50 protein-coding genes, 1 other RNA gene and 2 pseudogenes (1 of these 53 running past the window's edge) are annotated in these 57,671 nt (G+C 37.0%); 32 read left to right on the top strand and 21 right to left on the bottom strand.

The window, feature by feature from the left end:
- The 4 genes in view from cas10d to cas3 are tightly spaced (at most 48 nt apart) and all read right to left on the bottom strand, a layout consistent with a single transcriptional unit that may run on beyond the window.
- Positions 1 to 593, bottom strand: partial view of a type I-D CRISPR-associated protein Cas10d/Csc3 gene (cas10d, locus tag H6F39_RS07810; RefSeq protein WP_190396498.1) — the start only. The gene continues 2,779 nt to the left of window position 1, outside the view; only the first 593 of its 3,372 coding nucleotides appear in the window; the start codon lies at positions 591 to 593; its stop codon lies off the left edge, out of view.
- Positions 594 to 641: 48 nt separating this feature from the next.
- Entirely contained in the window at positions 642 to 1,661 is a 1,020-nt protein-coding gene (locus H6F39_RS07805; RefSeq protein ID WP_190396497.1) for a YhcG family protein, read from the bottom strand.
- Positions 1,662 to 1,673: 12 nt separating this feature from the next.
- Positions 1,674 to 1,877: a DUF433 domain-containing protein gene (locus H6F39_RS07800; RefSeq protein ID WP_190396496.1), complete on the bottom strand. Its 204-nt coding sequence runs from the start codon at positions 1,875 to 1,877 to the stop codon at positions 1,674 to 1,676.
- Between the two features lie 20 nt (positions 1,878 to 1,897).
- Positions 1,898 to 4,075 (bottom strand): type I-D CRISPR-associated helicase Cas3', encoded by a 2,178-nt coding sequence (gene cas3 / locus H6F39_RS07795; RefSeq protein WP_190396495.1) that lies wholly within the window; start codon positions 4,073 to 4,075, stop codon positions 1,898 to 1,900.
- A gap of 288 nt (positions 4,076 to 4,363) precedes the next feature.
- Here cas3 and H6F39_RS07790 point away from each other — a divergent pair, with 288 nt between their 5' ends.
- Positions 4,364 to 5,236, top strand: coding sequence for a WYL domain-containing protein (locus H6F39_RS07790; protein WP_190396494.1), 873 nt, complete (start codon positions 4,364 to 4,366; stop codon positions 5,234 to 5,236).
- A gap of 320 nt (positions 5,237 to 5,556) precedes the next feature.
- Here H6F39_RS07790 and H6F39_RS07785 read toward each other — a convergent pair whose 3' ends face one another.
- Positions 5,557 to 7,419 (bottom strand): S8 family peptidase, encoded by a 1,863-nt coding sequence (locus H6F39_RS07785; protein WP_190396493.1) that lies wholly within the window; start codon positions 7,417 to 7,419, stop codon positions 5,557 to 5,559.
- A gap of 219 nt (positions 7,420 to 7,638) precedes the next feature.
- Between H6F39_RS07785 and H6F39_RS07780 the strand changes: the two genes are divergently transcribed.
- Positions 7,639 to 8,061 (top strand): hypothetical protein, encoded by a 423-nt coding sequence (locus tag H6F39_RS07780; RefSeq protein WP_137908175.1) that lies wholly within the window; start codon positions 7,639 to 7,641, stop codon positions 8,059 to 8,061.
- Positions 8,062 to 8,312: 251 nt separating this feature from the next.
- Here H6F39_RS07780 and H6F39_RS07775 read toward each other — a convergent pair whose 3' ends face one another.
- The 4 genes from H6F39_RS07775 to H6F39_RS07760 form a co-directional block, all read right to left on the bottom strand.
- Positions 8,313 to 9,449 carry a hypothetical protein gene (locus tag H6F39_RS07775; protein ID WP_190396492.1) on the bottom strand — a complete coding sequence of 379 codons (1,137 nt, stop codon included), beginning with the start codon at positions 9,447 to 9,449 and terminating at the stop codon, positions 8,313 to 8,315.
- Between the two features lie 42 nt (positions 9,450 to 9,491).
- A complete protein-coding gene (gene coaBC / locus H6F39_RS07770) occupies positions 9,492 to 10,703 on the bottom strand; it encodes a bifunctional phosphopantothenoylcysteine decarboxylase/phosphopantothenate--cysteine ligase CoaBC (protein WP_190396491.1) in 1,212 nt (403 codons plus the stop codon).
- A 78-nt stretch (positions 10,704 to 10,781) separates the two neighbouring features.
- The gene (locus H6F39_RS07765; protein WP_137908178.1) at positions 10,782 to 10,994 is read right to left on the bottom strand and encodes a DUF2555 domain-containing protein; all 213 of its coding nucleotides are present in this window, start codon (positions 10,992 to 10,994) and stop codon (positions 10,782 to 10,784) included.
- 145 nt (positions 10,995 to 11,139) lie between these two features.
- Entirely contained in the window at positions 11,140 to 11,766 is a 627-nt protein-coding gene (locus tag H6F39_RS07760) for an alpha/beta hydrolase (RefSeq protein ID WP_190396490.1), read from the bottom strand.
- A 122-nt stretch (positions 11,767 to 11,888) separates the two neighbouring features.
- On the opposite strand from H6F39_RS07760, the gene purH reads away from it, so the two are divergent.
- From purH to rppB, 3 genes are all read left to right on the top strand, one after another.
- The gene (gene purH / locus H6F39_RS07755; protein WP_190396489.1) at positions 11,889 to 13,412 is read left to right on the top strand and encodes a bifunctional phosphoribosylaminoimidazolecarboxamide formyltransferase/IMP cyclohydrolase; all 1,524 of its coding nucleotides are present in this window, start codon (positions 11,889 to 11,891) and stop codon (positions 13,410 to 13,412) included.
- Between the two features lie 604 nt (positions 13,413 to 14,016).
- Positions 14,017 to 14,703, top strand: a complete 687-nt coding sequence (gene rppA, locus H6F39_RS07750) for a two-component system response regulator RppA (protein ID WP_190396488.1) — start codon at positions 14,017 to 14,019, stop codon at positions 14,701 to 14,703.
- A 91-nt stretch (positions 14,704 to 14,794) separates the two neighbouring features.
- The gene (gene rppB, locus H6F39_RS07745) at positions 14,795 to 16,114 is read left to right on the top strand and encodes a two-component system sensor histidine kinase RppB (RefSeq protein ID WP_190396487.1); all 1,320 of its coding nucleotides are present in this window, start codon (positions 14,795 to 14,797) and stop codon (positions 16,112 to 16,114) included.
- Here the strand turns inward: rppB and H6F39_RS07740 are convergent.
- From H6F39_RS07740 to H6F39_RS07730, 3 genes are all read right to left on the bottom strand, one after another.
- On the bottom strand, positions 16,074 to 17,378 hold the full coding sequence (locus H6F39_RS07740) for a hypothetical protein (protein WP_190396486.1): 1,305 nt from the start codon (positions 17,376 to 17,378) through the stop codon (positions 16,074 to 16,076). The two genes, rppB and H6F39_RS07740, sit on opposite strands and share 41 nt — an antisense overlap.
- Positions 17,375 to 18,466 (bottom strand): cysteine synthase family protein, encoded by a 1,092-nt coding sequence (locus H6F39_RS07735; RefSeq protein ID WP_190396485.1) that lies wholly within the window; start codon positions 18,464 to 18,466, stop codon positions 17,375 to 17,377. The genes H6F39_RS07740 and H6F39_RS07735 overlap by 4 nt, the downstream gene beginning before the upstream one ends.
- A 519-nt stretch (positions 18,467 to 18,985) precedes the next feature.
- Positions 18,986 to 19,366: a hypothetical protein gene (locus H6F39_RS07730; RefSeq protein WP_028084553.1), complete on the bottom strand. Its 381-nt coding sequence runs from the start codon at positions 19,364 to 19,366 to the stop codon at positions 18,986 to 18,988.
- Between the two features lie 719 nt (positions 19,367 to 20,085).
- Between H6F39_RS07730 and H6F39_RS07725 the strand changes: the two genes are divergently transcribed.
- The 11 genes and pseudogenes from H6F39_RS07725 to H6F39_RS07675 form a co-directional block, all read left to right on the top strand.
- A complete protein-coding gene (locus H6F39_RS07725) occupies positions 20,086 to 20,565 on the top strand; it encodes a YbjN domain-containing protein (RefSeq protein WP_137908181.1) in 480 nt (159 codons plus the stop codon).
- Positions 20,566 to 20,738: 173 nt separating this feature from the next.
- Entirely contained in the window at positions 20,739 to 21,458 is a 720-nt protein-coding gene (locus tag H6F39_RS07720; RefSeq protein ID WP_137908182.1) for a biotin/lipoate A/B protein ligase family protein, read from the top strand.
- A gap of 643 nt (positions 21,459 to 22,101) precedes the next feature.
- Positions 22,102 to 22,956, top strand: coding sequence for a transcription factor RcaD (locus tag H6F39_RS07715; RefSeq protein ID WP_190396484.1), 855 nt, complete (start codon positions 22,102 to 22,104; stop codon positions 22,954 to 22,956).
- A gap of 58 nt (positions 22,957 to 23,014) precedes the next feature.
- Entirely contained in the window at positions 23,015 to 25,048 is a 2,034-nt protein-coding gene (locus H6F39_RS07710; RefSeq protein ID WP_190396483.1) for an ATP-binding protein, read from the top strand.
- Positions 25,049 to 25,077: 29 nt separating this feature from the next.
- Positions 25,078 to 27,618, top strand: coding sequence for a DNA translocase FtsK (locus tag H6F39_RS07705; RefSeq protein WP_190396482.1), 2,541 nt, complete (start codon positions 25,078 to 25,080; stop codon positions 27,616 to 27,618).
- 114 nt (positions 27,619 to 27,732) lie between these two features.
- On the top strand, positions 27,733 to 28,617 hold the full coding sequence (locus tag H6F39_RS07700) for a ParA family protein (RefSeq protein ID WP_190371766.1): 885 nt from the start codon (positions 27,733 to 27,735) through the stop codon (positions 28,615 to 28,617).
- Between the two features lie 880 nt (positions 28,618 to 29,497).
- Entirely contained in the window at positions 29,498 to 30,670 is a 1,173-nt protein-coding gene (locus tag H6F39_RS07695; protein ID WP_190396502.1) for a septal ring lytic transglycosylase RlpA family protein, read from the top strand.
- A gap of 149 nt (positions 30,671 to 30,819) precedes the next feature.
- Positions 30,820 to 32,433 carry a bifunctional pantoate--beta-alanine ligase/(d)CMP kinase gene (locus tag H6F39_RS07690; protein ID WP_137908187.1) on the top strand — a complete coding sequence of 538 codons (1,614 nt, stop codon included), beginning with the start codon at positions 30,820 to 30,822 and terminating at the stop codon, positions 32,431 to 32,433.
- Positions 32,434 to 32,516: 83 nt separating this feature from the next.
- On the top strand, positions 32,517 to 32,669 hold the full coding sequence (locus tag H6F39_RS20650; protein ID WP_228036462.1) for a type I restriction-modification system subunit M N-terminal domain-containing protein: 153 nt from the start codon (positions 32,517 to 32,519) through the stop codon (positions 32,667 to 32,669).
- 45 nt (positions 32,670 to 32,714) lie between these two features.
- Complete coding sequence (locus H6F39_RS20645; RefSeq protein WP_190396481.1) at positions 32,715 to 32,855, top strand: hypothetical protein; 141 nt, start codon at positions 32,715 to 32,717, stop codon at positions 32,853 to 32,855.
- Positions 32,856 to 32,987: pseudogene (locus tag H6F39_RS07675) on the top strand (DUF4277 domain-containing protein); the annotation flags it as partial. It abuts the gene before it with no gap.
- 547 nt (positions 32,988 to 33,534) lie between these two features.
- Here H6F39_RS07675 and ssrA read toward each other — a convergent pair.
- Positions 33,535 to 33,926: a transfer-messenger RNA gene (gene ssrA, locus H6F39_RS07670) on the bottom strand.
- Between the two features lie 125 nt (positions 33,927 to 34,051).
- On the bottom strand, positions 34,052 to 34,600 hold the full coding sequence (gene cobU / locus H6F39_RS07665) for a bifunctional adenosylcobinamide kinase/adenosylcobinamide-phosphate guanylyltransferase (protein WP_137908188.1): 549 nt from the start codon (positions 34,598 to 34,600) through the stop codon (positions 34,052 to 34,054).
- Positions 34,601 to 34,756: 156 nt separating this feature from the next.
- Between cobU and H6F39_RS07660 the strand changes: the two genes are divergently transcribed.
- From H6F39_RS07660 to H6F39_RS07635, 6 genes are all read left to right on the top strand, one after another.
- Positions 34,757 to 35,551: a hypothetical protein gene (locus H6F39_RS07660; RefSeq protein ID WP_190371769.1), complete on the top strand. Its 795-nt coding sequence runs from the start codon at positions 34,757 to 34,759 to the stop codon at positions 35,549 to 35,551.
- Between the two features lie 169 nt (positions 35,552 to 35,720).
- Positions 35,721 to 36,947: a DUF262 domain-containing protein gene (locus H6F39_RS07655; RefSeq protein WP_228036461.1), complete on the top strand. Its 1,227-nt coding sequence runs from the start codon at positions 35,721 to 35,723 to the stop codon at positions 36,945 to 36,947.
- 14 nt (positions 36,948 to 36,961) lie between these two features.
- A complete protein-coding gene (locus H6F39_RS07650; protein ID WP_028089266.1) occupies positions 36,962 to 37,612 on the top strand; it encodes a HEPN domain-containing protein in 651 nt (216 codons plus the stop codon).
- 37 nt (positions 37,613 to 37,649) lie between these two features.
- On the top strand, positions 37,650 to 37,958 hold the full coding sequence (locus tag H6F39_RS07645; RefSeq protein WP_137908190.1) for a hypothetical protein: 309 nt from the start codon (positions 37,650 to 37,652) through the stop codon (positions 37,956 to 37,958).
- Positions 37,959 to 38,036: 78 nt separating this feature from the next.
- Positions 38,037 to 39,128, top strand: coding sequence for a redox-regulated ATPase YchF (gene ychF, locus H6F39_RS07640; protein WP_137908191.1), 1,092 nt, complete (start codon positions 38,037 to 38,039; stop codon positions 39,126 to 39,128).
- A 1,010-nt stretch (positions 39,129 to 40,138) separates the two neighbouring features.
- Positions 40,139 to 42,610, top strand: a complete 2,472-nt coding sequence (locus H6F39_RS07635; RefSeq protein WP_137908204.1) for an ATP-dependent Clp protease ATP-binding subunit — start codon at positions 40,139 to 40,141, stop codon at positions 42,608 to 42,610.
- Between the two features lie 186 nt (positions 42,611 to 42,796).
- On the opposite strand, the gene H6F39_RS07630 is transcribed toward H6F39_RS07635, so the two are convergent.
- Positions 42,797 to 43,354: a hypothetical protein gene (locus tag H6F39_RS07630; RefSeq protein WP_137908192.1), complete on the bottom strand. Its 558-nt coding sequence runs from the start codon at positions 43,352 to 43,354 to the stop codon at positions 42,797 to 42,799.
- Between the two features lie 328 nt (positions 43,355 to 43,682).
- On the opposite strand from H6F39_RS07630, the gene H6F39_RS07625 reads away from it, so the two are divergent.
- From H6F39_RS07625 to H6F39_RS07615, 3 genes are all read left to right on the top strand, one after another.
- Positions 43,683 to 44,027, top strand: coding sequence for a hypothetical protein (locus H6F39_RS07625; protein WP_137908193.1), 345 nt, complete (start codon positions 43,683 to 43,685; stop codon positions 44,025 to 44,027).
- Complete coding sequence (locus tag H6F39_RS07620) at positions 43,975 to 44,244, top strand: hypothetical protein (RefSeq protein WP_137908194.1); 270 nt, start codon at positions 43,975 to 43,977, stop codon at positions 44,242 to 44,244. The genes H6F39_RS07625 and H6F39_RS07620 overlap by 53 nt, the downstream gene beginning before the upstream one ends.
- 91 nt (positions 44,245 to 44,335) lie before the next feature.
- Entirely contained in the window at positions 44,336 to 44,542 is a 207-nt protein-coding gene (locus tag H6F39_RS07615) for a hypothetical protein (protein WP_137908195.1), read from the top strand.
- A gap of 13 nt (positions 44,543 to 44,555) precedes the next feature.
- On the opposite strand, the gene H6F39_RS07610 is transcribed toward H6F39_RS07615, so the two are convergent.
- Both H6F39_RS07610 and H6F39_RS07605 read right to left on the bottom strand, forming a co-directional pair.
- Positions 44,556 to 44,834, bottom strand: coding sequence for a PIN domain-containing protein (locus H6F39_RS07610; protein ID WP_190371770.1), 279 nt, complete (start codon positions 44,832 to 44,834; stop codon positions 44,556 to 44,558).
- Positions 44,831 to 45,052, bottom strand: coding sequence for a hypothetical protein (locus tag H6F39_RS07605; RefSeq protein ID WP_137908196.1), 222 nt, complete (start codon positions 45,050 to 45,052; stop codon positions 44,831 to 44,833). Before H6F39_RS07605 ends, H6F39_RS07610 begins: the two co-directional genes overlap by 4 nt.
- A 484-nt stretch (positions 45,053 to 45,536) precedes the next feature.
- Between H6F39_RS07605 and H6F39_RS07600 the strand changes: the two genes are divergently transcribed.
- The 5 genes from H6F39_RS07600 to H6F39_RS07580 all read left to right on the top strand — a co-directional run bounded on the left by H6F39_RS07600 (position 45,537) and on the right by H6F39_RS07580 (position 51,164).
- A complete protein-coding gene (locus H6F39_RS07600; RefSeq protein ID WP_190396480.1) occupies positions 45,537 to 46,040 on the top strand; it encodes a ferric reductase-like transmembrane domain-containing protein in 504 nt (167 codons plus the stop codon).
- Positions 46,041 to 46,107: 67 nt separating this feature from the next.
- Positions 46,108 to 47,727 carry an RluA family pseudouridine synthase gene (locus H6F39_RS07595; RefSeq protein WP_190396479.1) on the top strand — a complete coding sequence of 540 codons (1,620 nt, stop codon included), beginning with the start codon at positions 46,108 to 46,110 and terminating at the stop codon, positions 47,725 to 47,727.
- Positions 47,728 to 47,858: 131 nt separating this feature from the next.
- On the top strand, positions 47,859 to 49,148 hold the full coding sequence (locus H6F39_RS07590; protein WP_190396501.1) for an ABC exporter membrane fusion protein: 1,290 nt from the start codon (positions 47,859 to 47,861) through the stop codon (positions 49,146 to 49,148).
- 34 nt (positions 49,149 to 49,182) lie between these two features.
- Positions 49,183 to 50,364: an ABC transporter permease DevC gene (devC, locus tag H6F39_RS07585; RefSeq protein ID WP_137908199.1), complete on the top strand. Its 1,182-nt coding sequence runs from the start codon at positions 49,183 to 49,185 to the stop codon at positions 50,362 to 50,364.
- A 50-nt stretch (positions 50,365 to 50,414) separates the two neighbouring features.
- Complete coding sequence (locus tag H6F39_RS07580; RefSeq protein ID WP_190371773.1) at positions 50,415 to 51,164, top strand: DevA family ABC transporter ATP-binding protein; 750 nt, start codon at positions 50,415 to 50,417, stop codon at positions 51,162 to 51,164.
- A 7-nt stretch (positions 51,165 to 51,171) separates the two neighbouring features.
- Here the strand turns inward: H6F39_RS07580 and H6F39_RS07575 are convergent, their stop codons facing one another.
- Positions 51,172 to 51,609: a helix-turn-helix transcriptional regulator gene (locus H6F39_RS07575; protein ID WP_137908201.1), complete on the bottom strand. Its 438-nt coding sequence runs from the start codon at positions 51,607 to 51,609 to the stop codon at positions 51,172 to 51,174.
- Positions 51,610 to 51,956: 347 nt separating this feature from the next.
- On the opposite strand from H6F39_RS07575, the gene H6F39_RS07570 reads away from it, so the two are divergent.
- On the top strand, positions 51,957 to 52,595 hold the full coding sequence (locus H6F39_RS07570) for a MotA/TolQ/ExbB proton channel family protein (RefSeq protein WP_190396478.1): 639 nt from the start codon (positions 51,957 to 51,959) through the stop codon (positions 52,593 to 52,595).
- Between the two features lie 118 nt (positions 52,596 to 52,713).
- Here H6F39_RS07570 and H6F39_RS07565 read toward each other — a convergent pair whose 3' ends face one another.
- Both H6F39_RS07565 and H6F39_RS07555 read right to left on the bottom strand, forming a co-directional pair.
- The gene (locus H6F39_RS07565) at positions 52,714 to 52,881 is read right to left on the bottom strand and encodes a zinc ribbon domain-containing protein (RefSeq protein ID WP_370539373.1); all 168 of its coding nucleotides are present in this window, start codon (positions 52,879 to 52,881) and stop codon (positions 52,714 to 52,716) included.
- Between the two features lie 240 nt (positions 52,882 to 53,121).
- Positions 53,122 to 53,997: pseudogene (locus tag H6F39_RS07555) on the bottom strand (RNA-guided endonuclease InsQ/TnpB family protein); the annotation flags it as partial.
- Positions 53,998 to 54,680: 683 nt separating this feature from the next.
- Between H6F39_RS07555 and H6F39_RS07550 the strand changes: the two are divergent.
- A complete protein-coding gene (locus H6F39_RS07550; protein ID WP_190371775.1) occupies positions 54,681 to 56,033 on the top strand; it encodes a PT domain-containing protein in 1,353 nt (450 codons plus the stop codon).
- Between the two features lie 108 nt (positions 56,034 to 56,141).
- On the opposite strand, the gene H6F39_RS07545 is transcribed toward H6F39_RS07550, so the two are convergent.
- A complete protein-coding gene (locus tag H6F39_RS07545) occupies positions 56,142 to 57,389 on the bottom strand; it encodes a DUF3131 domain-containing protein (RefSeq protein WP_370539372.1) in 1,248 nt (415 codons plus the stop codon).
- Between the last annotated feature and the right edge of the window lie 282 nt (positions 57,390 to 57,671).

The following is a 57,671-nucleotide window of genomic DNA, read 5'->3' as shown; positions in this document are numbered from 1 at the left end:
TGTTTAACTTTCTCATCAATAATTTTTCTATGTTCATCTAAAGGTAATTTGCGACATTCTTCTGGTGCATCTGGGAATTTTTCAAAGTCATGTAAAATGAAACCAGCAATTACTAAACGTCGTTCTTTATCTTTAACTACTCGTTTAATTGTGGTATCCAGTTTTTCTAACCTTTGTTCAATTAAATTAGCTGGAAATAAACCATTAAGCAAGTGGGTATTTAAAGATTGATCAGCCGCGTTATCTCGTCTAACTTTTGTTTTACCTTCTGCTGCTCGTTTTTCGTCAATTTCATCAAAGAATTTACCACCTTTGGCAGTGACACCAATAGTGATTTTGAGCAGATTGGGTAATACATATTCGGCAAAATCTGTCATTACTTGATCATTAAAATTTTGCGATTGTATGGCTTCTTTTAATAGTTTAAGTGTGAGTAATTGTCCTTTGGTTTCAATTGTTCTATCTCCATCACCATCAAAACCAAAATCACCTGATAACCAATTATCGTCTGAGGTTTCAGAATTAGCGTTATCTACTATTTCTAACAGTGATAATTGTTTAAATTCGTCTGTCTTTTTACTTTTTTTAGCCATTGTTTTTTGCCAATCAAATTAAATAAGAGTTGATTTTTATGATGTGTTTTATGCAAATCCTTCTAGTAGTTTAGCAACTTGTTCAGGATCAGGAAGTTGATTTTTTAGTTCTTGTGGTAATTGAGAAACTATTTGATAAGTGGCTACACCAATTGGTTTATTATAATCTTTAAGTGCGTATTCTACAATAGTTCTTTGTTTAGATTTACAAAGAATAATTCCAATAGAAGGATTTTCATCTGGAAGTTTCACCTTATCATCTAAAACCGATAGATAAAATTGCATTTTACCAACATATTCAGGTAAAAATTTTCCAATTTTTAATTCTATTGCTACTAAACACTTTAAACGGCGATGATATAATAGAATATCTATAAAATATTCCTCATCATCAACTTCTAAGCGATATTGACTATCAACAAAAGTAAATATACCGCCCATTTCCTGTAAAAATGGTTTAACTTTTGCTAAAATTGCTTCTTCTAATTGTCGTTCGCTATGTTCATCAGCTAATTCTAAAAAATCAAATGTATATTCATCTTTAACCGCTAGTTTTAATTGATTACGTATTTCTGATGAAATATTTTGATCAAAATTAGTTTGATTCAGGAGAGTTTTTTCATAAGTTTGGTTTTCAATTTGGTGAATTAAAACATTTTTTGTCCAGCCAAATTTACGAGTCATTTTCATATAAAATTCTCGATCTAAATCATCTTTACACTTTTCTAAAATGACTATATTGTGAGTCCATCCAATTTCTGCCACCAATGGTGTCAGTTTTTCTTTAGAGTGGTAAGCTAGATAAAAATCTCGCATTCTCCAAATATTTCGCGCTGAAAAACCACTAATACCAGGAAATTCTGTTTGTAAGTCTTTTGATAACTGTTCAACTACAGATTTACCCCAGTTAGAATTTTGTTGTTTGATAAAAATCATCTGACCAATATCCCAATATAAGTTAATCATTTCTCGATTAACTGCTTTTAGTGCTTCATATTGGCCGGAACGAATTCGTTGTTTTACTTCCATAAGTAGATGTATGTAATTATCAGAAATTGGGTTATTCATAACTACAATGTTTTAATTAGCTGCGTAGACTAAACAGGCTTGTATATCTTCCCTTTCTAACCAGGGATATGCTTCTAATAAGGTTTCGGTAGTATCACCTGCTGCTAACATTCCTAAAATGTGTTCTACAGCTAGACGACGACCACGAATTATTGGTTTACCGCCAAAGATTTGGGGGTTAAATGTGATTCTTTCTAGTAATGTTTGTTCTTTCATAATTTAGGTATGTCGAAACCTTAAACAACCCATATCTCATCTCCTTTGCTTTTAAATGTATAAGCAAGCGTATCTAATAGCAGTGCCGATTGACCAAAAGCTATAGCATAAGGACTACTAGCATCATTAATACTGTATTGGTCACTAATGGGATAAATTTGAAAGTGCATAGGCAATCTTAACCGCATTCGCACTTCAGCAACTGGACGACGAATAACATAACAAACTAAACCCTCTTTTTTCAGTTTTTTATTAATTTGGCCTATCCAAGTGTTATCCGGTTGCCATACTCCCACCTCCGTTAAAACCTGTACTTTCCAAGCGTCTGCTATGGGTTGCAAGTCTCCAGAGTAGGTAAATTTCCAGTTTAACCGCTCTTCACGGTAAGCTTTCAACTTGATAAATGCTAGACAATGGGCAAATCTACCTTTTGCTATGGGTTGTCCAGTGCGTGCGGCGGTTTCTTTTAATGTCCGCATGAATCCCGCTTCTGTCCACATTTCAATGTCTAAGTTGCTTAAAATTCCTGGTAAATCATAGGTTTTAAATCTCTCACTTTCATTAGTTTCTGTTAAATCATATAACCCACATTGCAAAGGACTAGAGCCGCGAAAACTTGCTGCATCTTCCGCAATGGGATTTCCTGATCTACCTGATTTTTCTCGCCATTCTTTAGCCCATTTTTGAATATGTCCTGCTTGAAATTTTAAACTGGTATTAAATACTTTTTCACAAACTGTTTGAAACTTTTCTCGACTTTGGGTATATTGTTGTTTAATAGTGCGATCGCTTAACTTCACACACAACCAAAAAGACTGTACAGCGCCCCATTGGCGATAATATCCATGAAAATCATTAATTTTTCGATATTGTTCTTTGATTGTTTGTTGTAAAAATGGGCGATCATAAATATGATCCGCTTGTAATGGTGGTGAATCTGTTTCAAATAAACGCTCAACTAAAAAGTTAGGAATTAAAGCATAAGCTGTATAATTCTCAAATTTAATCTCTTGACCATTTCTTTCATATCCATCATGTCTTCCTAATCTTCCCAAACGTTGAATAAAGTTACCAGAATCAGAGGATTCAAAAATTAAAAAATTAATCTTAAAATCAACTCCTACATCAATTGTACTTGTACCTAAAACTAAATCAGCCGCTAAACTTAATTCTTTTTCCCCTTTACTTGATAAACCTGTATTTTCTCCCACTGTCAAATTATAAGGTTGTAAAATTTCCTGAAAAAATGGCGTTAGTCGTTTCACTGACGCAATGGAATTAAGAATAATTGCCCCTTTACTTCCTGGATATTCCTGAAATTGAGAGATAATGACATTACTATTTGCTTTTAACCAAGTTTCCGCAGCTTTAAAACTCGGTTCTAAAGGCATAAAATTGAGTGTAATTACTTGTGTTACCTGTCGCCAATTTTGGTTTTGAAGTTGTACTTCTTGTTCTGGATGAGCAGGAAATTGATATTTATTTTCTGCTAGAGGATTTATCTCTTTACACCGAAATCCGGCTATTTCTAATTTGCTAATTAAATCTTGATCTGGTGTAGCTGAAAGAAAGAGAAACTTTTTGCGGCGGTTTGTACAATGAATTAATAGCATTGTATTAATTACGCTGGCAATTTGCGGAGCTGCAAAAACATGAAATTCATCAAAAATAAATACATCAAAGTCTTTATCAATTTTATTCCATAATTTATCAGGACTATCACCAGTAATTAAATAATTACTGCGATGTAAATAATGGAAAATATCAGGATTAGTTAATAATACTTCTCTTTGACTAGAAAGTGTTAAAATTGCTGCCCCTTTTTTTAATGCTTCATTTTCTGCATAAATTTCTAAATCTGCACCGCTTAATTTAACTATGCGCGGTTGATTCTCTGGTTGAAATATATCAATATATCCTTTGATTTGGGTTTCTTGATCTCTTGCTAATTCATTGGTTGGGTAAAGTCCAATGGCACAAAATTCACCTTGGAGAACTTGTAAATAAGCAGCTAAACTTTTACCATCTCCTGTCATTGCAGTGTTAAAAACTACCTCAATATTGGGATCTCTTAATGCTTTTAATGTTTCTAATTGATGCCAAGATAAAGACCAACTATCTGGTAATTTTACTCCATCTGGTGTGGGGACAGTTTGCGAATAAACAGGTTTGAGTTGAATACTGTAATTTTCTAACATACCTTAATTAATAACTCTTGTGAATTGATGGTTGCTTGATATTCTGTAATCGTCAGAGTATTTTTTTGCATTTGATTTGAGTTCACATATTGGATCAATCGAAATTCGAGATAGTAAATTATTGGTACTCATTTCTGCTATTTCCTATTTAGTCCTTTTTACTATTTTATTTTTGGTAATTCATTGAGACAATTAAAAACTGTCCGTAACTTATTGCTAAAATCTAGCATAACAGCCACAATAAAAATTGACAAGCGAAAACAAGTATAAAGTATACGGACACTTTCCATGAGTCGAAAAGGTCAATCTATTACCCTGTCAGTATCAGAGCGTGATAAAGCGCAACTAGAAGTGATCGCTCTCCAATTTGGGATGAAGTGGGGAGATGATCCCAATATCTCCAAACTGATCAAGGCCATAGCTCAACATGAATTAATAGTTAGTAAAAATAATGACTGGCAAGATTCACGTATCCGTGCCTTACACCGTTGTATAAGTGCATTAACGGACATCGGACAAAATGAACAAGCGGAAATTATCGCTAATTTGCTACTAGCACGCGGTGAATTATCCATACCTTTACGGAAAGAAATAGAAGGTTTTTTAAATAACTCCCGTCCATCTTGGCGGTTACAAATAGATCACTATATCTTACGTCAACAACCCTTTCAACTTGCTTATCAAGATGCGGCAGAAAGAGTAGTTAATTTTACTGTACGTTATGCCAAAATCACACCCTATGAAAAACGCCAATACCTTGACTGTTGGTGTGAAGAAACAGAAGGAAACTCTGACATACCAGAACTACAACATAATTGGTGTTTCCGTTTAGATAGAATTAACGAAGCAGCAATTACGGAAATTACTGGACAATGGCATTCTAACCTAGATCAAATAGATGTAGAAATGCACATATTAAATAAGTTAGCGTTTGCCTATCAACCTAAACCAGAGGATAAAATAGTGGAATGGATACCAGATCAACCACAGGTCAAAAAAGTAATTAGAAGAATATCAAATACATTCTGGTTTATTCGGGAAATTATGCAATATTCGTCTGAATGTATTGTAGTTTCACCGGAGGATGTGCGATCGCGTATTAAAGGAAACCTCATCAAGCTATGTCAAAATTATGACCTAACTGCATCACTCACCAGTTAAGATCATTATAGGTAATAGCCGAGGATTTACAAATACCTTGCACTACGGCGAAAACCCATATTAAATTAGCACATTGGATGGTTGAAGATACGCAATCCTATGATCAGTTTTCATGATGATTGATTGTTAACTCATTCATAGGAAGTGATAACAGAAACAATAAACTCAAAACCCCGAAAAAATTTATTTTTTGGTATTGACAAAGAAATTTGAATATGTTATCCTTATTTTGATAAGGAAGAACTATTTTACTGTTATTGAATTAATAAAACACAGAGTCCCCGACTTGTTCAAAAAATCGGGGATATTTGTATTGAGAGTTAGACTTTTAAGAGGTTGTCAGTTGGTCCGTCCTTCTTCAAAGCTAACCGGGCTAATCCATAACAAAGTAGGGCATTGACAAGAAGGAAGATTCGTGATAGATGAATATTTGCTAAACCCCAAACAGTAGGACTATAAATAGCGGTAACTGTTAAACAAGCTGCTATACCTAAAGTTGAACCAATAGCAAACCATTTCCCAGTAGGATGTCCTAAAAATAAGGCTATCAACACAAAGGGAATTAAGACACTGGCAAAAAGAGGATTTAATGAGTCTGTTCCCTGTAAAGTGTTTCCTAGTTCGGGAATGGAACTACCTAAAAGCCGGAAAGGCCATTGGGGAAGGTCAAAGATATAAATTCCTTTGAGGAAAAATAAGCCAGAACTACCAAAAATCAAACCACTGGATAAAGACCAACTCCAAGCGAAGGGAAAATAAACCCGTAAAAACCAAGCCAGGAGATAAGAACCTATCACCATGAGTATTTTAGGCAATAAAGCGATCGCACCGCCATCTATCCAAAAACCAGGATTTAGATAGCCGTTTTCTCGCAACCACCGGAAAAAGTCAGGAACGCTAATTATACCATCACTAGCTAATTTAACCGCTGCTTCGGCGTTAAGTTGTCCAGCCCCATAATAGTTTAAACCATCATCTTGAATAACTCTCGCTGACTGCTGGAGAACCTGTAAAATTTCATTGGGTTCTTTAATTCCCAAAGCTTTAATTAATGCAGCTACACCCGCAACGTGGGGAGAAGCCATACTTGTTCCTTGCAGTCCGAGAAATAGACCTTCACCCTCTTCGTTAATGGTTTCTTGGAGAATTGTCCCAGTTTCACTACCACCAGGGGCGGAAATGTCCACACCTGCACCATAATTAGAATAAGATGCTCTTTCACCGTCAGGACCAAAGGCCGCAACACCGATAACATGAGGATAACGGGCAGGATAACTAACGCCATTAGTGTTTTCATTCCCAGCGGCGGCTATAATAGTTACACCTTTATTATGAGCGTAATTAATCGCCTCTGCCATAAGTTGGCTTTCTCCACCACCACCTAAGCTCATATTAATTACATCTGCACCATTATCAGCAGCAAATTTGATAGCTTCAGCAATATCGGCTACTGTTCCTGCACCGTCAGCATTTAATACTTTTAGGGGCATAAGATTGGCTTCGTAAGCTACTCCCGCTACACCATAACTGTTATTAGTAGACTGGGCAACTGTACCAGCGACATGAGTTCCATGTCCATTGTCGTCTTGGGTTTGTTCTGTATCATTGACAAAATCATAGCCTTTGACAAATTTGGTTTCATGTAAATCACGGACTTTGGTAATACCAGTATCAATGACAGCAACAGTGATACCACTACCTTTAGTGCGTGTCCAAGCAGATTCTATACCGATTTTGTGCAAATTCCACTGTTTGCTATAATATTGATCATTGGGACCAATTAAAGAGGAATTTGGTTCTTTGTCGTTTTCTGGTGGTAGAATTTCCCCTAAGCGGGTGGTTTTATCTGTAGGTACAGTTTTGTAAATGTAATTGGGTTCGATAAATTCCGTAACTTTGACCAATGGGGATTTTTTTAAATCTGTGATTCTTTGGCGATCGCCTTTGATAATATATACATGATCTGCTGCTGAATATTTATTATCCAATTGGGGTGTAACATGATATTGTTGAGCGATCGCTTGTAAATCCTTTTGAATGAGATTTTCTGCTATATCTTCCCGAAAATCCAGTAAAATTGTCTCAAATTCGCCTTTAACTGCGAGTCCCTGAAAATGTAGAAATCCAAACACCGCAGTAGTCAGTCCCACAAAGAACAAGCAGAATAATATAAGTTTTTTCATATCCGCTGATCACCGCTTCTTGTCAGTTTGTTCACTACGATAACTCATATTATGGTATTTTTGGGAAAATTTAGGCTATAGTTGCTGACAGGTAACGGGGTGAAATGTTTCTGGTTTTGGTGCATAGGGTGGTGAAAATTAATCGTTTGACATCAATTCCATGAATAATAGTCTAGACTAAATAATAAGAAAAATCACACAAATCACAGAAATCAAAGTATGGAACGTGGTCTTTTATGGTTGCCTTTGTTAGTAGCATTTTTCTGGTTAGCGTGGCAAGGTTCACAGGAATATCAGAAACTTGAAGCTTATCGGATTTGGGCTGAAGAATTTGAACGAGCTAAATATGATATTTATGCTGTATTAGCTCAAAAAGGTAATGATATTACTTGGGGAAAACCAACAACTAAAGGACCAATTGCATTAGAAACTTTTTCTTTATTAGATGTTAAGGAAATTCGCTTTTTAGTGAATGGTAATGTGGTAGATATGGAAAATCCTCCGCAAAAAGGTAGAAAAATTGAATTGCAGTTTTTATTAACTAGTGATAAATCAATTTGTGTTCCTTTTACAGAAGTTCCCCTGGCCGCAAAATGGGGTAAATTTTTGCAAAGAACATTAGATACAGCAAGTTTAGCTTGAGTGAGGTAAACTTTATGCGGGCAAGATGCCCGCACCACAAGAGTTTTATTATTAATATTTGTACTTCATAATACCAGGAACTGCTTATGCGGGCAAGATGCCCGCACCACAAGAGTTTTATCATTAATATTTGTACTTCATAATACTGGGAACTACTGTATCTGTTGAAAATTAAATGTGGGTGTTTTGAAACCCACGCAGGTGGGTTTTGCCTGTGTAGACGCGATTTCTAATCGCTTGAATGATGAACTTTAATAAATAACTGTTCCTAAACAATCTTTGATAAAATCAATAATGATCTTAAAATCAACAAAATCATTAGCCTGTTTTCTTTGTTCACATATCCATGTACAAAATTTCTTTTTTTGAAATTCTTGAAATTTTTCCCCATAACTTCTAGATTTGGTTTTCCATGAATAAAATTCTTCTGTAAATAAATGATCAGGAAATAGGTTTTCTATACCTTTTTTCACGTTTCGATTCTTTTGTTCAGGTATTGTCCTAATTTTCAATTTATCATGGTCTTCATTAGGTTTATGAGTATCACAATCATATAATAGTAATACTTTTCTAGTTAAGAATTTAGGGTTAGAAAGTAAAACATCTCTGGTATTTTTCAAACCACCATCACCAGTATTGATACTTTCACCTTTACCTATAGAAGCACCTACCCATTCAATATCAACTTGTGCTAAAATTTCCTTTTCTCCTAGTAATTCTAAGGCAGTTTTAATATAAATTGGATCAGTTTCTCCCTCTGTTAAAACTAGAGGTTTAGTACCTTTTTCTACAGTAGCTTGGACTTCATCTTTAACAGAATTTATTTTTTTACAATAGTCATAAAACATTCTTTGACCATGAACAGACATCAGATAACTACAGTAGTCTTCCCAAACTTGAACAGACCAATGATCTAGTGTTTCTCGAAGGTATTTATAAGTAGGATTTTCTGAGCCATAACGATATTTTAAAAACTCATCAGGATAACTACGATCTGTATATGTACAAGCAGGTATATTATGACGTGCCATTATTCTTAATAAAGCAATTCCCTCTCCTTCCGACATTCTCAGGTGTTGAATGTCATAAGATAAATGAGCAGGATTAGAAGAATCTGCAACAACAATAATACAAAATCCTAAATATAAAGGATTAGGATTATTATATTCTCCTTTAAAATACCCTTTTTCAAACCCATCAATAATACTTTGTGCTTGATTGTCTTCTCTAAGATTATCAGTCCACCAATCAGGAATTTTTTGTGTATCATTAAATCCACGACCACACATGACCCAAAAACTACCTACAATATTTTTGGGATATTCTTCAAGTAATGATATTGCTCTTATCCAATTAGCCATACCAATTTCAGGTAAATGCACTGTCATTTTTAAATGTCCTGGTAAAAATAAAAATGTGATTTTATTCTATTAAACAACAAAATCAAACAAATAATGCGCCATTTCTAATTTAGAACAAGTGGGAATTTCCACCTCTCTCCCTTCTTTATCTAAAAACACCGCTTGATTATGATCACTCCCAAAACCACTATCAACTTGATCAATAGGATTTGCGACAATTGCATCTAATTTCTTTTTTTGCAATTTTTCCCGCGCTGGCTTGACAATATCCCCGGTTTGTGCTGCAAAACCAATTAAGTATTGATGGGGTTGTTTACGGTTGCCAATTTCCGCGACAATATCCGGTACTGGTATCAATGGTAAATTTTCGGGGAGCGATCGCTTGGGCAATTTTTCGGTACTATAATCTCTAGGTTTGACATCTGCAACGGCCGCTGACATAATAATTATATCTGCGTTGAGTAACTGATTTAACATGACTTGCTGCATCTCTTCTGAGGTAATTACGGGAATTGCTTCTACTCCTAAAGGGACTTCCCAACTTGCTGGACAATGTACCAATATTACTTTTGCACCTCGGTGTAGTGCAGCCTGTGCCAATGCTAAACCCATTTTACCAGTTGAGGGATTGCCAATAAATCGCACCGGATCTAAATATTCTCGCGTTCCCCCAGCACTGATTAAAACCTCTTTCCCCGCTAAATCTCTCTTGCCTTGGGTGTATAATAAGGATTGAATATAAATAAATATTTCTGCGGCTTCTGCCATTCTACCAGCACCAATGCGATCGCAAGCCAACAACCCGGAACCAGTTTCCATACCATAAAATCTGCTATCTGTCAATAGATGCTGCCAATTTCTTTGTACTGCTACCTGTTCCCACATATCTGTATTCATTGCTGGTGCTAACAATACGGGACAAGTAGAAGCGAGAATAGTATTTGTTAATAAATTATCTGCCATTCCATAAGCTAACTTAGCCAAAGTATTAGCAGTTAAAGGCGCGATAACAATTAAATCAGCCCATTCACCCAATTCGATATGTAATGGACGACTATAAATTGGCTGCCAAAAATCATCATCTGTATAAGCTTGATGGCGCGATAAAGTTGCTAAAGTTAAAGGAGTGATAAATTCTTGGGCAGATTTAGTGAGAATAACTCGCACTTCTACCCCAGACTTAAACAGTGTAGAAACCAACTCACAAACCTTATAGGCGGCGATACCACCGCCTACAGCAATGAGGACTCGTTTGGATTTAAAATTAGGAGATGATGGCATTTTCGGATAATATCTCAATTACTTGAGATTTTAAAACGTTCTACCAATCTAAAATCCAAAATCTAAAATCTAAAATTTTTAGCCTTCGTCGTAGGGTTCTAAATCTAAGAGGTGAATATAGGCTTCAACTAACTCTGGACGCTGGAAAGCAATTGCCCGCAGTAGATGCCAATCATTTAAACCCTCAAAAGCATGACTATAATTATCTAATTCCAGACGTGTAGCCAAATCTTGTACCTCTGTCGCTGTCATAGCAGAAATTTCTGTTTTGGAAATGCTTAGAGTTTTCATAATGCTTGCCCCTCCCTTTTGCAGCACTTACATTCAGCTTAGGGTGGAGTTGCTTCCACCTGATCTATCTTACTCATTAACGAGCATTAAATTTGTAAAAATTTTTCTGATTTTTCCAGAATTTGCAAAATTTTTGTAACTAGAGTTAACCAATTGTCTTGACAACAAAGGTTCTTAGTGCTTCTAACATTGGTAAATTAATTTCATGTCCCATTTCAAATTCATGGTACTCTACTGCTACCCCTAGAGATTTTGCCATGTCTCTGGACTTAATGGCCGCTTGTAGGGGAACTACTTCATCCTTTGTTCCGTGCATGATTAGCGTAGGTGGAAAACTGCCTGGATTAAGCGTTGCTACGCTAGGATGTGGATATCCACTCATCACAACTAAACCAGCCAATGGTAAGCTTAATCCTACATCTAAAGTCATTGCCCCACCTTGAGAAAATCCACTCAAAATTGTGCGTGATAAAGGTATGCCTGTATTAGTTTCTAAAGATTGCAACCAATCTATGAGTAGTTGTTTGCTTTCTGCTAATCCAGCATACATATTTTCTGTCCGCAAGTCATACCATGCCCTACCTGTGTCAGCATGAGGATAGGGATAGGGAGCATTTGGTAGTAAAAATTCGTAATCTGGTAAATTGATATAAGGAATCAAAGATGCCACATCTTGAGCATTTGCACCCCAACCATGTAAAGTAACGATTAAGGCTTTTGGTGTTTGTTTCGCTGGTGGAGAAACCCTAATAAAATCTAATACTGGAGTCATGGATAATTGAGTCAAGAATCAACGTCTATCCAGTATACTGCTGATCTAGGCCGCATTTCTGACCACTCTTTAGGTAAAATACTCTTCTGTTTGTAATTTAGTCTAAAGGAATCTGGGGAATTATGGCGCGTTTAGCCCTGCTGAGTGTATCTAATAAAACTGGTATTGGGGATTTAGCCCGGAGTTTGGTTGAAGAATTTGGCTTTGATATCATCAGTAGTGGGGGAACAGCCAAAACCCTCAAAGATGCAGGAATACCAGTTACTAAGGTTTCTGATTATACAGGTTCGCCAGAAATTTTAGGCGGCCGGGTGAAAACTCTTCATCCTCGCATTCATGGCGGTATTTTAGCACGGCGGGATATCCAAGAGGATATCATAGACCTGGAAAATAACCAAATTCGACCCATTGATTTGGTGGTGGTTAATCTTTATCCGTTTACGGAAACCATTGCTAAACCGGGTGTTACCTTAGCTGACGCTGTGGAACAAATTGATATTGGGGGTCCGGCAATGTTAAGGGCTGCTGCTAAAAATTACGCCCATTTAACGGTATTATGCGATCCTGCTCAATATGGGGAGTATTTACAAGAATTACGCCAAAATGAAGTAGTTTCTTTAGAGTTTCGCCAAAAATGCGCTTTAAAGGGCTTTTCCCACACTGCTAGTTATGATCATGCCATAGCATCTTATTTAGCTGGTACGCAAACACAAGAATTTACTCTTTCTGGGACACAAATTCAATCTTTACGCTATGGGGAAAATCCCCACCAACCGGCAGCCTGGTATCAAACTGGCAGTGAAGCCACAGGTTGGGCAGCGGCCACTAAACTGCAAGGGAAGGAACTCAGCTATAATAATTTGGTAGATTTGGAAGCCGCACGGCGGATAATTGCTGAGTTTACCGATAGTCCGGCAGCGACAATTATTAAACATACTAACCCCTGTGGAACTGCGGAAGCAACCAACATTTTCGATGCTTATCAAAAGGCTTTTAATGCCGATTCTACTTCGGCTTTTGGGGGAATTGTGGCTTTAAATCGTCCTCTTGATGCGGCAACGGCAACGGAGTTAACAAAGACATTCTTAGAATGCGTAGTTGTTCCCGGTTGTGACGCAGCAGCCCAAGAGATATTAACTAAAAAGGGCAATGTCCGCCTTTTGATTTTACCAGACTTGTTGACTGGACCGAAAGAAACTGTAAAAGCGATCGCTGGTGGGTTTTTAGTCCAATCTGCTGATGATATCATTGCTGATCCTACTCAATGGCAAGTTGTCACCGAACGTCAACCTACTCCCCAGGAGTTAGGGGAATTATTATTTGCTTGGAAGGTGTGTAAGCACGTCAAGTCAAATGCTATTGTAATTACAAGCGATCGCACTACATTAGGTATTGGTGCTGGACAAATGAACCGCGTCGGTTCAACAAAAATCGCTATTGCCCAAGCCGGAGAAAAAGCCCAAGGTGCATTTTTAGCCAGTGACGGTTTCTTCCCCTTCGATGATACCATTCGCGCTGCCGCTGCTGCTGGCATTACTGCCATTGTCCAGCCGGGGGGAAGTCTTCGAGATAAAGATTCTATCAAGGCCGCTAATGAACTAGGCTTACTCATGGTAATGACTGGTGTCCGGCACTTTTTACATTAGTTTTACCTTGGAAAAACAATTTCCAAAATTGTTGTCTAAGGTACTTGCCATTTAATTGAAATAGTGATAAGTTATATTTGTGTGTGAGGAGAAAACTCAAAAAGCGTCTGGGGTGGAAACACGGCAACACTCCTGGACGCTTTTTGATTTTAATTTTATTTCATTTCCAAAATTTTCTTGTAGCAAATAATCAGCAAGAGAGTAGAGCAATTACAGCGATTTTTCTGGTAAATGAACCACGGTTTTTGTTTCGCGCAATCTCTCTTAGAGATCCCTAAGGGTAGGCGCAAAGTAGGAAAGGCGCAAAGGAAGAAGGTAATTAAAGTGTGGTTTAAATCGCAGAAAACTGCTGTAATCTCTTGTAATCTATCGCGTTGGCATTGTGAAAATCGTACTCAGAAATTATAGGGTGTTTCAGACTCAATAAGTGAGAAAAGATGGACAAAATTTCATATCTGACTCACCCTAATAATCAGTATTATTAAATATAATTTTTATATGTATCGTTTCCCAGTCTAATGAAGTACACACCAATTTATTCCTTGTTCCCTGTTCCCTGTATCCGATAATTAGTATTATTAAATACTGTTTTTATATTTTATATATGCGTTTATTATTAGTTGAAGATGAACATGATTTAGCAATGAGTATTCATCATGCTCTTACCCAATGTAATTATGTATTAGATTGGGTGGAAGATGGAGAGACTGCTTGGGATTATTTACGGACAATACCACTAAGATATGAAATTGCGATTTTAGATTGGATGTTACCAAAGTTGTCAGGATTGGAATTGTGTAAAAGATTAAGAGCGCAAAAAAATCAATTACCAATTATGTTATTAACAGCTAGAGATAGCATGAATGATCGTGTTACGGGTTTAGATGCGGGTGCAGATGATTATCTTGTTAAGCCTTTTGGGATGGAAGAATTATTGGCGCGGGTAAGAGCATTACAGAGAAGATTACCAAATTTTCAACCACCGCAATTACAAATAGGTTCATTAATGTTAGATTATAGTAATTTTTCAGTTGTGAATTTAGAAGCGGAAAATTCTTCACCAATTATTCTCACAGCTAAAGAATTTCAACTTTTAGAATATTTTATGCAACATCCTCAACAAATACTAACTCATGAACAAATTCGCGCTAGATTGTGGGATTTTGAAAGTGATACTGTGAGTAATGTTGTTGCTGCACAAGTAAGATTACTAAGACGTAAATTATCAGAATGTGGTTTTTCTAAAGCAATTGAAACTATCCGAGGTTTTGGTTATCGTTTTTCTGCATAGTTGAGATCCCCGACTTCTTTTTTATTTTGTCAATAAGTTATCAATTAATGCCAGAAATCAGGGATCTTGTATTTATAGAATCTAAAATCAGATGTATAATAATTCACTATTCAATTATTCTCGGTTAAAATTAGCCATTACCTATGCTGGTGTGATGGGAACAACCTTATTAATATGTGGCTATATGGCTCATATTCTTATGGTACAAGCTTTTACTCGCACAGTTGATCGAGAATTAGAAGTTTTTGGTAAGGTATTTGAAGATCAATTAAAAACAGAGTTAAAAATTCCTGGAGAATTATCTATTACTACTCAGAAATCTTTGCCAGGAATTTGTTTTAAACAACAATCTTGTTTACCTATTAAATCAGAATCAGAGTTACTGGGGTTATTGGCAGAAGGATATTATCTCAGATTTTTAACACCAACAGGAGAAGCAATTGCCGCAATTGGTAATAATTCCGATGAATTTCCTGATAATATTTACCTCAATCATTCTTATGATATCAAAAATCGTGATGGTGAACTATATCATTTACATTTAATGCCCTTAAAAATCAACAATAATCAATTGTGGGGATATTTACAAGTTGGACGAACTGTACAAAGATTAAATGATTATATGAATAGCTTACATTGGTTATTAGGATTGGGTATTCCCTCTTCTATGATCATTATTGGTGGTGCAGGTTGGTGGTTAGCAGGTTTAGCTATGCAGCCCATTGAAAAATCATATCAACAATTACAACAATTTACCGCTGATGCGGCACATGAATTAAGAACTCCTATTACATCTTTACAAACCATTGTCGAAACAAATTCAATTAACCCAGAAACTCAAAAAGCACTGGAGAGACAAATTAAAAGATTAGTAACCTTAATACAGGATTTGTTATTATTATCTAGACTAGAAGGTGGATTGCAAGAAGCCAAATTACAACAAATTTGTTTAAATGATTTAGTTGCAGATGTAGAAGAAGAATTAATGCCAATAGCTATAGATGCACAAGTTTTATTATCTAGTCACATTCCTGATCAATCTGATTTTTATATTCAAGGTAATGAAAGTCAAATTTATCGAATGTTGTTGAATTTAGTTAGTAATGCCATTAAATACACTCCTGCATCTGGGGAAGTAAATATTCATCTGACAACTAATGATCATCAAGGTGTAATTACTATCAAAGATACAGGTATTGGTATTCCTAATTCTGATCTTCCCCACATTTTTGAGCGCTTTTATCGAGTTAATGCAGATCGTTCTCGCAATACTGGTGGTTCGGGATTAGGTTTGGCTATTACTTTGGCTATTGTCCAAACTCATAAAGGCAAATTAGAAGTACAAAGTCATGTAAATAAGGGCAGTACATTTACTGTGATTTTGCCGCTCGTTTCCAAATTAAACAGGTAACTTCAACTAACATAGATGTAATCATAGCCATAGCGGCAGATATTGCCCCATTCATGCCTTTGTTAATAGCTAAAGTAGCAATTATTAATAAAGTTGCTGTTCCTAACCAAGTAGATAGATTGACGTGACCTGTGCGATTTTCACTGACTAAAAAACCTTGAGTTGCATTTTGTAAAGCTACTAGTAATGGCACAATTGCACAGATTAAAAGAACTGGTTTCATGCTTTTAGCCAGGGTAAGATCATTAGCGATAAAACTTTGGACAATGCGATCGCCTACAGGTGTTAAACTCATGAATAATAGTAAGGTAGAACAAGCAGCGCCGACACTGATAGCAAAAGTCAGTAATTGCTTATCGCTCACTTGATGATGATATTTAATCACCATTTGCTGTATCATGCGGGTAGAATTGGCAATTACGAGAACCAGTCCCCAAGCCGCAGACCAAGCAGCAATAGCCACTGTGGCATCTTCAGCGCGAGCAATAACGCTAATTAATATCGCCCTTCCGCCCCAAACCACCATCATGGAATTAGCTAAGGGTAAATAAAATTTCCCAACTTGTGCTAAGTTACGGGGTAACTTAGGTTGTGTGACTGTTTCCGGCGGTATAGTTGCACCATAAAGCCGAGCAAAAATTGTTACAGCTACTGCTTCGACAATCACCCCACTGATGAGGGCAAGTCCAGCAAGTATACCCCCAGATATGGGGAAGAAAAATCCACCTGTGAGGACTAATGCTAATGTGAATAACCTGAGAATACTAGCTTTAGCTACAGATCGAGACTGACCATGATAAATTAATAACCCTTGAAAATAACGCCGCCAAGCGATCGCAAATGGCCAACCCCCCATTAGTAATAATACTTGACTAACAGTGGCTAACATTGCTGATGGTATGCCCAACAGACTCACACCCACAAAACTAAATATAATCGGTAGTCCCAATAAACTTAATAAAAAAGTTAGTCCCCCACCCACCAATAATGTAAACCGCCACAATGCTTTGCGTGAATCTTGAGAACCAGCTAAAGCATTAGAAGCGTGCAAAATCATAATAATCGGACTTTCAAAAAATATCGCCAAAGATTTGGCAATACCTACAGCCGCCAGGTTAACTTGAGCATCAGGAAGATGAGCTAATGTAGTGGTAATCATCGGATCACCACAGGCCATAGTCACATCACTAAGGGATAAAGGCAAAAATTCCCGCCATAAAGTGCCGAAACTAACTGATTGAGATTGGGGTTCTTGCAATTTCACTCTTGACTCCTACCGACAATATCTAATGGTACAGGCAGAAGATTAGCAATTGCTTCTGTGAGATGGGAATGTTCAAGAATATTGATTCCTTGTCCTCTAAGCCAATCAGTATTGTAAACTGTTTCTAAATAGCGATCGCCCCGGTCAGGATTAAGTAGTAACATAGTTTGAGGCTGAGTAAATCTACCAGCATCCCCTAAGGCTGCTGCCACAATTGCACCTGTGGAAGCACCTAAAAGCATACCTTCCTGTTTAGCCAAAGCATGACAAACAGAAAACGCTAAACCATCATCCACGCTATAAGCTGCGTCTAACACTTGCGGGTCAAAATTGGGGGGAACGAAAGATAAACCCAGTCCAGTCATCTTATAAGGGTGTCTGGGTGTACCAAAAATAGCCGATCCTGCCACATCTACACCAATAATTCTGGTTTGGGGATAATACTTTTTAAAGTAATGACTGATACCGCCCAACTGTCCGGCTGTACTGACTCCAATCGCGATAGCATCTGGCGCGCCACCGAAAGCAGCTTCAATTTCCCGCGCCGTCCACAGGGAATGGGCATCAGTATTGCTAGGATTTTTATGTTGACAAGGATACCATGCACCAGGAATATTTGTGGCTAATTCCTGAGCTTTTGCCATTCTTGCTACCTGCATCGAACCTTGAGCATCAGCCGCACTCAGAGGAACTTGTACCAATTCTGCACCATACGCAGTCAGCATTCTTTGCATGGTGACAGGGGTTTTCGCATCAATAATAATCATCACCCTGTAACCCTTGGTTGCGCCCACAATTGCTAATCCAATGCCAAAGTTACCAGAGCTAGATTCAACAATTGTACCACCTGACCGCAACAAACCTTGTTTTTCGGCTTCATTCACCAGATAAGCCGCATTTTTTTCCTTAATACTCCCACCGGGATTACAAGATTCTAGTTTTAAATATAAATGATGATCTTGACAACTGGGATGAATTCGATTTAAGCGGACAATAGGAACGTTACCTAGTGCTTCCGTCACCGTTGCAAATAGGGGTGATTTTGATAAGCTGGTTCTCAAGGTCGGTTCTGGAGAGTAAGTAAGCATTGTTATTAGCTCGATACTGTTCATCTCTCAAGATGCCAACTCCAGATGAAATAAAGGTGAAATTATTAATCTAACTTCTGGAAACCAAATGCTCGCTTCATCTGCAAAACCTATATTTCCAGAAATGTTGCATTCATGATCTAACGTTTTGGCAATTTGGCAGACAATAATTTTAGTTTCAGGTTTTAATGGAATATCAACAGGGTGAGTGGGAAAGTTGAGAAGTTTTGATGTAGGGATTTATCCCAGCACTGAAGAACTCTAAACTCAATCACAATTGATAGATAAGCTGCTGTCAAACACTCTATAAACATTGCTAGATTAAAATCATAGCCATGATTCATGTCTTAACAGCAACTAACCAAGAATTGCACAGAGAAGACAGAGAATATATAGTATTTCACCGATTGCCTAGTAAACAAACGGAATTGTTCAGTCCGAAATTGAACTGTATGAGTACAAAATAACTTAAAAATGGTTGGATTGTGAAAAAAGTAACAAAAGTTAATAATTTAGTTCTTAATCACGAAGCATTTGGGAAATAATCGCATCTGCCTGTAATCTTTTGTAAGTCAAGTGAACTAAATTAGCTTCATCTAATTGCCCACAAAGGTAGCAAGCTAAACTAAGAGCATCTAATAGCATCAAAGTGGTAATGCCTTCTGCTGCTAAAGATGATATATATTCGGAAACGCCTTTAGCACAAGTTGTTGCTGGCATTAGCACTAGTAGCAAACGTAAACAGTCTGTTGATGCCATCATGCCATCTAATTCATGTGTTTGAGTGGCTAACTGAACAATACCAAGAACGATTTGATTCGGGGAAATACCTTCTTTCATGAGTAAAGCAAAGAAGGAAGTTAAATGACATGGGGTGCTGTGATCAAGCTTGATATTCATAGTGCTTATTAAAATCAGTGTAACAATAATCAGAGATTTTTTGACTAATCCGGAAAAATCTCTCAAAAGTTTTTGGTTTTTTTTCCGTGAGATTCCAGAATCTTTTAACAGATGTCACCCCAACTTGTCAATTTGAGTTTTTAGAGAACTCCACACAACAGTGCAGAATTTAACTCATATTTCCGTATCCCCTGATACTGTAAATCAACTTACTCCTTTACTGTTCGTCTTGCATCTTGTAACACCAAGTAAGTCAGGTGATTTTTGGGCTGTACCAAATAAACTATTTTTGATTAATTTGATTAAATTTATCAACCAAATTAGTAGTTTATGTAACCGACAAAAGGCGTTTGCTGCAAGTAAAGTAAGATAGACGGTTTTGTGTTTAGTTGATCAGACGCAGTAAACAATAAATTGGAGAATCTTTACCTAATGTTGATACCCAACGGTGGTAAAGACAAATTACATCTAATATTTCTGGATGTAAACGTCTGAAACCGGGAAAAAATAATTGTCAGATTGGCTGGATTTTACATAAGCTATTATATAGTTATACTTTTATTTATACTTCTCAATAAAGATTAAAGCAAATTCGATATATATCAACGTTTTTATATACGCTGTGCTAGAGCTAGATTAGCAAGCAAAGTAGATACTGGCATTTTTGGTAGCATAATAGTAGATTACACTAGGAACTATATTTTTGGAAAAAAATCTGTATGGCAAGCTACCTAGAAACCCAATCTCCAGAAGAGTTGCTTGATGAAGTTATGCAAGAAACCACACCGCTAAATCATGTAGAAGTCATTGAAAATGTGATTAATACTCTAGCGGAAGATCAAAGTGCAATGGTGAGCCATTCGTCCGAGGGTGGGTATTTGTGGAAATTCCAGTATGGCAGTGTAGAAGTATTTGTACAGTTGACGGGAACTACTGATGAAGATACAATTACGGTTTGGTCTGCCGTACTGACGCTACCAGTTCAAGATGAGGCCAGATTAACACGATATTTATTAGAATTGAACTGTGTTAGTACCTTTGAATCCCGTTTTGGGATTATTGACAATCAAGTGGTGGTGATTTCTACACGCACTTTAGCAGAGTTGTCTCCGGGGGAAGTTTCCCGGATCATTACTATCGTTGCAACTATCGCTGATGATAATGATGAATATCTGCAATCTGAGTTTTGTGCAGTTTAAGTATTGCACTATTGCGGTATAAATTATGTTTCTTATGTTTCTGGTATTTCGCGCCAAGACGCAAAGGAGCAAAGCCGTAAAGAAATACGTTGATTTTGTGGTTTAAATACATGAAAACTGCTGTAACTATTGCTGTCACTAATTTAGTATTTTAGCCTGGGGGTTGACTTTTAATGCCTGAGCAGTGGCGACTTATTCCGATTTTAGCAGCTTCTGGTTCTGTCCAGATGGCTATAGACCGTTGGTTATTAGTACAGCATGAGTCGGGAAAATGTCCACCGATTCTGCGCTTTTATACCTGGTCTCCCCCGGCAATTTCTCTGGGTTATCATCAACGTCAATATCCTGAATTTTGGCAAAATTTAATCTGGAAAGGCGAAAAATTGGATTTGGTACGTCGTCCTACTGGTGGGAGAGCGGTTTTACACCAAGGTGATTTAACTTACTCAGTTGTTACTTCTGGAGTCAGGGGCAATACTCTAGAAATATATGCAAAGATTTGTGAATTTTTAATCCAAGGATGGCGATCGCTTGGCATAGAGTTGTACTATGGTCAGGCTGGACGCGGTTATATTCATAATCCTAATTGTTTTGGAACGGCCACTGGTGCAGATTTGGTTTTAGCAGATGGTTCTAAACTCATTGGTAGCGCCCAATTACGCAGAGGTGACGCGGTTCTTCAACATGGTTCTATACGATTAAACCCGGCTGTGGATTTGTTTATAAAAGTATTTAATCAAGAGTTTTTTCATCCTCTTCAATTTCCTGAAAGTATTAATCAAGAAACAATTATTAAGGCTTTAATAGCCGCAGCTTGTGATTGTTTTGCTATGGAAATAGAGGTGATACCCTTGTCTGAAGATGAGTGGAATTTGATTTTAGCAGATTGTTGATTAGGGGCAGTTTTTGGACTACCCTAAGTTTTTTTCCTCTCCCACAGACGCAGGAACGCAAAGAGAAGTCAGGTCTATTTTAGTTTTTATCTTTGGTATGATGTCTACTTTTTAGATTGTCATGTTTTATTTGTATTTCATACCATTCGTTTAAACAGTATTCTGACCAACAAAAACAATATTCATTCCAACAAAAATCACATAATTCTTTTTGTTTGATTTGATTTTTATTTACTGGTTTTTGCAGTAGATAAGTGCGCGGACAATGGCTGTAATTATTCATGATTTTACCTGGTATTTAGGCTAATATTTCTGGATGATCTAGTTATCTAAAAGATGATACATATAAATCTCGCTTTTTGGTGGAAATTATTTACTATCTGTATAAAATATTTTCAATAATATGTACTTTTTAATACTGAAACCTACGTATAAATAAGATCGGAACTAAGGACTTGAGGATACAGAGGAATGGAGAAAATAGGAGTTTGGGAAATTTTTTTTGTGTAAGTCTTAATTGTGCGTTAGTTGCGAAGGTAGACTTCTCTTCAGGAAGTAATAAAAATTTGCAACATATAACCTATGAAAATCATACACATTGAGTTACTATGGGAGAGGTGTCAAATACAGCAAGATTACCCGCATGGATACAAATCAGTTAAAGTTTCTATTAATGCTGTTAGGATGTGCTAATTATCGTACTGGCTTGAGTTCTAACATTTTTAAGCGTTTTAAAAGTGAAAAAAACAAAATTTGTCGAGATTTGGGGAAATTGGAATATGTGGACTATTCCCGTGAAGTTGCTACGGTGAAGATTTTACCTGCTGGTCAAGCACTATTGAAACTTGACTCTACACAGTTACCTATTGATGATCAAGAACTAAAGGTACTGGAGAAGATAAGTAAAAGTTCTGGAAAAATAGCCCCCAGTGAAATCAAAGTTTCAGGACTAAAATCTGATCAACGAGATGTAATCTTAAAAACCTTGAGTGAACGGGGTTTGATTGCTGCTGAAATTAAGATGAAAATGCGTAACGCTGATGTTTGGTTAACAGAAAGAGGTATTGAGGTTTTGCGGGATGAATATATTCCCGAAGGAAAAGCAAATATAGACTTTAATTTGCTAGGTAATTATGTGCAGTTTTTACGGAAGAATTTGCGGGTTAAGTCAGAACAAGTTTCTACTTTAGTTTCTGATAATATAGAATCACATTCTGATATTACTAGCAATATCAGTGATGAAGAAATTTTAGAGACTATCAAAAAATTAGATCGGGAATTGGGGACAGAGAATTATTTACCAATTTTCCATTTACGGCAAAAATTACAACCACCTTTATTACGAGATGATTTAGATCAGGCGTTGTATAGATTGCAAAAAAGTGACAAAATTGATTTTAGTACCTTACAAGAAGTCAGTGCTTATACGCCAGAACAAATTGACGCGGGAATTCCTCAAAATATTGGCGGACAATTGTTCTTTCTCATAGTTAATTAACAGGTTTTTCAATATTTTTCATTTTTTCATTACTTTTTCCTCTCACTCACCTATATCTATGACAGACATTAACGACATTATTAAACGCGAGGTCAACCCTTTTGACGTGATCAATTTAAAGCCTACTAATTTTTGGGCTGAAGAACAAGATTCAAAACTCATGGTTGAGTCAATTCATGAAAACGCAATCATAGAAATTGAAGGTTTACTTGATTTAGTAGGTCAAGATCATCGTAGCCGCACAGTTTTATTAGCTGGTGAGTCTGGTTCTGGCAAAAGTTATGTATTAGGTCGGCTGAAACGTACTCTTAACCCGAAAGCCTTTTTTGCTTATATTCTCTGCAACTGGGCTGATAGTAGTAATATTTGGCGGCATATTTTACGTCACACTGTTGATAGTTTGATTCAAGTTCCCGAAGGGAAAAAAGAATCACAGTTAATATTGTGGCTAAAAAGTTTAACGGCGTTTACAAAACGCGATATAAAACAACGAATATTTAATGATAATTTTTGGGAAGCATTACAAAGTAATCGGCAAAAATTTATCAAACACCTCAAGGATAATTATAAAAAAGCAGGTATTTATAATCCTGATATGTTTTTTGGAGTGCTGCATGATCTGGCAAATCCAGAATTATATGATTTAGCTTGTGAATGGCTGCGTGGTGATGACTTAAATGAAGATTCCATGAAAGAAATCAAGGTCAAAACTTGCATTGATACAGAAGATGCTGCAAAAAATATCTTGGCAAATTTTGGCAGAATTTCTACACAAACCCAACCCATTGTTTTATGTTTTGACAATTTAGATACTATGCCCCAGTTACCAGAAGGTTTTCTGGACATACAACCTTTTTTTAATGTCAATACCACAATTCATGGGGATAATTTAAAAAATTTCTTGGTGATAATTAGCGTTATTACAAACACATTAAAACGGCATTTTGATCGAATTCTCCCAGCCGATAAAGCCGGAATACATAAAACAATTCAGTTAAAACCTATTACTATAGAACAGGCAGAAGCACTTTGGTCCTATCAACTTCAGTCATTACACCAACTAGCAAACCCCAGACCTGAATCTCCTATTTTTCCCCTAAATCGGGAAATTTTAGAGAAAACCTATCCTGGTGGTAAAACTATGCCTAGAAATGCACTAACTCTAGGTCGTGAAGAATATCAAAAATATAAAGTTATTCCTTCCCCACCACTTCCAGTTCCAACTCCACCTCTACCACTTCCAGATCCAGATCCAGCAGAATTTGAATTATTATGGCAGCACGAATATACAAAAAGTCAGGGGAAAATTACCAAGATTTCTCTGTTATCATCACCTGATTTAATTCAGATGTTGCAGCAGTCTATATCTAGTTTAAAAATGCAGGGAGTTAAGACTAAACTCTTAAGCGGAAAGTATGCTAGTTATTCCTTGAGTTATCAACATCCTACCAAGCGGGAAAAATTGGGTATAGTTTGGACAGAAGACTCAAATATGAATAGCTTTTATCATATAATGAATGCTTGTCAAACAGTCCTTCAAAAAAATCTCTGTCAAACTATGTACTTAATTCGTGGTGGGGATTTAGGAAAACCAAACATGGCTGGAAATCAACTCTATAGACAGATTTTCACTGATACTAATCATGTTCATATCAAACCAAGTTTACAGTCTATTCACTATTTGGCAACATATCAAAGTTTGGTAAATTCTGCCAAATCTCAAGAATTGGTAATTGGTGGGAAAACGATTAATTTACAAGAACTAGAAACTTTAATTAATGAATATGAGATATTGAATCAATGTACTTTATTACAAGATTTGGGAATTGTTTCTAAACCAAATCCAAAGCCAAATGGTAAGGAAGGAGAAGATTTAAGACCTGTTAAGGATTTCTTATTAAATCTAGTTAAAACTCAACATCTTTTAGGAAAACCAACTTTAATTGACAATGCTATTAGCAACTTTCCCACAGTTAACGAAGCTCAAATTAATGTATTGATTCAACAACTATGTGAGGAAAATAAAATTCAAATTCTTGACCCCAAAGCCAAGCCAGAAGCTCAATTAATTTGCTTAGTTCCTCGCAAGTAATCTATCCAGCACATTTTTTATATCAGCCAATGCACTACCTGACAGAAGCTTCTGAAATTTACAATCAAATTTCCCAACTGTCCCTATCTAAAACCTTATGGATAGATACAGAAATTGCTGATTGTTATACCGATAAACCAAAATTAGCACTAATTCAGGTATTGGCTGATTATACAGATTTAACTGGTGAATCTGCTTACATTTTTGATGTTTTGGGTAAACCTGATTTGGCTGTATATTTCATTAACCAAATCATGGTTAATCCGCAAATTGAGAAAGTTTTTCATAATGCTGGTTTTGATTTAAAATATTTAGGCAAAGAACTAGCCCAAAATGTCACTTGTACTTTAAAAATAGCGAGAAAAATTACCAAAGAAGTTTTACAAACTACCAACTTAAAACTAAAAACTCTAGCTGCTGAACTCTGTCAATTTTCTCATGTAGACGCAGAAGAAGGAGGCAGTGATTGGGGAAAACGTCCCCTGACTCAAAAACAGTTAAACTATGCAGCTATGGATACAGTTTATCTCGCTGCTGTTCATTATCGCTTGCTTGAAATATCCAATCCTGATGTTATCAGTCGTGTATTTAATATGGTGAATCACAAATCTGAAAATTCCTCTTTAACTCCCACTAAAGTTAGATTAGCTTTTGAATGTCCTCGACTATTTTATCTAAATCACCATTTTAATTGTAAAGCCATATTCTCTCCTAAAGATACTCTTGGGGGTGTTGGTAATGTTTTTCATAAGTTAGCAGATGATTTTATTAATTTACTGCTGATTGAACCCAGATTTAAAAGTTTATTTAATCCATCTGCAACACAATTAAAGGTAGATGTAATTTCGTTGGAAATTCAACAATTATTCTATCAAATTAAGTTCTTTCCCTATTTGCAAAATGCAATTGCAAAAGACGCGAGTAAAGCCTCTCTACTACTACAGGTTTGGCAAGGTTTACAAGGATTAATTAAAAAGTTTACTGAATTGTTGATCATCAATCGTCGTTATTGCAGTGCGGAAACAGTTATTCAAAATACTTTTATTTCTGGAGAACACAATTTAGAATATTACTTTGATTTACCTAATGGCACAAGGCAATTAATTAAAGGTGAGTTTGATTGTCTGGTTTTTAATTTTGAACTTAAACGCCTTTTTATGGTAGAATTTAAAACCTATCAACCTGTAGATTCAGCAGCACAATTAGCGCAAGTCTCTCTCTATAGTTATATGTTATCGAAGCAGAAAAAAACACCTATTGATTCTGCTGTTTATTGTGTTTTACCAGAATTTAAAGAGTACAAATATTCTTGGGAACAGTTAGAAAATACGGTTCATCAATTAATTCCCTATAAACTATTACAAATGCAAAACTGGTTAAGTTGGGAATCTCCCAATCCTAACCCACCACCAGCGACAACTGAACCTTATTTATGTGAAATTTGTCCCCAACAACAAAAATGTCAAACTTTTTTTGATGTTGAATCTAATCATGATCAAAATTCAGATACAGAACCTCCTAAGCCAGATCCATCTATTATAGCTGATAAGATAGGCGAAGATCTAGTTAATACTTTGCAATCTTTTGGTATTGGTGTTGAGTATCATGGTGCTGCGGTAAGTCCAGCATTTATCAGAGTCAAACTTAAACCAAATTCCGGTGTAAAGGTAAATTCAATTCTCAAATTATCCGCTGATTTACAAGTACAATTGGGGTTAGAATATCCGCCTTTAATTGCACCTCAAGCTGGTTATGTAAGTATTGATTTACCGCGTCAAGATAGACAAATTGCTAAGTTTGAAGATTTTATTCAAAAGCAGTTTTTACCCCCAACAGCACCCGTAAAAATTGCCATTGGGGTGAGTATTGATGGTAAATTGTTAGAGGCTGATTTATCAGATCCAAATACCTGTCATTTTTTGGTGGGAGGAACAACAGGAAGCGGAAAAAGTGAATTTTTGCGATCGCTTCTTCTCAGTTTAATCTATCGTCATTCTCCCCAACATTTAAAAATTGCTTTAGTTGACCCTAAGCGGGTAACATTTCCCGAATTTGAACAAATGTCATGGTTATATGCACCAGTTGTCAAAGATAGCGATCGCGCTGTAGAATTAATGCAAGAACTAGTTGCAGAAATGGAATCTCGTTATCAAAAATTTGAAAAAGCTAAATGTGCAGATTTAACAGTTTATAATCAACGTTCCTCCCCAATGTTACCGCGCATTGTTTGTATTTTTGATGAATATGCTGATTTTATGGCAGAAAAAGAGGTTCGCACCATATTAGAACAAAGTATCAAACGTTTAGGCGCAATGGCAAGAGCCGCAGGTATTCATTTGATTATTTCTACGCAACGTCCAGAAGCGAGTATTGTCACCCCAATTATCCGTTCTAACCTACCTGGAAGGGTTGCACTCAGCACCAAAAGTGAAGCTGATTCAAAAATCATTTTAGGTGGAACATCAACCGTAGCAGCTTATCTGATAGGCAAAGGTGATTTAGTTTACCAAGTTGGTTCGCACTTGCAACGTCTTCAGAGTTTATTAGCACAAAGTATTAAACTATCCTAACAATATCCCCGATTTCTTGGAGAAGTCTGGGGTCTGAGTAACATAACCAAAGTTAAAATCTATTAGATAATATGAACGCTATCTAAATGGGAAAGCGTCAGTAGAGGAAGTAAAATGGGACATATAATCGCAACAGCAAATATGAAAGGTGGAGTCGGTAAAACCACTATTACAGTCAATATAGCTACTTGTTTAGCGAAAAATTACGGGAAAAAAGTCCTGGTTTTAGATTTAGATAGTCAAATTAGTGCCACACTGAGTTTAATGTCACCAGTAGAGTTTGCCAAACGTCGTAAACAAAGAAAGACATTGAGATATTTGCTAGATCAAATTATCAACCCCGAACCAGAGGCAAAATTTACCATTCATGACATTATTCAACCTCAAGTTTGTAATCTTCCTGGATTAAATTTAATACCGGGAGATATAGATTTATATGATGAATTTGTGGTTTCGGAAATGCTGCATAATCAATCAGTAGCATTGGGTGAACAGGACTTTGAAACTATCTGGAATCGCTTTGAAAGAGTCTTAATTAGAGATATCTTAAAACCTGTGCGCGATGAATATGATTTTATTCTTTTAGATTGCGCTCCCGGTTATAATCTCATGACTCGTAGTGCTTTAGCTAGTAGTGATTTCTACATTCTCCCAGCTAGGCCAGAACCCTTATCTGTAGTAGGAATTCAACTTTTAGAAAGACGGATTTCCCAATTAAAAGATAGCCACAAACAGGAAGCCAAAATAGATATTAAAATCTTGGGAATAGTCTTTAGTATGTCCAGCGCAAATATCCTGAATAGTAAATATTATAAACAGGTAATGCACCGAGTCATCGAAGATTTTGGAGTAGATAAAATCTGTAAAGCGCAAATACCAGTTGATGTGAATGTTGCCAAAGCCGTTGATAGTTTTATGCCAGTTTCTTTACTAAGTCCCAATACAGCGGGTTCTAAAGCATTTATGCAATTAACTCAGGAATTATTGCAGAAGTTATAAGTTATAAATTAAAGTTAGTAGTTGTACTTCACAAAAAATTGCAACTACTAACTCACGTTCTTAGTTACAACGTTACAGCTGTCATCAATCGTACCACCGATGATTTTTGTGAAGTATCTGGAGCAAAAATAAGGTTAATAGCTTGATATTAAGTTTAGTGCTGAGGTTATCACTGATATGGTGCAAATACTGTATTATTTTATATTTAAATTATCTATATATACGCGTCTATTAACTATTCTATGAGATTAAGAATAAATACCTGCTAGAGGAAAGGCACATTTATTACTCGACAGTATCTAAAACTATTAATACTAATAATTATAATATATATCAGTGTTTATTCGTTGATTATGCAGATAATGAATCAAGTAATTAGCGAAGTATGAAAAGTATTGATTTTGTGTTTATTCCTTGTATAGATTGTGTTTGCGGAAATTACATTTGAGATTGATGAAACTATTTACCAGTACAATTACACTTAAACATAAACTAGCTTGATGTGTTTTAAATACTAAAAAAAAATAAGTACGGAGAATGAAAGATAAGGAATATAAAATAGTAACCGTTGGACAGAAGTATTAGTCAATATTAAATTTATTTGCTGAAAATATATAAATCTTCGAAAAACGTTACATAGCTAAAATCCTGAATTGAAGACAGTTTGACAGCCTAAATCTGAGTTTAAATTTTGCCAGTCTGTTGAGATTTACGCTAAAACCCTGATCCCCAAGCTTGAAAATTCATGCTAGTCTATTGCAGTTACAAAATGCAAAGTGGAAGCGGAACAGGTTCGAGTTTGCAGGTACTGTCACCATCACAAGTGAAAAACCCAACTAAAAAAAACTTAAGTTCTCAAGTCGCTTTAAAAATCGGACGCATGAATCAAAGACATTTGTGGAATACTGTCGTAGCCCAAACAATATTGACCCTAACCGTTTTGGGTCTCCCCTCAGTCGCTCGGAGTCAAGCCAGTGAGGGAAGTTCTCCAACTCTTGCCAAATCATCTGCCAGTGATGCGGTTAAAGTTGGAGAATACCAATTACCGACAGAACAACCCATTTCCGAGCCTGTGATTGCCAGAATTCAGCCTCACAGTATTCGGGGTTTACAAGCAGCAACTCTTTATGTTCGGGATACTCCCGTTCTCACCTTTCTGGGTTCTGCCCGAGTTACTAACAAGAAAATCAAAATTGGAGTCATTGGCAACAATCAGAGTTTCAATTCTGATTCTGGAGTTGCTACTGAGCCAGGTAAATTTGCCAGTTTTAGCAATACTGACAATACAATCAATATCAACAAACAAGTTGGCTCCATTGACAATGACCCGGTTCAGAAAGCTAGTGTCATAGCAGCTAGAATTAATGAACTAGTTGAAAACAATGTAGACGCAAGCAAGATTACCGTCAGTTGGAAAATAGCGGATGCCCCCGCAACTAATAATAAAGCTTACAAGAATGGCCTTTCCGTTCGCAGCCCGTCTGGGGATTCCTATGGATCGCTCCGTGATCGCTACACCATCACAATTGACGGTCAAGAACTGGTAGAAGTCAATAAAACCACGCGACTATCAGCCAATATTAATGGCAACAGAAAAACCCCAGCCACTAATCTGGCTCAAGATGCTTTAGAGGCAACTAATAGACTGCGGAGGCTGATGGGCAACGCAAATCCCATCAAGGAAATCGCCAATTTACCCGCTGGTAAATCACTCTCCACACCAAAGTTATCACAAAAAATTGCTTTTGGCAGGGTCAATATTAATTTTCGCGGCATAGCTTCTTGGTATGGTTATGACGGCTCTGGCAATAGAACAGCCAGTGGGGAAAGATATAATCCCGAAGGGTTAACTGCTGCTCATCGGAGTTTACCTATGGGGACAAAAATCCGCGTTACTAATACCAGAAATGGGCGTTCTGTCGTCGTGCGCATCAATGACAGAGGTCCATACATCCGTGGTCGAATTATCGATCTTTCTGCGGGTGCTGCCCGTTTATTAGGGATGATCGGCAGTGGTCTTGCTCCAGTCAGTCTGGAAGTTTTAGGAAGATAACCCCCTTTCTCGTTCCTTATTTCTTTTCGCTCTTCACTATTAAATTCCCCTGGTTCATCTATCTTATCCCCCAATTATCGATTGTGCCACGCCGCGCTATCAGATATACACTAACGGGGGAAAGGATCGAAAGGAACTGGGGGTTTTTTGTGCAGGTGCTGACAACAGTTACGGCTTTACGCTTTTATTTGAATGGCCGTCGGAGGTATTGCCATTTCGGGACGACCGAGGATGGGGCAGTTGATGATCAAGCTGTTTGGTATCCCACTGCGGTGGGTTTAGTGCCAACTATGGGTAGTTTACATCAAGGGCATCTTAGTTTGATTCACCGAGCTAGAAAGGAAAATTTCACGGTAATTGTCAGTATTTTTGTTAATCCGCTGCAATTTGGACCAAATGAGGACTATCAACGCTATCCCCGGACTCTAGCACAGGACAGGGAATTTTGTCAACAAGCGGGTGTAGATGCGATTTTTGCCCCAACTCCCCAAGAAATTGGTCTGCCTCTACAGAATATTGCAGAAACTCAAATGACACAAGTTATCCCTCCATCTGCTATGATGTCTGGTTTGTGTGGTAATTTTCGGCCGGGTCATTTTGCGGGGGTAGCCACGATTGTGACTAAACTCTTCAACTTGGTACAACCTGACCGAGCTTACTTTGGACAAAAGGATGGTCAACAACTGGCAATTATTAAGCGGTTAGTAACTGATTTGAATTTGCCCGTTGAGATTGTGACTTGTCCCACGGTGCGGGAATTGTCTGGCTTGGCTTTAAGTTCTCGGAATCAATATTTGACTACCACGGAAAAAGAGCAAGCAACGGTGTTATTTAAAGCTTTAGAACAAGCTGAAGCGGCGTTTCAAGCTGGCGTTCGTCACAGTAGTGAGCTAATAGCATTGGTAAGGCAAGAAATCGCAAAAGTTAGGGCTATCAGCTTGGAATATATTGAATTAGTTGAACCAAATACGTTGATGTTTTTAGAAAAAGTTGAGAATGAAGGAATGTTGGCGATCGCGGCTCGTCTTGGTTCTACCAGGTTAATTGACAACACGATTCTACGGGATGTCAAGGATCAAATCCGTCAACCGATTATCGCTATTGACGGTCCTGCGGGCGCTGGTAAATCTACAGTCGCTCGTCAGGTGGCACAGGAATTAGGTTTAGTATATCTAGATACAGGAGCTATGTACCGAGCCATCACTTGGCTAGTGCTGGAACAGGGTATTGATATTAATGATGATTGTGCCGTAGCTGAATTGGCGACGCGGTGTAAAATTGAACTTACTCCTGGTGAAAGTCTGCAATCTCCCGTAAAAGTCCAGATTAATGATATAGATGTCACTGAAAAAATTCGCACAGTTGAGGTAACATCTCTAGTATCAGCGATCGCCGCCCAAAGTGCAGTCCGACAAGCATTGGTTAGACAACAGCAAAGTTGGGGACAACGGGGGGGTTTAGTAGCGGAAGGTAGAGACATTGGGACTCATGTTTTCCCCGATGCGGAAGTTAAAATCTTTTTAACTGCTTCTGTGGGTGAACGGGCCCGTCGTCGTCAGCAAGACTTTGAAAAACAAAATCAACCCCAAGTTAGTTTAGAACAGCTAGAACGGGACATTGCTGAAAGAGACTTGAAAGACAGTACTCGCAAGATTTCCCCTTTACAAAAAGCGGCTGATGCTATTGAGGTCGAAACTGATGGTTTAACGGCTTCTGAAGTGGCTGCACAAATTATTAGCCATTATCAGCGGCTCTCTGATTAATTACAATCATGGTGGGTAACTTACTCACCATTGCAAATTTAATGAAACATTGGGACAGTAAGTGTAATACAAATTCTATAAATATGGTAGCAATTACAGAAAATTCTCATCATCAAGATTTAATTGGTTTTATTTGGGCTATTGCTGATAAACTCCGTGGACCCTACCGCCCGCCCCAATATGGTCGGGTGATGTTGCCCTTGATTGTGTTGCGGCGTTTATATTCTGTTTTATAACCTACTAAACTAGCTGTGATAGAAGCTAAAGCCAAATAGGAAGCAATGGGGTTAAACGGTGAGGCTTTTAAAAAAGCGATCGCTAAAGTAGGCATTGGGGTAGAGCGTCAACAGCCCTTGCATAATCTTAGTGGCTTTACATCCCACATTCCGCACCCCAACTGTCACACATCAACAAAAATCTGATTGAACGGGTTAGGATTCGTATCGAAACCTTTATATATGTTTCCCAAATATTTTCAAACAATAGCCTGTGAACATCTAATAGGAGCAGGAATTAAACCAGAATATCTTAACGACGATAAACTGGGAAGGGTTTAGATTTAAGCGGTTAAGAGTCCGTGACAAGCTTAATACACTTACCTCTATTCCTTTACTCTCTTTGATTATTTCCTGAATTTCTCACCAGTCTATATCACTTTTCTCTGTGACTATTTTCTTGAACAATTCTTGATTTTCACCTGGAATTTTCGAGCGCCTATCTCCTCCTTGAGGCTTGGCAGTTATTTCCGATATCTCTCGATATCGACGCAAAAAGTCACGGATGAAGGATAAACTAACTTTGAATCGTTCCCCGCCAATTCTCTTTGTGTACCTTCTTTATTTTCCCAGGCACTTAATATCTTTTGTCGTAGGTCTATCGAATATGGGGCTATTTCTCAATAATCTTCTTTTTTACATCTTTATAATTTTACCATTCTTGTGGCGGGTTTGATCTCAAATTGCTGTAAAACTGTTCCCTGTTAAGAGTTCCCTGCCCTCACAGACAACTTATTCAGCAAGCCCTAAGTAACCTGGCTACAGCTATACATAGCAAAAAGCCCACCTACACATTAAAGTATTTAGCGGGCTTAAGAGTTATTGAAAATGGAGCTTATGGGAGTCGAACCCATGTCCAAATTGGGTATTAACCCTCCACTCGTTCACAGGTTTAGCCTTTCTGACCCTCAAGGCGGGAATCGTTCATTATCCCGAACGTAGGATGCTCTGATTTAATCTTAGCCACCAAACCAACCAGAGAACGTTTGTTGGAGCATCCGTTGGGGGTTAGGTCTTTAATCCTTAACGGAGTCAAATTAAAGACGCTCGAACCTGTAAGAGGTGTTTTAGGCAGCTACTAGAGCTTCCCGACGAGCAAATTTTACGATATTGTTCGCATTTACTTTTTTTTCGAGTCTTTGATTTCCGAGAGATGACTCGCTCTCGACCTGAATCACAGAGTAGCTTTCGCCAACCTGTCGAAACCGTTAAAGCCCCATACACTTCACATTTCTATTATAGTACGGAATTTTGTCAGTTGGCAAATAAAAATTATAAAATTATCTCTATTTAATTTTCTATTTAATTTTTCTAATTTTTTGGCATAATTGGCATCAATTAAATTAAAACTTAGGTAATGGTAACGGTACGCCTAGTAAACTTAAGTTGAGAACATGACCACCCGCCACTAAGTAAACAGGTTCACAAATATTACCTAATTTCCGTACTAAAATACCGAGGCGATCGCGGAATTTGCGCCCCTGATGATAAGCTGGAACTACACCCCAACCTGTTTCTTCCGCCACAAATATGATATCAGCTGCAACTAAGGGCAAGGTTTCTAGCAACTCCTTTACAGTATTTTCCCAGATTACATCTTCTATTTCTAGAAAATTAGCTACCCAAGTTCCCAAAGAATCAACTAACAAGCAAGTATCGGTCTGGGATTGAGCTAAAGTAGTCGTAAGTTCCACTGGTACACACAGAGTCAGCCAATCTTGAGGTCGTCGTTGTTGGTGTTTTTCAATGCGTTGTTGCCACTCTTGATCATCTGGATTTTGTGTAGCTGTGGCGACATATACAACTGTTTTTCCTGAATTTTCTGCCAAATTTTCCGCCCATTCGCTTTTACCTGACCGGGCTGCACCCGTCACCAAAATCAATTTATTCATGACTGATTTCATTGTATAATACTTGCAGGGAAAGAATCCACGAGGGAAATTAAGTGTCCCTAGAGGAAAGCCGACTAAATTTACCAATCTGAGCAGAAATTCATTGTCCATCCTCAATTCTTTTTTGATCAAGACCATAAATTTTAGGATATTTTTATGAAACCAGGGTTAAAACGCATCGAGGCAACGCTACATGACTTAAAAACTCGCCATGATGATGTTACTACAGAAACGGGTGATCAAACAAAACGATCTTTCTCCTTTCGGATTAGCATCGGACACCCCGAATATACGGACAATTTTGCCGCTACAGGAGCAGCCCAGAATACAAACTTAAATACAGACCTTAATCATGGAAGTTCAGAGGATGTATTTCCTCATCATGATTCTGTACCAGTTTTTCCAGACCGAGAGACTGGAGAAAAAACACCAACTCTCCCTAAATTTAAAACCCCGTCTTTTAGTAGTCATCGTCACGGAGCTAACCCAGCGCTGGCCATGAATATGCTCCAAGCAATTGAAGAAAAAGTTGCTAGTTGGCAAATAGAACTGCAAACTATTGTACAACAAATTCAGGATATTTATTTAGAAGGTGCAATTATTAATGGTTGGTTAGAATCTCATCCCCAACAACCGGAAACAGGTGTAACAGCTACGTTGCGTCATGCCGAAGTAGATCGACTCATGGACTATGTAGAGGAAATTTGCGCTAATGGTGACAAAAAATCTTATAAATCAGTGCATACTGACTATCGCCTCTGTGGAGTAGATGCAGCGGGTCAGGTTTGGTCACGCCCCTGTCCAGTAGAACAAGTGCCTAGTGTTAGTATAGCGATCGCTCGTCATAAAAGATTACGGCAATTATTAGGACGTAAACAAGATTTAGAAAATCGCTTGAGTCAATTAGCGGAGACTTTAGTAATGTTACATAGTCATATTCAACAAAGTTGAAAAAATTACAGCATACAGCATAATTCAGGAGTAAAACTGTCTTGGTATTCGTCCTTGAGGGGTGTGTTAGCTGTATTCGTACGCACCCCACGTATGTTTTGAAGAATCAAGCCGGATTCCTATATGATATGATATATTTTAAATTCAAACCCTTATGCAAACGGAAACTATGACTAACGAAGAAGAAATCTTTTTTGAGGAAGAGGAAGATCAAGAAATTGAGCCTGAACCGCTGAGTGGGTTAATTCCTGAATTAAAGCAAATTCGAGAAATTGTTGTTTCTGGTAGTGACTGGACAACAGAGACAATCTTTAATCAACTTGATCGGGGTAATATAGAGTTAAATCCCAGATTTCAAAGACGAGACGCTTGGGATATCACTCGTAAAAGTAGGTTTATCGAATCACTTATACTTGGGTTTCCAGTACCACAAATAGTATTAGCTGTTAATCGTCAGGAAAAAGGTAAATTTATTGTTCTTGATGGGAAACAACGATTGTTAACTATTCTGCAATTTTATGGTGGAAGTGATGAAAGAATATCGAATAATAACAATGCCTTTGCTTTAAAAAATCTAGAATTTAGACGTGATTTAATTGGCAAAAAATATGAAGATTTTAAAAATGATGTCTTTTTGAGTTCTGTACGTAATGATCTTGATAACCAAACTATTCGTACAGTATTAATTAGGAGTTGGACCCAGGAAAACTTACTATATAAAATTTTTCTGCGGCTGAATATAGGGGGTACTCCATTATCCCCTCAAGAGCTAAGACAAGCATTACATCCAGGTACTTTTACCAATTGGTTAGATGATCAATCAGTTGAAAGTAAGGCTCTGAGAAAGATATTTAAATCATCAAATCCTGATTATCGGATGCGTGATGTTGAATTACTATTACGTTATATAGGATTTCATTATTTTTTATCTGATTATAGGGGAAATCTCAAGGAATTTCTTGACATGACTTGTGAAAGGCTTAATAATCAGAGATATCATGATATTACAAATATAGTCAATCAATTTGAAGAAGCAGTACAAACAACTATTAATATATTTGAAGAAAAAAACTTCTCTCGTTTATGGTCGAGCAGAAATAATAAATATCAAAGCCAATTCAATCGAGCAATTTTAGATGTGATGGTTTTTTATTTTGCAGATGAAATAATCAGGAAATCTGCTGAAGATCATCAAGAAAAAGTTAAAGTTGCTTTTCAGGAATTATGTTCATCAAACAGTGATTTTAGAGAAGCTGTTGAACGCAGAACGCAGAATATTCCTGAGATTTATAATCGTCTCAGGTTGTGGGGTGAAAGTCTCCGAAAAGTTTTAGAAATAAACTTTAATGTACCTGAACTAGATGGGAATCGGATTATTTTCAATGGTTTGAGGTAGGTTCTTAATAAGATATGCCAGAATCTGATAAATTTATTACTTTAAGAACCCAGCTAAACAGGTTAAAAGACGAATTTCTTCCTGAAATTAGCCCGACAAGTTCATATTCCGAGAGTCAGTTATCTAGAACTGCTGCATACAGAGTTCTTGCTCATGCTGAAATTGAGTCTTATCTTGAAGAAAGAGCTTGGGAAGTTGTTCAAAATGCCAAAACTCTGTGGGATACAAGCGGTAAAACAACTCGTACTTTAATATGTCTGCTTGGTTTCTCTGATTTAACTATGGATAAACCACCAGATACACTTAGAAAACCCAACAATGTAAGTCAAGATAATCACTATAAGCGATTGCAAATAACTGAAAAAATAAATTCAGCTATCAATAGCTTTAAGAAGGTTATTGATAATAATCATGGATTAAAAGAAAAAAATATTTTAGCATTACTATTACCCATAGGAATAAATAGTAATGACTTAGATCCTAATAATACTTGGCTTGCTAATATGAATACATTTGGACAAAAACGAGGTCTTGTAGCCCATAAATCAGCTACATCATACATGACTATTCAAACTCCAGATCCGGCAAATGAATTAAATACTGTAACCCAAATTACTGATGAACTTTTAAGAATAGATGAATTAATCAATAATTTGATAGAATAAAATGTAAAATATTCTTACTTTGAAAAAATCAAACAACATGAACTTAAAAGATATCAAACAAAAACTATTCCCCATTATCAAAATCATCTCCACCGCACTCATCACCGGCGCAATGGGGTTAGAATTATGGAATATGCAAACATCCATAACCAATAATCAACTACCAAGTATCTTAACCCCAGCTTTAATCATTGCCCATATTGCCCTATCTGCTCATTTTATGGAAGCATTAATTGCCGCTTATTATGCCCCAACACGCAATCAGACAGCAATCAAATATGCAATTTATACATTTTTTGTCGGTACAGTTGGTTTGTTAGAATTGTGGGAAAATCAGGATACCTAAAATATTCTCCCCAGTTTCTCCACCATCTTCACCCGTTTGAATTATCCTTATACTTGACACCAAAATCTAAAATCTACAATGCTAAGAGCCGGAATTGTCGGACTTCCCAACGTCGGAAAATCAACCTTATTTAACGCTGTAGTCGCTAACGCTAAAGCTGAAGCCGCTAATTTCCCATTTTGCACCATTGAACCCAATGTTGGCATGGTCTCAGTCCCCGATGACCGGTTAAACGTTTTAGCAAAAATTGCTACCTCAGTACAAATTGTCCCCGCCCGTGTGGAATTTGTGGACATTGCTGGCTTGGTCAAAGGTGCGAGTCAAGGAGAAGGACTAGGTAATCAATTTTTATCCCACATTCGAGAAGTTGATGCCATAGTTCATGTTGTCCGTTGTTTTGAAAATGATGATATCATTCACGTAGCCGGTTCTGTTGACCCAGCGCGAGATATTGAAATCATTAATTTAGAACTTGGTTTATCAGATTTATCCCAAATTGAAAAACGCATTGAGAGAACTCGCAAAGCCGCACGCACTAGTAAAGATGCACAATTTGAAGTGACAATTTTAGAAAAATTAGCCGCTGCTTTAAATGAAGGTAAATCTGTCCGTCAAGTCAGTTTGACTACAGAAGAATCTGAAATTATTAAAGGATTAGGATTACTTACCAATAAACCAATTATTTATGCTGCTAATGTGTCTGAAGAAGACTTAGCAACGGGTAATGATTTTGTGGAAAAAGTTCGAGAAGTCGCTGCGATCGAAAATGCCCAAGTTGTGATAGTATCCGCACAAGTAGAAGCGGAATTAGTCGAATTACCAGAAGCCGATAAAGCTGACTTTCTGGAATCTTTAGGTGTGAAAGAAGGTGGTTTAAAATCCTTAATTCGTGCAACTTACACCCTTTTAGGTTTGCGGACTTATTTCACCTGTGGACCAAAAGAAACCCGCGCTTGGACAATAAATGCCGGAATGTCAGCACCCCAAGCGGCAGGAGTCATTCACTCTGATTTTGAACGGGGATTTATTCGCGCTGAAACTGTCGCTTATAATGATTTAGTAAATTATGGTTCCATGAATGCAGCCAAAGAAAAAGGATTAGTGAGAAGTGAAGGAAAAGAGTATATTGTCCAAGAAGGTGATGTGATGTTATTCCGATTTAATGTGTAGCAATTAGCTAACGCCACGCTACGCTATCGGCGATTAGAAATCGCTAACGAAGTCCACCTACGTGGACTAACTAAAAATTAAGGGTTTGAAACATAAAAGATGGGTTTTGTCTGTGTGCAAGATGAACTGCCACTTCCATTCACCAAGGCAAGTAATAAATTAGACTGTATTTTAATTCTTGTGGGGTGGGCATCCCTGACGGACTTCATGTATAAATTAAATGTATTTTAACAGCAATTTAAGATCAAACCCGCCACAAGAACGGTAAAATTATTATGACACAACATTATGGTAGAGGTGAAGGTGGAATCAGAGTTGATGATGACCGCCCTGGAAATAAAGGACAAAATATCACTCAACTGGTTTAATCATTGTGGCTTATTTTTTGAGCCTATTTAGATAGCTCTTTTTGTGGCGGGTTTGATCGCAAACTGCTGTAACATCTAAAAGAGATACTAGTATTCACCGGTCAGCAGTCAGTGGGTTCTTGAAAAGGGAACTAAATCCAAAATTAGCGCTGATAGCTGAACATTCGCTTGTTAAAAGTGAGATTAAATTAATCACCAGTATTTAACTCTGGCTTTGAAAACTCGAAATAAAAATTTTCACCAGCCGACTACTTTAAACCACATTTATGAAGATAAAATAAATTTTTTGCCCTGATTTTATATCAAAATATATTGTATTAAAATTTTTATCTATATAAAAAACTTATCATTAAGCCAATTAATTTGACAATGCTAGACATTTTATGATATGTAGTTTTGTTTGGGAGGGTTAACCAAAAACCCCACATCAATGGTTCACTGTTTGGATTTACCCCCCCAAAATGCTGGTAAAATCACTCTCCTCAGTACACTAACTCCAAAGAAAGAATTAATAGCTACTCATTAACCCATCAACCTGTGTCATGGTAATTGGATATCTAATATTGTTGATATAGATATCCAAAATTTTAGCCTGTGCTAAAATCAGCATACCGGCACGACGCAGGTGATGGGAAAAATGCCATGTTTGAACGCTTCACAGAAAAAGCCATTAAGGTAATCATGCTGGCCCAAGAAGAGGCCCGCCGTTTAGGTCACAACTTTGTCGGAACTGAGCAGATCCTCTTGGGTCTGATTGGCGAAGGTACAGGGGTGGCCGCGAAGGTGCTGAAATCAATGGGAGTTAATCTCAAAGATGCTCGCATTGAAGTTGAAAAAATCATAGGACGGGGTTCAGGCTTTGTCGCCGTAGAAATTCCGTTTACGCCACGGGCAAAACGGGTTTTAGAACTATCCTTGGAAGAAGCACGCCAATTGGGGCATAACTACATTGGTACCGAGCATCTGCTGTTGGGACTGATCCGCGAAGGTGAAGGTGTGGCAGCTAGGGTGCTAGAAAACCTGGGTGTAGATTTGACCAAGGTGAGAACCCAAGTGATTCGGATGTTGGGAGAAACGGCGGAAGTTACGCCGGGTGGCCCCTCTGGTCGCACGAAAACCCCAACTCTCGATGAGTTTGGTTCGAACCTGACCCAAATGGCCATAGATAACAAGCTCGATCCTGTGGTGGGACGCGCCAAGGAAATTGAGCGGGTAATCCAAATTTTGGGTCGCCGGACGAAAAATAATCCCGTGTTGATAGGAGAACCAGGTGTTGGTAAAACCGCCATCGCCGAAGGTTTAGCTTCACGTATCGCCAGCAAGGATATCCCCGATATCCTGGAAGATAAGCGTGTAGTCACTCTTGATATTGGTCTGCTGGTAGCAGGAACTAAATATCGTGGTGAATTTGAAGAACGTCTGAAAAAAATTATGGATGAAATCCGCTCGGCGGGTAATGTCATCCTAGTTATTGACGAAGTTCACACCCTCATCGGTGCGGGCGCGGCGGAAGGGGCTATTGATGCAGCGAATATCCTCAAGCCAGCTTTGGCCCGGGGTGAATTACAATGTATCGGCGCGACTACTTTGGATGAGTACCGCAAGCACATTGAACGGGATGCAGCGTTGGAAAGACGCTTCCAGCCTGTGATGGTGGGTGAGCCAAGCGTTGATGAGACAATAGAAATTTTATATGGTTTGCGCGATCGCTATGAAGCACACCACAAGCTGAAAATATCCGATGAAGCATTGGTGGCGGCGGCTAAGTTGTCTGATCGTTACATTAGCGATCGCTATTTGCCAGATAAAGCCATTGATTTGGTGGATGAAGCCGGCTCACGGGTGCGCTTAATTAACTCCCAACTGCCCCCAGCAGCTAAGGAATTAGACAAAGAACTACGGCAAATCTTAAAAGAAAAAGATGATGCAGTCCGTTCTCAGGACTTTGATCGGGCGGGGGAATTGCGCGATCGGGAAATGGAAATCAAGGCGGAAATCCGCACTATTGCCCAAACTAAGAGTAACGGCTCTAGTGGTGACGGTATTGAACCCGTAGTTACAGAAGAAGACATTGCTCACATTGTCGCTTCCTGGACTGGTGTACCAGTTAACAAACTCACTGAATCTGAGTCCGAGAAGTTGCTGCACATGGAAGATACCTTACATCAGCGCCTCATCGGTCAAGATGACGCTGTGAAGGCTGTTTCCCGCGCTATTCGTCGCGCTCGTGTCGGTTTAAAAAATCCTAATCGGCCGATCGCTAGTTTTGTCTTCTCCGGTCCAACTGGGGTGGGTAAAACTGAATTGGCAAAATCCTTAGCCTCTTATTTCTTCGGTTCAGAAGAAGCGATGATTCGCTTAGATATGTCCGAATACATGGAGCGTCACACCGTCAGTAAGTTGATCGGTTCACCTCCTGGTTATGTCGGTTACAACGAAGGTGGTCAGCTAACAGAAGCTGTCCGTCGTCGTCCTTACACTGTGGTGTTATTCGATGAAATCGAAAAAGCCCACCCGGATGTCTTCAATATGCTCTTACAAATTTTGGAAGATGGGCGTTTAACTGACGCGAAAGGTCGCACGGTGGACTTTAAGAACACTTTGCTGATTTTAACTTCCAATATTGGTTCTAAGGTAATTGAAAAAGGCGGTAGCGGTATTGGTTTCGATTTTGCTGAAGATGCTAACGAATCTCAATATAATCGCATTCGTTCTTTAGTGAATGAGGAACTGAAGAATTACTTCCGTCCTGAGTTCTTGAACCGGTTAGATGAAATTATCGTCTTCCGTCAGTTGAATAAGGCTGAAGTCACGGAAATCGCCGATATCATGCTCAAGGAAGTGTTTGGTCGCTTGACGGAAAAGGGCATTGTCTTAGAAGTTACAGACCGCTTCAAGGATCGCTTGATCACTGAGGGTTACAGTCCTAGCTACGGTGCAAGGCCATTACGTCGGGCAATTATGCGCTTGTTAGAAGATAGTTTGGCGGAAGAAATTCTGTCTGGACGTATCAAAGACGGCGATACTGCTCTTGTTGACGTTGATGAAAATGGCATTGTGCAAGTTAGTTCTCAGCAAACACGGGAGTTATTACCCCAAGGTGTTGAGTCTTAGTTAGGTTTTTTAATTGTTAATTGCACGGTGGAGGATTTCGGTTCTCTACCGTTTTTTTGTTTCGCGCAAAGACGCTAAGGAGCAAATAGGAGAAGGAGATTTTTGTAGCGGACTTAGATGATTGCAACGAACAGTTCGTTGAGAAACTTCCAGGCGCGGAGAGGGGAAGGAGGTTTTTGTAGGGGACTAGTCATCTTCAACTAACCTCGGATCAGGTACTCCGTAAAGTCGTTCGGCTAGATCTATATCACGTTCATAATTTGGTTCATACCCGTAATACTCAAGCTTTGTTAGTGGTCTTTCACTAGAATCATAACTGTAATCATAATTACCGTCTTCAATGTCAAGGCTAAAATCACTTTCAGGCTTAATACGGTCTAATAATTTGTCATTGAGTTCAGGAAATTCTAGAGCAAATTTTTCGATAGACGGAATCCAAGACATACCTGAAAAAACGAAATGAGAGCATCTTACATAAGGAGTACCTTTCTCCAAAAGGTCTGAAATTAATTCCTGTAATTTTTCATCTTCTGTTAGGAAAACAAATTCTTTATTTTCGTGTTTACGGAGAAAATTGAGGTAGTCTAAAAAATACAGTCCTCTTTTGTATAAAATTTCATTTGCTCTAGAGTAGAGATTTTCAGACACCAGAGCATATTTAATACGCCGTCTGCTATTGGGACGATTCAGTTTGATTAAAACTGTTTCATTTTCTTTGACATCAATTTTGTAAACTTTGTACATGGTTATCTCAACTAATCATATATGTACGACTTTCTTAGCATAACATCATGTTTACACTGATTACCAAGAATCAATAAAAAAAAATGGTAACAATAAAAGCATAAAAGGTGCTTATATATTAACTTATAAAAGCTAATAATCACTTTCATTTTTATCTCTCCTGCTGTGTGGGAGATTTTTTTTACAGATGAAGATGCAGCATACAAAATACTTTTTAGCAAGTAGTAATATCACGACCTTTGAGGACGGTATTCTCCCATATACACCATTTTCGGTTAGATATAGACCTCATTAAGTTTGTTATATAAAGTAAATTAGGTAAAATTAAATGACATCAGAATTAATTAATCGTCAAATCACCCTTGACGTTAGACATATTGCCAAGCATTTACCAGGAACACCGCAAATGCAGAGACTTCTAAAAAAAGGACAAGCCGCTCATGTATTTAACGATGAAAATACCATGAATCAAGTTGCTCAGTGCATAATAGAAGAAGGTGAGTTTATCGGCACTGTTCGAGATTATGAACGCTATGGAATGTTTTTTACTGAACCAATAGGTTATAGAATTAGTCCAGATGGTAGTAATATTCCACTTTACTATGGGGAGATAAAAATCAATGCAGACAACCAATACCACGTCATACCCCGCACCAGACCAAGTGAAGAATAACTGGGAATTTACAGAAGTATGGATAGATCCGATGTTATCACCTCCATATATTCTGTTATTACTTTGTGATAGTGAGGGAAATTGTCGAATTTATGATCCAAAACAGGGTGATAAGGTTGTATTTTCTAGTAATGATTATGAAACTGCCAAGTTATGGTTACTAGAAGATGAGTATGAACCATTTGAAGGTAGGCTTTTAGCTGCTGAATTAGTGTAAGTTAGTATATTTTTTGTTTCGCGCAATCTCTCTTATATATCCCCCAGGGTAGACGCTAAGAAAAGTAAGAAATTTTAATAGAGGATGAACGATGACATTAGTTAATTATAAAGCAATGACTCTGAAAGAATTACGTCGTTATATTCTTACTCACAGAGAAGATATTTCAGCTTTTCACGCTTATGTTGATCGTTCTAAATCTGAAGGACGGATGATCACAATTAACCCAAATGATGAAAATTGGAAAGAACAAGTTCAACAGGCGATAATCAAAGATGGAACTGAATCAATTGCATAATTCTTGCAGCGTTTTAGTAATGGTAAAAGATTAATTGAAAGTCTAAAATATTTTTATCAACTGTGCAAATGTGTAAATCTGTGAGAATTTGATAAATTGCATCTTGAGCAACTTTTACACCTGCTGCTTTACGAATAATATAATAAATATTAGTAATTGTAGTAGCAGCAATAAACCCTATAATCTCACTTGCATCAATTTTTGCAAATAGCTTGACTGCATCTTCTACAAAAGGTTCTCGTTCCAGCAAAAAATCTAGGACGACATTCGTATCAATAAAAACTCGCTTCATTGGTATTTTTCAGTTAGATAAGTGACATAATCTCCATTAATATTCTCATCACTGGAGATATTTACACTTTTAGCAATACCACGCAGTCGAGATAAATTACCCTGCTTTGATAGTGATATAGTTTCTTGTTGTATTGATTCTAATATAGTTTGTACCAATTGCCAGCGATCGCTCATTGGTAACTGTAATACTTGTTTTTGCAATTCTTGTAATGTCATAAGCAGATATCAAAAATTATTCATTTTCATTATATATCAATATGATGTATATCGCGTACAGTCAATTAATATACCCAGATCCGAAGCTATTGCTAATTTAAAGGAAAGATTACTTATGTATGGTTATAAACAGTGGCTTGCGGAAGGATAATACTAATGGAAATTCCCCGCATCATACTAATAAAATTCTGTCAACTACCTTTGGAAATATTGCTATTTCTTGCTAATTGTGAAAAAATTAGACCGTATTGTCTGAGAAAAAGTAATAAAGAGTAATAGTGAAGTCAGTATAATTTTCAGTATAGTTTTGATTGCTTTGATTGTTAGCTAAGACTTTTTTGTTTCGGTACTGATATCTAAGTATTCATTGATTAAAGGAATCTGGACATGAACTCTCTATTTAATAACAACTTCAAGGGCTGTTTTAGTTTTGTCGCATTAGTATTTATTGGTTACACCGTCAGTGCTGTATTGTTTTTTTTTGATGCCACATACTGATTATGCAAATATTATTGGTTTTTTGTCTTTAATATATTATTCATTGACTATTATTCCTACTATGATAAAAACAATTTTTCCGAATTTTTATAAGCAACAATCTATTTGGAAAAGCTTATTAAAAACCCGACGCTACACTGGTGTTGCTGCTTTTTGTTTTGCTTGTAATCACGGTGCATTATTGATCTGGACAAGATCTTTAAATCTCTTAGATTTTAATACTTGGATTACTTATTTCCAAGGTTTATCATCAATAATTATTTTCACGATTCTAGCTATAACTTCTAATGATGAAAGTATGAGAAAACTTAAAGGAAATTGGAAAAAAATCCACAATTTAACCTATCTATGTTTGTTTATACTTCCCTGGCATATTTTAGATAAAATGTCCGGTAATTGGACTTATCTCACTCCCTTTGCAGTTATTTTATCTATGAGTCTATGTTTGCTTTTTGTTGTTAGAAAAATAATTGAATTTAAGAAAAAGTAAATGATAAAATTCCTGAAAAAATTATAAAAAAGTTAGTAATTCCTAAACTATATATTTTCTGACTATTATGAATATTCTTCATCCAATTTCCGATTTTATCAACTCTGATGCTATAATTTCTCCCTCACAACCAAACTATTACTATGAAGGTAAATGTCCCCAAACTGGTGAAATATTAAGATTACCTCGCACTGGTTTAGCAGAAGCTATAGCCCATAGTCTCATGCAACAACTTGAGGAAAATTATCCTTATTCCCGTGAGGGAAAAATGTATGGTATTTTATTAGTTGAATTACCCAATAGTGAATTAAGAGTTATTAAGGCATTTTCTGGTTTATTCCATGGTAATAGTCTGGTCGAGGGTTGGATTCCACCTATTCCTGGTAGACAGGAAGTGGCTGTATTAGAAACTCAGACTTTAGCAGAATTAGAAACTATTAAAAAAGAGATAATTAATCTCCAAAAAATTCCTGAAAGACAAACATATCAAACTCTTTCTGATGAATATACCCAGGAATTACACGCTATTAGTTTACATCATCATCATAGCAAACTAGAACGACAGGAACAACGGCAAAAATTAGAGCAAATTCTTAGCGGTGAATCTCTAAAAATTGCCTTAGAAAAACTAGCAGCAGAAAGCCGTCAACAGGGAATTGAACGCCGAAATATCAAACGCCGTCAAAATGAAGTTTTACAGCCTTTGCAGGAGATTAAAGCCGCCGCAGATAGAAGAATTACGGAATTAAGACAACAGCGCAAAGAACTATCTCGCAAATTACAAACACAAATGCACGCTGCTTATAGTCTAACTAATTTTTCTGGACAATCTTTATCTTTACAGCAATTATTACCGGGAGGAACACCAACCGGAACGGGGGAATGTTGCGCTCCTAAATTATTACATTATGCTGCAACCCATGGATTAAAACCTTTAGCAATGGCTGAATTTTGGTGGGGTAATTCTTCTATAGAAAATAAGGTTTCTGGAGAATTTTATGGTGCTTGTTTGGAAAGATGTCAGCCATTAATGGGATTTTTATTATCAGGATTAAAGCTAAATCAACCAGAAATCATTTATGAGGATGAATGGCTAATTGCAGTTAATAAATCATCAGGATTATTGTCTGTTCCCGGTCGTTATTCTCATAATCAAGATAGTGTAATTAGTCGTTTAGGTTATCTATATAATCAGGAAATAATAGCTGTACATCGTTTAGATCAAGATACTTCTGGGATTTTATTAATAGCTAAAGATGTAGTTACCTATTCCCAATTAAGTCAACAATTTGAACAAAGGAAAATTCATAAAGTTTATGAGGCTATAATTACAGGTTCTCTAACTATTAATGAAGGGGAAATTAATTTACCTTTATGGGGAAATCCAGATCATCGTCCCTATCAACAAGTGGATTTAGAACGGGGTAAGCCTAGTTTAACGCGCTTTCGTGTAATAGGCGCAGAAGGAAAATATACCAGAATAGAATTTATACCTCTTACTGGACGTACCCATCAATTACGGGTTCATGCTGCTGATAAGAGAGGACTGGGAATGAGGATTTTAGGGGATAAACTCTATGGTTGTCTCAAGAGTGTCAGTAGATTATATTTACACGCAAGGGAGTTGAGTTTTTACCATCCCCATTTAGAAAAAATATTACATTTACAGGTAAAAACACCGTTTTAATGATCACATCTAATTTGTAAAGATATATTGACAAAGATTACAAAACTGTCATATTATTCTTTATATCTAAAAAATACCCGACCTCTTTAAAGAAGTTGGGTATGTGGGTATGGCTAATTTTGTGAATTATGATGAGTTATAAACTGTTGTTTAAACCTAAAAATCAAGGGTTAATTGCTTTAATAGTTGCGGCCACTGCGATAACAGGAGGAATTGCTATTTATGGGATTTCTAACTTTGGCAAAATGGAAAAATCTTCTGTAATTGAAGCAAAACCAATTGTCCCAATTTCGCCCATGGTGACTGCATTAGGAAGATTAGAACCAGAAACAGAAATAATTAAATTATCTGCACCCTTAGCATTAGATGGCGATCGCATTTCTCAACTATTAGTTAAAGAAGGTGATAATGTTAAAGTAGGGCAAGTAATTGCCATTTTACAATCTCGTGATCTGCTAAAAAAAGCCCTGATTCAAAGACAGAAACAGGTGAAAGTTGCCCAAGCTAAATTACAGCAAATTAAGGCTGGTGCTAAGTCAGGAGAAATTGCCGCACAGCAAGCAATTATTGAGAGAATTAAAGCCCAATATACAGGAGATAAACAAGCCCAAGCAGAAAATATTGCTCGGATATCAGCCCAATGGGAAGGTGATAGAATTGCCCAAACAGCAACTATTAATAAACTAACAGCAGAATTAAACAATGCCCAAGCAGAATATCAACGCTATCAACAGTTATTTTCTGAGGGTGTAATTTCTAATTCTGTAATTGATAGTAAACGTTTAAATGTAGAAACCGCAAAACAAATATTAAATGAATCTCAAGCGGTTCTCAAACGGATTAATACCACCGCAAATAAACAACTAGCAGAAGCTAAAATTGCCCTAAATCGTATTAATAATACTAGCAATAAAGAAATTAGTGAAGCCAAGGCTAAACTTAGTAGTATTGGCGAAATTCGTCCCGTTGATATAGAATTAGCCAGAACAGAAGTTGAAAGTGCGATCGCTGATTTGCAACGTGCAGAAACCGAACTACAAGGAGCTTATATTCGCGCCCCTATGACGGGACAAATTATTAAAATTCATGCCCGTGTCGGTGAAAAAATTGATAAAGCAGGGGTGGCTGACTTTGCTCAAACTAACACAATGATGGCAGTTGCAGAAGTTTATCAAACCGATATTAGTAAGATCAAATTAGGACAAACAGCCATAATTACCAGTCAAGGATTTACAGAAGAAATAAAAGGTATAGTCCAACAAATTGGGTTACAAGTCAAGCGCCAAAATGTCTTTGGTGATCAACCAGGAGAAAACTTAGATGGTAGAATTATTGAAGTAAAAATTCGCCTAAATCCTGAAGATAGTAAACGAGTTTCTGGCTTAACTAACTTGCAAGTCCAAACAGCAATTAAATTGTAAAATCTTACCCATAAAGGTGCAAAAAATCAAACTAATGATTAATAAAATATTTAAAAAAACACCCCTAGCTTGGCGACAATTAATGAAAGAAAAAACGCGGTTAGTAATTGCAGTATCAGGAATTGCCTTTGCTGATATACTAATATTTATTCAAATGGGTTTTGAAAGTGCATTATTTGATTCTGCTATCAAACCTCATCGCAATTTACAAGCCGATTTAGTCTTAACTAATCCCCAATTTCAAACTCTATTTTCAGTTAAAAGCTTTTCTAGAGAAAGACTTTATCAAGCATTAAGTTATGAAGGTGTCAAATCAGTTAGTTCTATTTACATAGGTATAGGACAATGGCGTAATCCTGAGACAAGAATGGATCGATCTATTTTAGTTTGGGGTGTAGATCCAGCTACACCTGGTTTAAAATTTCCTGAAGTCCAAGCTAATAAAGATGATCTCAAACAATTAAATCAAGTTTTGTTTGATGAAGCCAGTCGTCCAGAATATGGGGAAATTGGCAAAATTTTTCGAGCAACGGGGAAATTTAATACTGAATTAAACGGAAAAAATATCAATGTTAAAGGTTTATTTCAAAATGGTGCTTCCTTTGCTTCTGATGGTAATGTTGTCGCTAGTGATTCCACTTTTTTACAATTATTTCCTAACCGCAAACCTGATCAAATTGAAGTTGGTTTAATTACTCTCAAACCCGGTGCTGATCTTGAAAAAATCAAAGCCGAATTGAGAATAAGATTAAATCCAGATCCTCAAAATCCTTTTGTGGAAGTTGGAACTCCAGAAACATTTGCTCAAAAGGAAAAGGATTATTGGGCTAATGGTACAGGTATTGGTTTTATTTTTGGTTTGGGTGTGATTGTCGGTTTCATTGTTGGTATTGTCATTGTTTATCAAATCCTTTATTCTGATGTTTCTGATCACTTACCAGAATACGCAACTCTCAAAGCCATGGGGTATACTGATCATTATCTATTGGGAGTTTTATTACAAGAGGCATTGTTATTAGCTGCATTAGGTTATTTACCTGCATTGTTGCTATCTTTTGGGATATATCAATTAACTTTTACTGCGACTCTTTTACCCATAGCTATGAAATTAGATCGGGCAATTAATGTTTTTATCTTAACAGTAATTATGTGTACTATTTCTGGAGCAGTTGCCATGGGAAAACTGCGTTCTGCTGATCCTGCTGACATTTTTTAATTCTCAATCAATAAAACTCTTTTTTATATCTCACCCCAAGGGAAGGAACTATGCCATTGAAACTTACAACTATTGCTCCTGAAGTTATTTCTAGTTCAGAAACAGTGATTTCTGTAGCCAATCTTAATCATTATTTTGGTAAAGGTGCGCTACAAAAACAAGTATTATTTGATATTAATTTAGAGATTAATGCGGGGGAAATTGTGATTATGACAGGTCCCTCTGGTTCGGGCAAAACTACCCTATTATCATTAATGGGGGGTTTACGTTCTGCCCAAAGTGGAAGTTTACAAATATTAGGACAGGAAATGTCTGGGGCTAGTAAGGGACAATTAACTAAATTACGTCGTCAAATTGGTTATATTTTTCAAGCCCATAATTTAATGAGTTTTTTAACAGCAAAAGAAAATGTGAGGATGTCTTTAGAGTTGCACGAAAATTACTTCAAAGGTGATATTAATGCCAAAGCTATAGCGATGTTAGAACACGTTGGTTTAGGGGAACATATTAATTACTATCCAGAGAATTTATCCGGTGGACAAAAACAACGGGTAGCTATAGCCCGCGCTTTAGTTAGTCACCCGAAAATAGTATTAGCAGACGAACCTACAGCTTCATTAGATAAACAATCAGGCCGCGATGTGGTAGAATTAATGCAAATGTTGGCCAAAGAACAAGACTGTACTATTTTGCTTGTCACCCATGATAACCGCATTCTCGATATAGCTGATCGGATTATTTACATGGAAGATGGACAATTGAAAAGTAATGGTGTAGATATTCGTGGAAAAGTGAATTAATCCTCCCTTATTTAAAGATAATTTCCTCCCGAATTTCCAGATTAAGAGTGTGTTGAATTTTCAAAAGTTTTGTCAAACTAGCACTAGCATATCCATTTGCTTCATCACGTTGCACCTGTTGAGGTTTAACTCCTAAAAGTTTGGCAAAACTCTCTTGAGTGAGTCCACGAATAATCCGCGCTTTGATGAGTGCTTCTGGTAGTTTTTCTAAACTATCATATTGCAATTTCTCAATTTTACCTTGATTATTTTTGAGATTTTCGTACTCTTTTATCTCTTGAGTAAACTCCTCAATTTGGCTTTTGAGTGAATCAATACGAGCCTCATAACGTAGTTTTTGGTTTTCATCTTCTGGAACTGGTTTACTAGCATATTGAGCCATTGCTAACTCAAATTTATTCATTTGTGCCTTAGTAATATTGTACTGCCATTCATTCAAAATCATAATGTTTAACCTATAAATCATTTTTTCAAAAATGACATTACCTAATAATCAAAATTAATTAGATAATGCCAATTTATATCCCTGTTTTATATTGATAACTTTTAATTTTAAGGATCAAAAGTAGCAAAAAGTATTTTGCATCCTAAATTGTGTTGTGTCAATATATGATCTAACAATAAATCCAAAGTTAATCTCTACCAAAAAACTCCGAGCCATTAACCCAGGAATACAGATTCAATTGTAAATTAAATTACTTAAAAATAAAACAACACTTACTGATTCTTGTTTCTTGACCACGATCTGTTAATCTAAGTGTGGAAGATTAGCAAAATAGTCAATGGAAATTAATGGAAATTAGTAATTTATTCCAAGCTGGTGGTATAGTCATGTGGCCACTGCTGTTTTTTTCGGTGTTGGGAGTGGCGCTAATTATCGAACGCATTACCTTTTGGGTTAAAATCAGCAACCGTCAAAACCGTATTGTCCAAACTGTCCTTAAAGCTTATCGTCAAGGTAATATGGTTGATGCTTTAAATATATTACATAGAAATGCTGATTTACCTATAGCCCGGATTTTTTTAGCAGCCTTAGAACTGGAAGAACCCAACCCAGAAGAATTTCGTTTGGCTTTAGAAAGTGAAGCACAGGCCGAAATTCCCCTATTAAAAAGGTTTCAGAACATTTTCGATACAATTATTGGTTTAGCCCCCTTGTTGGGTCTGCTAGGTACAGTATTGGGATTAATTGCTTCCTTTAAATCATTGAATATTGGTGATGTCGGCGGGACAAAAACCGCCGGTGTCACATCTGGAATTAGTGAAGCCTTAGTATCTACAGCATCAGGATTAGTGGTAGCTATTATTACCCTGTTTTTTGCTAATACCTTTCGGGGAATGTATTTACGCCAAATTGCTTGGATTCAAGAATATGGTGGTCAGTTAGAATTACTTTATCGTCGTTACTATGAAAGAGGAGATATTTCTTGACGCTCCCCGCCCTATAGAGGGACGGGGATTCTTGTTTCAATAAACTTGTCTCCAAGTCTGGGTAGAGGGTCATCTCTCCACAAGCGTTAGTTTCGGTGCGCCCCACCGTACTTACATCCTAGCCAACTTGTCTTAGTGCCTTAGTTAGAATGTTGATTGCAGCATTATGGTCACGGTCAAGAACACAACCACATTTACAAACATGAGTTCTAACTGATAGAGATTTTTTAACTATTTCCCCACAATTAGAACAATTTTGAGAAGTATATTGAGGTGCAACAGGTATAATTACACGCCCATAGACTTTAAAAATACTCTAACCATTGAGTAAACAATGACCAAGAAATTTTAGATTTTAGATTTTAGATTTTAGATTGGGAATTTTCGGTACAAGTAGGGGGCAACGGCCGTTGCCCCCTACAATTTCAGGGCGGAACTAATCCAAAATTGCTAATCTAAAATCCCCAAGCTCCACACTTGAGGGTGGAGTCAATCCAAAATCCAAAATCGTAAATCCAAAATCCACTGACCATCCCACATCACTAATTGATTTGGCTAATTTGCTATTTTTAACCATGTTTCTCACTTGCAGTTTTTCAAACGCCACTAAATCATTAGATCTAACCACGCACAATGCTGTTTTTATAGCAAAGTCTTTACGCTGACGTGAAACTTTCAAGTGTCCTCTACCAAGACGGTTAATAGCTTTCTTGCGATTATTAGAACCTTTCTTTTTACGACTAACTTTTTTCTGTAATCGTTTTCAAGATTTTTCTGATTTTCGTAAATACCTCGGATTATCAACTTTATCTCCTTGGTAATCAGTATAGAAACTGTTGAGTCCAACATCTAAACCAATAGTTTTATTTGTTGGTTTAATCTCAATATTTCTTTCTGCATCTATACAGAATTGAACGTAATATCCATCAGAACGTTTAACTATTCTAATTCTTTTGATTTGGTTGATTTGATAGAAATGTAAATCCCAAGTTCCAATTAATTTTAGTTGTCCAATTCCACATTTATCTGTAAAGTTAATGTGTTTTCGGTCTTCCAATAATTTCCATCCAGTTTTATATTCAATGGAACGGTTATTCTTTTGAAACTTTGGATATCCTTTCTTTCCAGGAGTTTTAGCTTGACAATTATCAAAAAATCTTTTAATTGCGAATGCGGCTCTTTCGGCTGCTGCTTGTCTAGCCATAGAATTTAATTTATCCGCAAAATCAAATTCATTAGCCAAAACAGCAGTATATTTGTTTAAGTCGTAAGGTTTCACACCTTGATTGTCCATCCAAAACCGTAGACACTTATTCCGAATGAATTGGGTTATTCGTATACCTTCGTTAATATTTTGAAACTGTTGTTTCGTGCCTTTGGCTTTAAATTCTAAAACAATCATAAGAATACCCGGCAAGTGGGAAACTCAGTGGCTTTAGCCCTGAGAGGGAAACGGCACGAGCGGTTTTAACCGCTGTGAATCTTAAAATTGAAACCAGATTTTTGATTGGAATCTGGAAACCAACTCCCTTGCGGGGTAATGTTAGCTTCGACCTGTTATAAGAGCTTGTTAGGCTGGCAACACTGTTTCTGTTACCTTAAAACTGTTTAATTGCCAGCGACAGAGCAGGGAACTAGCTACGCATTCCAGGGTGTCGTGACTCAAATAACGGCTACCATGAGAGTAAACTCAGGGTGGTCTGGTCAGTACGGCTTGCTTGATTACTCTTGCAAGCCCAGTCCCTTTAGGGCTGGGTTACTGACGGTATTTTTCCTTTTCGACTTGATACCAATTTAATCTAACTTAGGGAATTAGTAAACCCTAATTAACAAAAATCAAACTACACTCTGCATGATTAAGTTATACTTAATATCACTTAGAGTCTGTTTAATTTTTGTCTCGCCTTATATCCCCGTCTTATGAAGAACGGGGTATTACGGCGATTTTTGATAAATTGGCAAAGGTATTAATATGAGGTATTAATATGAAAATATTCATTCTCTTCCCTTACGTAACTGTTTTGTAAGATGTTACTCTCAGTGAACTGGCTACAACGAATACTATATTTATTTTTTCCAATAAGTATGATCACTAGTTCCGGTATTAAGTCTGTATCTGCTGCTCCTATTCAACTAGATGAAAATTGGGGTTCAGTCTCACTTGTGATAGAACCCGTTCCTGTGGTTGATAATGTACCAAATTCACGCCAAAATAACGGGGATATTACAGAAACAGATTCCTCTATTTTTTTCCCACTACATAAAAACTTGAACTCATTTCCAGAATTAACCGCACAAATTACAAATTTTGGTATTTTAGAAAACTTAAACATAGTTTTTGACAGCAGCTTTCTTCCTCAGAATTTGCAGTCAATACCAATATTAATTGCTGCACCTGAAAACTTCAATCCTCAGCTAAGGTTAACTTCCCAACAAGTATCTCCTCCGCAAAGACAACCAACTCCTACAGTACAACCAACTTCACAACCAACTCCTACAGTACAATCAACTTCACAACCAACTCCTACTACACCTGTGCAGCCAGCGTTTGTTTTGGAAAGTATCCAAACAGGGTTTCGTACGGACATGAATAGTTCCCAGCAGGAGAATCAAATTATTGAACCAGTCTTTCAATTCCGGTTATTCAATGGAGAGAAAATTAAATTGAAAACTGCCTTTAATAAGTTGAGTCAAACGAAATTTACATCTCTTACTAATATTCCCCTTCAGTTCGGATGGGAAGGCAAAACAGGTAAATATACTCTAAAATTAGGAGCAGGAATTGATCTATTTAATCGCTTACCAATGGCTCTCAATTTCAATGCTCAGATAGATAGACCAATTGCTGTTAAACTCAATCCAGATTATAGCCTCAAGTCAGGTTTATTTTTATCAGCAGTCGTAGAACAAGGTCTTTATAAAACTAGTGTGAAAACACTGGAAAATCAAATTACAGCTATACGCTCTGGTTTCAATACTTTTTGGCAAATTGACCCTAATACTAGCTTTTTTGGCTCCTATCGTGTGGGTTTATATAATGATGGTAATTTTGAGCAACAGATTTTTAATCGCTTGGAACATAAGTGGGGTGAATTTTGGTTTGCTGGTAATGTTTTCGCTTGGAAGTATACAAGCGATCGCCAAGAAAGTAGTGGCTATTTTTCTCCAGAATCTTCTCTAGTTTATAACGGTGAAATCGGATGGGGAAAAAACATTTTTCCTTTTTTAAATTGTCGCTTAAATACCACCTTGGGAAGACAAAGAGTTAATGGTAGTAAAAGTGGAGGTACTGGCTATCAAACTCGCTGTACAGTCAAAATATCACCAAATATAGCTTTAGATTTAGGTTATAGTTTAGGTAAGTCTCACAATCTCATGACTGGGGAAAGTCTGTATAATAATCAGACATTAACAGGCCAATTACAGATAAAATTTTGACCTGTTTTTTTACTGACAACCCAAGATTTTAAAAGTTTAAAAAAGTAAAAGCAGGGAAATCGAAATCATAAATTATCGAATTTCACAGCATCAAAATAAACTTTTACTTTACTCTTTTATTCCAGCCCAAACCGTGAGAGGTTTACCAACTTTTTTATACAGCAAGCTTTCTAAAATTACACCATTATTATTGGCAGTAAGAGCTTTATTTGGCTGATTTAAAGACTCATAAAACCCGTTGTACCAACCTTGATCAGATTTGAGTTGAGTTTGCACAAAATTAAATAATTTGTCTGTGTAAGCAGTATTATAAAGGACGTGCCAACCTACGGCGGCTTTAGCACTGAGAAAACGTAGATCATCATATTTTTTCCCTGTTGCTGTGATGGTTGCCCAAGGTTCTCCATTCACAAATAAGCTACTATAAACAAAGTAAGGAGCGCGATCTAAATTATCTTCCGTGACAGCAGTTAAAAATTTAGTTGTTTGATAACGAGCTTCTTGAGCGGCTAAAATTCGGTCTGAGAATGCTTTAGGTAAAGCTTGAAATCCGGTTTCAATACCATCTAAAATATAAGGTTCGCTGAGAACATAATTATTTGCACCTGAATTTTGATAATCCCGTCGATCATAAGGAACACCCTGCCCGTAGAGGTCTACAAAGTCTGTATTGGATGTATAATCTAAGGCTTTTTTGACATCTAAACCCCAGAGTTTTAACCCATAAGCTCCGTAATTTTCATAACCTAAACGCCCTTCCTGGGTATACTGTTCTTGACCAGCAATAACAGAAGTACCGTACATTTGCCCGTTTTTAACCAAGCGCTTAATTTGCCAATGTTTCCAGACAGCTTCCGTTGGCGATCGCATTTTGGGATATTTTGTACCAACAATATTCAGCCATATAGCTAAACGTCCTAAGTCTAAAGCAGACCAACCAATTTCTTCTCGTTTATCTAATTGACCATAATTTACAGGTATCAATGTTTTTGAATTATAGACTTTATTCGGTAATTCTCCTTTATACAAAGGCATAGACGCTAGAGTTTTTAACATCTGACTCATTTTGCTCTCAAACTCTTCTCCCGTAATGATATTAAGTTCTTTAGCACTGACCAAAGCAGCCATAGCAGCGGCTTGGTCCCACATAGTAACAGAGGGAAAATTATTTACAGAATTAACTAAACCAGTTTGATCGTTCCAATTACGTTGGAAGTATAACCAAGCTTGACGCGCCATTGCAGTTTCCTCTGTAGTTAATGTCCCACTTCCTGGCGCAATATAGGGTCTTTTGGCGGTTGTCAATTCCGCAGCGGCAATGGGTTTACCTGCTACAATTGTTAATTTAGTATTCAGCTTGCTAATATTATCAGTATTTATAGTTAAATACTTTGACAAAGAATTGAAACCTATAATTGCAATTACAGCGGTTATAACCCACATTCCGCACCCTGAACTGTCACAGATCAAAAAAGCAGAGATAGTAGTACATAATAACTAACGATCAATTAAAGAGAAATAAGCTTAATGAGAATACATATCATTAAAAGGGGGGTGGTGTGAGAAAGTAAAGTTTCCTAAGGAGTCCGAATTCAAGATGATTAAAAAATTTATTATTCAGAAAGCAAGAAATGAGAG

It is taken from the genome of Dolichospermum sp. FACHB-1250, from assembly GCF_014696335.1.
Lineage (GTDB): Bacteria > Cyanobacteriota > Cyanobacteriia > Cyanobacteriales > Nostocaceae > Dolichospermum > Dolichospermum planctonicum.
The sequence above is the reverse complement of the archived record's forward strand: the minus strand, read 5'-3'. Positions and strand labels throughout refer to the sequence as shown.

Excerpts from the sequence above, each read along its gene's own strand:
- H6F39_RS07715 (WP_190396484.1), top strand. The coding sequence starts at position 22,102 with ATGGATACAAATCAGTTAAAGTTTCTATTAATGCTGTTAGGATGTGCT.
- H6F39_RS07785 (WP_190396493.1), bottom strand. The coding sequence starts at position 7,419 with ATGAAAAAACTTATATTATTCTGCTTGTTCTTTGTGGGACTGACTACT.
- H6F39_RS07630 (WP_137908192.1), bottom strand. The coding sequence starts at position 43,354 with ATGTACAAAGTTTACAAAATTGATGTCAAAGAAAATGAAACAGTTTTA.
- H6F39_RS20650 (WP_228036462.1), top strand. The coding sequence starts at position 32,517 with ATGGTAGCAATTACAGAAAATTCTCATCATCAAGATTTAATTGGTTTT.
- cas3 (WP_190396495.1), bottom strand. The coding sequence starts at position 4,075 with ATGTTAGAAAATTACAGTATTCAACTCAAACCTGTTTATTCGCAAACT.
- cobU (WP_137908188.1), bottom strand. The coding sequence starts at position 34,600 with ATGAATAAATTGATTTTGGTGACGGGTGCAGCCCGGTCAGGTAAAAGC.
- purH (WP_190396489.1), top strand. The coding sequence starts at position 11,889 with ATGGCGCGTTTAGCCCTGCTGAGTGTATCTAATAAAACTGGTATTGGG.
- H6F39_RS07605 (WP_137908196.1), bottom strand. The coding sequence starts at position 45,052 with ATGACATTACAAGAATTGCAAAAACAAGTATTACAGTTACCAATGAGC.
- H6F39_RS07645 (WP_137908190.1), top strand. The coding sequence starts at position 37,650 with ATGAACTTAAAAGATATCAAACAAAAACTATTCCCCATTATCAAAATC.
- H6F39_RS07735 (WP_190396485.1), bottom strand. The coding sequence starts at position 18,466 with ATGCTTACTTACTCTCCAGAACCGACCTTGAGAACCAGCTTATCAAAA.
- H6F39_RS07800 (WP_190396496.1), bottom strand. The coding sequence starts at position 1,877 with ATGAAAGAACAAACATTACTAGAAAGAATCACATTTAACCCCCAAATC.
- H6F39_RS07575 (WP_137908201.1), bottom strand. The coding sequence starts at position 51,609 with ATGATTTTGAATGAATGGCAGTACAATATTACTAAGGCACAAATGAAT.
- H6F39_RS07580 (WP_190371773.1), top strand. The coding sequence starts at position 50,415 with ATGCCATTGAAACTTACAACTATTGCTCCTGAAGTTATTTCTAGTTCA.
- H6F39_RS07615 (WP_137908195.1), top strand. The coding sequence starts at position 44,336 with ATGACATTAGTTAATTATAAAGCAATGACTCTGAAAGAATTACGTCGT.
- H6F39_RS07625 (WP_137908193.1), top strand. The coding sequence starts at position 43,683 with ATGACATCAGAATTAATTAATCGTCAAATCACCCTTGACGTTAGACAT.
- rppB (WP_190396487.1), top strand. The coding sequence starts at position 14,795 with ATGTATAATAATTCACTATTCAATTATTCTCGGTTAAAATTAGCCATT.
- H6F39_RS07705 (WP_190396482.1), top strand. The coding sequence starts at position 25,078 with ATGCACTACCTGACAGAAGCTTCTGAAATTTACAATCAAATTTCCCAA.
- H6F39_RS07760 (WP_190396490.1), bottom strand. The coding sequence starts at position 11,766 with ATGACTCCAGTATTAGATTTTATTAGGGTTTCTCCACCAGCGAAACAA.
- ychF (WP_137908191.1), top strand. The coding sequence starts at position 38,037 with ATGCTAAGAGCCGGAATTGTCGGACTTCCCAACGTCGGAAAATCAACC.
- H6F39_RS07550 (WP_190371775.1), top strand. The coding sequence starts at position 54,681 with ATGATCACTAGTTCCGGTATTAAGTCTGTATCTGCTGCTCCTATTCAA.
- H6F39_RS07780 (WP_137908175.1), top strand. The coding sequence starts at position 7,639 with ATGGAACGTGGTCTTTTATGGTTGCCTTTGTTAGTAGCATTTTTCTGG.
- H6F39_RS07660 (WP_190371769.1), top strand. The coding sequence starts at position 34,757 with ATGAAACCAGGGTTAAAACGCATCGAGGCAACGCTACATGACTTAAAA.
- H6F39_RS07805 (WP_190396497.1), bottom strand. The coding sequence starts at position 1,661 with ATGAATAACCCAATTTCTGATAATTACATACATCTACTTATGGAAGTA.
- H6F39_RS07650 (WP_028089266.1), top strand. The coding sequence starts at position 36,962 with ATGCCAGAATCTGATAAATTTATTACTTTAAGAACCCAGCTAAACAGG.
- H6F39_RS07635 (WP_137908204.1), top strand. The coding sequence starts at position 40,139 with ATGTTTGAACGCTTCACAGAAAAAGCCATTAAGGTAATCATGCTGGCC.
- H6F39_RS20645 (WP_190396481.1), top strand. The coding sequence starts at position 32,715 with ATGGGGTTAAACGGTGAGGCTTTTAAAAAAGCGATCGCTAAAGTAGGC.
- H6F39_RS07730 (WP_028084553.1), bottom strand. The coding sequence starts at position 19,366 with ATGAATATCAAGCTTGATCACAGCACCCCATGTCATTTAACTTCCTTC.
- H6F39_RS07765 (WP_137908178.1), bottom strand. The coding sequence starts at position 10,994 with ATGAAAACTCTAAGCATTTCCAAAACAGAAATTTCTGCTATGACAGCG.
- H6F39_RS07695 (WP_190396502.1), top strand. The coding sequence starts at position 29,498 with ATGAATCAAAGACATTTGTGGAATACTGTCGTAGCCCAAACAATATTG.
- H6F39_RS07725 (WP_137908181.1), top strand. The coding sequence starts at position 20,086 with ATGGCAAGCTACCTAGAAACCCAATCTCCAGAAGAGTTGCTTGATGAA.
- H6F39_RS07600 (WP_190396480.1), top strand. The coding sequence starts at position 45,537 with ATGCCACATACTGATTATGCAAATATTATTGGTTTTTTGTCTTTAATA.
- H6F39_RS07700 (WP_190371766.1), top strand. The coding sequence starts at position 27,733 with ATGGGACATATAATCGCAACAGCAAATATGAAAGGTGGAGTCGGTAAA.
- H6F39_RS07775 (WP_190396492.1), bottom strand. The coding sequence starts at position 9,449 with ATGACAGTGCATTTACCTGAAATTGGTATGGCTAATTGGATAAGAGCA.
- devC (WP_137908199.1), top strand. The coding sequence starts at position 49,183 with ATGATTAATAAAATATTTAAAAAAACACCCCTAGCTTGGCGACAATTA.
- rppA (WP_190396488.1), top strand. The coding sequence starts at position 14,017 with ATGCGTTTATTATTAGTTGAAGATGAACATGATTTAGCAATGAGTATT.
- coaBC (WP_190396491.1), bottom strand. The coding sequence starts at position 10,703 with ATGCCATCATCTCCTAATTTTAAATCCAAACGAGTCCTCATTGCTGTA.
- H6F39_RS07655 (WP_228036461.1), top strand. The coding sequence starts at position 35,721 with ATGACTAACGAAGAAGAAATCTTTTTTGAGGAAGAGGAAGATCAAGAA.
- H6F39_RS07720 (WP_137908182.1), top strand. The coding sequence starts at position 20,739 with ATGCCTGAGCAGTGGCGACTTATTCCGATTTTAGCAGCTTCTGGTTCT.
- H6F39_RS07610 (WP_190371770.1), bottom strand. The coding sequence starts at position 44,834 with ATGAAGCGAGTTTTTATTGATACGAATGTCGTCCTAGATTTTTTGCTG.
- H6F39_RS07710 (WP_190396483.1), top strand. The coding sequence starts at position 23,015 with ATGACAGACATTAACGACATTATTAAACGCGAGGTCAACCCTTTTGAC.
- H6F39_RS07790 (WP_190396494.1), top strand. The coding sequence starts at position 4,364 with ATGAGTCGAAAAGGTCAATCTATTACCCTGTCAGTATCAGAGCGTGAT.
- H6F39_RS07620 (WP_137908194.1), top strand. The coding sequence starts at position 43,975 with ATGCAGACAACCAATACCACGTCATACCCCGCACCAGACCAAGTGAAG.
- H6F39_RS07570 (WP_190396478.1), top strand. The coding sequence starts at position 51,957 with ATGGAAATTAGTAATTTATTCCAAGCTGGTGGTATAGTCATGTGGCCA.
- H6F39_RS07595 (WP_190396479.1), top strand. The coding sequence starts at position 46,108 with ATGAATATTCTTCATCCAATTTCCGATTTTATCAACTCTGATGCTATA.
- H6F39_RS07590 (WP_190396501.1), top strand. The coding sequence starts at position 47,859 with ATGAGTTATAAACTGTTGTTTAAACCTAAAAATCAAGGGTTAATTGCT.